The sequence below is a fragment of the Streptomyces sp. NPDC001732 genome, assembly GCF_053596315.1.
The window spans coordinates 1-51,447 of sequence record NZ_JBSFFY010000046.1; the positions used below are offsets into that span (position 1 = coordinate 1).

Consider the following 51,447-nt stretch of genomic DNA (forward strand, 5'->3'; position numbering starts at 1 on the left):
GCCGGCGCCGTCGCCAAGGTCCTCTCCGTCGCCGGCAAGACCGGCAAGTTCATCGACCCGATGACCTACATCGCCAAGGGCGCCGGCACCGGCCTGTCCAAGATCGGCGACATCACCAAGGGCCTCAAGGGCATCGGCACCATCGACATCCCCAAACTCCCCGACGACGTCGTCACCCTGCCCGACGGCGCGACCATGCTGCCCGACGGCACCTTCCACCTCCCCGACGGCGCCAAGATCCCCGAGGGCGGGATCAAGCTCCCCGACGGCAACGTCAAGTTCCCCGACGACACCCCCGTCCTGCCCGAGGGCACCACCAAGCTCCCCACCTCCCCCGACAACCCCATCCAGTACGTCGACCGCGACGGCAACCTCCTCGACAAGAACGGCGACGTCGTCCAGCACGGCAAGGACGCCCCCAAGGAGGGGTCGCCCAGCCCCACCACCCCGCACACCGACACCGACCCGCACACCAACAACCCCGCCCCGCAGACCAACAGCCCCGTCAGGGAACCCGTCCTGGCCGGCGTCGGCGGCCGCAACCCCGAGGACATCATCCGCCTGGGCAGCGACCCCACCGGCCTCGGCGACCTCGGCCGCATCGGGGACGACCTCCCCAACGGCAACATCGGGGACAACTTCCCCGGCGGTCGCCCCGGGGACAACATGCCCGGCGGACGCGCCGACGACCTCGGCCACGGCCCCTCCAACAGCCACGAACCCCCCACCGGCGGCCCCCGCAACGACGGCCCCGGCCCCAACACCCACACCGGCGACGGCAGTCACAACAACGGCGGAGGCGGACACCAGGACCCGCCCCCCACCGGCGGCGACGGACCCGGCGGACACAACGACGGCCCCGGCGGAGGCGGCCACAACGACGGCCCCGGCGACGGGCCCGGCAACGGCGGCGACCACACCCCGGACAACACCGGCGGCCACGGCGACGGCCCCGACGTGCCCGATGAGCACGTCAGCAGCCTCGACCGTCCGCCGTCGGAGCCCTTGACCGAGCCCAGGGCGGACGGCGCGCGCTACGTCGACGAGCCCTCCCCGCACGCGGGGCGGGTCTACGACGAGATCCGGGCCACCCCCGACTCGGTGGACATTCCGGCGATCTCCGGGAACACCGGCATCGACCCGGCCGTGCTCCAGCGGGTCAAGACGCACCTGTTCCGCACCGAGCACGTGGTCGTCGTGGAGAAGGGCATGGCCAGGGAAGGGCTCTTCACCCCGCGCGACGACATCGGCGATCTCTGGCAGGCGGCCGGGCAGCGTAGCCTGGACGCGGACGAGGCGCTCAAACTCCAGCGCCTCATCGCTCATGAGTACATGGAAAGCCACCTCATGGAGGCAGGGCTCCCCTACGTGTTCGACAACGCGAATTCGTGGGAGGTCGACATGGTGAACGGTGTCGCCGACGGCCACTACCGCGCCTGGCCCGAAAGCTGGGCGGACGCGGGGGCCCACGAGCTCACGGTGAGTGAGCGCAGGGGCGGGTTCGCCCAGTGGGAGGGGCTGGGGCTCGATGCGCCGAAGATCGAGCTGGCCACCGACCTCTCGAACATCGACGAGGTGATGGAGGCTGCCTTCCAGGAGCTCCGTTCGAAGGGACTGGACCTTTAAATGACCGATGGATCGACGCTCGCCCTGCTGGAGAGGTTGCGCGCGGCCGACTGGTCCGGCGACTGGGACCACGCCTTCGAGCACGCGCAGTCCCGCCGTCTGCTGATGCACGAGTACCTTCGGCGGGCCGCGCTGTGGGCCCAGGCGTACGGCGCCGAGGCCGAATGGCCCTTCTTCGACGTCACGCGGTACGCCGACAAGGACTTCCAGCTCCCGCCGGAGCTCGCCGCGGCGCTCGACGAGGGCCTCAAGAAGGTCGCGTACGACGCCCGGAAGACCTGTGGGGCCGCGGTGCGGTTCGCGGCGCTCCGCGAGCGGGGCGATGTCGCGCTGCCGGACCTGCCCGATCTCTACGAGCCCCTGGTCCTCTTCTACGAGCGGGGTGGCGAGTTCCTCCAGGACGGGGCCGGGCTCCTCGACCTGACCGGTGTGTCCGTCAGGCCCCGCGGCCCGGGGAACCACCTCGCGGACCGGCCCTTCCTCACGTTCGACGGGCGCGTGCTGGATGCCCTGGACGCCAAGGGCCGGATCTCCTACCACGTGGCGGCCGACCGTTCGGGGCCCGTGCTGCGGCGGCGTCTGCTCAAGTCGGAGCAGCACGACGAGGCGTTCACGGCGGAGCTGCGCTGGGAGCCGACGGATCTCCTCCGGCTCGCCGACGAGAAGCTGACCGACACCGGCTACGCGCAGATCGGTGACATCGAGGCGGCGGAGCTCCTCCAGGCGGCTTTCCGGGGTGCCTCGGGCTCCTGACGGGGGTCATGTCGTGGCCGGGGGCTCCCTCGTGGGAGCGGAGCCCCCGGGAACACGAAACGGGGTCCGGTCGAACGACCGGACCCCCCTCGCTTTCCCCCTCCGTCAGGGCTTCCCGATCCCCCCAGATCCCTCCCCGGAAGCACCCGACGCCAGATATGACTCGGCGGGGTGCCGAACGGTTGCACGCCTTGACGATCTCTTTACCCGGTGCCGGGGGGCGTCGGCAAAGCGGCTCGTCAGCAGGCGTGTTCGGCGTATCGGGCCGCCACTTCCGCGAGGACCTCGGCGCCGTCGCGGGCCCAGAGGCCCTCGTTGAAGATCTCCACCTCGATCGGGCCGTCGAAGCCGGTGGCCTCGACGAGCGAGCGGAAGGACCGGAAGTCCACCGCGCCGTCGCCGAGTTGGCCCCGGCCGAGCAGGACGCCGGCCGGGAGCGGGGTGATCCAGTCGGCCAGCTGGAAGGAGTGGATGCGGCCGCCCGCACCCGCGCGGGCGATCTGCGCGGGCGCCTGGTCGTCCCACCAGATGTGGTACGTGTCGACGACCACGCCGACCTGCTCGGCCGGGAAGCGTTCCGCGACGTCCAGGGCCTGGGACAGGGTGGAGACGACGCAGCGGTCCGAGGCGAACATCGGGTGCAGCGGTTCGATCGCGAGGCGCACGCCGCGCTCGGCCGCGTACGGGGTCAGCTCCCCCAGGGCGTCCGCGACGCGTTCACGGGCGCCGTGCAGGTCCTTGCTGCCCGCCGGGAGGCCGCCGGAGACCAGGACCAGGGTGTCCGTGGACAGGGCCGCGGCCTCGTCGATCGCGGCGCGGTTGTCGTCCAGGGCGCGGGCCCGTTCCGCCGGGTCGAGTGCGGTGAAGAAGCCGCCCCGGCAGAGGCTGGTGACGGACAGGCCGTGATCGGCGAGGAGGGCGGCGGTGCGCTCGACGCCGTGCTCCTGGACGGGACCCCGCCACAGGCCGACCTTGTCGATGCCCGCCTCGGCACAGCCCTCGGCCAGTTCGGGCAGCGACCACTGCTTGATGGTCTCCTGGTTGATGGAGAGGCGGCCGTCGCTCATCGGGTGCCTCCGTTGACCGCGAGCAGGGCGCGCATCCGGGATTCGGCCAGTTCCGGGTCGGGGAACAGGCCCAGCCGGTCCGCGAGTTCGTACGCCTTCGCCAGGTGCGGCAGCGAGCGGGCGGACTGCAGGCCGCCGACCATGGTGAAGTGGTCCTGGTGGCCCGCCAGCCAGGCGAGGAACACCACGCCCGTCTTGTAGAAGCGGGTGGGTGCCTGGAAGAGGTGGCGGGACAGCTCGACCGTGGGGTCGAGGAGGTCCCGGAACCCCTGGACGTCACCGGTGTCCAGCACCCGCACCGCGTGGGCGGCCAGGGGGCCCAGCGGGTCGAAGATGCCGAGCAGGGCGTGGCTGAAGCCCTGGTCGTCGCCCGCGATCAGTTCGGGGTAGTTGAAGTCGTCGCCGGTGTAGCAGCGCACCCCGCCCGGGAGCCGGCGGCGGACGTCGATCTCGCGCTCCGCGTCGAGGAGGGAGATCTTGATGCCGTCGACCTTGTCCGGGTGTTCCGCGATGACCTTCAGGAAGGTGTCGGTGGCGGCGTCGAGGTCCGAGGAGCCCCAGTAGCCGTCCAGCGCGGGGTCGAACATCGGGCCCAGCCAGTGCAGGACGACCGGCTCGGACGCCTGGCGCAGCAGGTGCGCGTAGGTCTCCAGGTAGTCCTCGGGCCCCTGCGCCGCCGCGGCGAGCGCGCGGGAGGCCATCAGGATGGCCTGGGCGCCGCTCTCCTCGACGAGGGCGAGCTGCTCCTCGTACGCGGAGCGCACCTCGGCGAGGGTGGCGGGGCCGGTGAGCTGGTCGGTGCCGACGCCGCAGGCGATGCGGCCGCCGACCGCCTTCGCCTCGGCGGCGGAGCGGCGGATCAGCTCGGCCGCTCCGGCCCAGTCCAGGCCCATGCCGCGCTGGGCGGTGTCCATCGCCTCCGCGACGCCGAGGCCGTGCGACCAGAGGTGGCGGCGGAAGGCGAGCGTGGCGTCCCAGTCGACGGCCGCCGGGGAGTCGGGGCTGATGTCGGCGTACGGGTCGGCGACGACATGGGCCGCCGAGAAGACCGTGCGCGAGGCGAGCGGACTGCCGCCGGGGGCGAGGTCGAGCGGGGTGGCGCGGGGCTCGTACGGGCCCTGCGGGAGGTGGATGGTCACAGCGAGAGCTCCGGGACGTCGAGGCGGCGGCCCTCCGCGTGGGACTTCAGGCCCAGCTCGGCGAGCTGCACGCCGCGGGCGCCGGCCATCAGGTCCCAGGTGTACGGCTCGTCGAGCACGATGTGGCGCAGGAAGAGCTCCCACTGGGCCTTGAAGCCGTTGTCGAAGACGGCGTTGTCGGGGACTTCCTGCCACTGGTCGCGGAAGGACTCGGTGACCGGGAGGTCGGGGTTCCAGACCGGCTTGGGGGTGGCCGAGCGGTGCTGGACGCGGCAGTTGCGCAGGCCGGCAACGGCGGAGCCGTGCGTTCCGTCCACCTGGAACTCGACGAGCTCGTCGCGGTTGACGCGGACCGTCCAGGAGGAGTTGATCTGCGCGACCGCGCCGCTCTCCAGCTGGAAGATGCCGTACGCGGCGTCGTCGGCGGTGGCGGCGTACGGCTTGCCCTGCTCGTCCCAGCGCTGCGGCACGTGCGTCTGGACGTGCGCCTGGACGGTGGAGACCCGGCCGAACAGCTCGTGGAGCACGTACTCCCAGTGCGGGAACATGTCGACGACGATGCCGCCGCCGTCCTCCGCCCGGTAGTTCCAGGACGGGCGCTGGGCCTCCTGCCAGTCGCCCTCGAAGACCCAGTAGCCGAACTCGCCGCGCACGGAGAGGATCTCGCCGAAGAAGCCGCCGTCGATGAGGCGCTTCAGCTTCAGCAGGCCCGGCAGGAAGATCTTGTCCTGGACGACGCCGTGCTTGATGCCCGCGTCACGGGCGATGCGGGCCAGCTCCAGGGCGCCCTCGACGTCCGTGGCGGTGGGCTTCTCGGTGTAGATGTGCTTGCCCGCGGCGATCGCCTTCTTGATCGCCTCGACGCGGGCCGAGGTGACCTGGGCGTCGAAGTAGATGTCGATGCTGTCGTCGGCGAGCACCGCGTCGAGGTCGGTGGACCACTCGGTCAGGCCGTGGCGCTCGGCCAGCTCCTCCAGCGCGTGGGCGCGGCGGCCGACCAGCACGGGCTCGGGCCACAGCACGTCGCCGTTGCCGATGTCGAGGCCGCCCTGCTCGCGGATCGCGAGGATCGAGCGCACCAGGTGCTGCCGGTACCCCATGCGACCCGTGACGCCGTTCATGGCGATGCGCACTGTCCTGCGTGTCACGAAACTTCCTCCATGCAACCGTAGCAAGCGCTTTCTATCGGGGATGACGCTAGCCTGCCGACAGCAATCCGGACAAGAGGGGGCGCCACGACATCTCCTCTCACTCCTCGTCACCCCTCGTCACTCCTCGGAGGAAAGCGATGACAGTCACCCTGGCGGATGTGGCGGCTCGCGCCCGGGTGTCCCCGGCGACCGTCTCCCGTGTGCTGAACGGCAACTACCCCGTGGCCGCGGCCACCCGGGAGCGGGTGCTGCGTGCGGTGGACGACCTGGACTACGTGCTCAACGGCCCGGCGAGTTCGCTCGCGGCGGCCACGTCCGACCTGGTCGGCATCCTGGTCAACGACATCGCCGACCCGTTCTTCGGGATCATGGCGGGGGCGGCGCAGACCGAGATCGGCGGGCCGGGGGACGGTTCGGGCCGGGCGGGCGGCGAGAAGCTCGCCGTCGTCTGCAACACCGGCGGCTCGCCCGAGCGCGAGCTGACCTATCTCACCCTGCTCCAGCGCCAGCGCGCCACGGCCGTGGTGCTGACCGGGGGTGCCGTGGAGGACCCGGCGCACCGGGCCGCGACGTCCGCCAAGCTGGCCCGGCTCGCGGACGCGGGCACCCGGGTGGTGCTGTGCGGGCGGCCCCCGCTGCCGGACAGCGGGGCGGTCGTGGCCACGCTGGCCTTCGACAACCGGGGCGGGGGACGTCGGCTCACCGAGCACCTGCTCGCGCTGGGCCACCGGCGGATCGGCTACGTCGCGGGCCCCTCGGAGCGCACGACGACCCGCCACCGCTTGGAGGGGCACCTCGACGCGCTGCGCGCGGCGGGGCTCGTCGGCGACGGCACGGACGCGGCGAAGCTCCTCGGCGGCGGTACGGGCGCGGCGGCACGCACCGCCGAGGCGTACGACGAGGGGCGGCTCGTCGTGCACGGCCCCTACGACCGGCAGTCGGGCTACGACGCCACGGTCGAACTCCTGCGCCGCGAACCGGAGGTGACGGCCGTCGTCGCCGCGAACGACACGGTGGCCCTGGGGGCGAGCGCGGCGATCCGGGACCGCGGGCTGCGCATCCCCGAGGACGTCTCGGTGGCGGGCTTCGACGATCTGCCGTTCTCGGTGGACGCGGTGCCGGCGCTGACGACCGTACGGCTGCCGCTCTTCGAGGCGGGGGCGCGGGCGGGGCGGCTGGCCATGGGCAAGGAGGCCCCGCCGCCCGGCGGCATCGCCACGATCGCGGCCGAACTGATGGTCCGGGGCTCGACGGCGCCGCCGCGGGGGCGGTGAGCGCGGGGGGCGAGCACACGGGGCAGTGGGCGCGGGGCAGTGGGCGCGGGGGTTCCGCCGCCGGCTCCGCCCGGCCCCAATGACGGCCCTGCCAGGTCGCGGTGACGGCCCGTCGGCGGTCCCGCGACCGCTCCGGGAGCAGCCTCGACCGGGTCCCAGCCAGGGCTGGATCGGGGCCCGTTCCGGTCTCCGGTCGGGTTCCGGTCGGGTTCCGGTCGGGTTCCGGCAGAAAGATGGGGGCGTTGCCCCCATGCCCGACGGAGCCTCCACCGGAAGTATGGGGTCCGGCGGACCGGTGGTGCCGGTGCCGGACCGAGGAGGTGCGATGACGGAGATCGATACGGGCGGCGGCGAACGGCTGCGCGTCTCTTCCGCGTCACGCCCGTCCGCGACAGCGGGAGCTCCCGCCGATGCGGTCGGCCTGCTGGAGGCCGAACGGCCCGCGATGTCCGGGGCTTCCGGCAACTCCTGGGCGGACGGCCCGTGGTGGCGGCCGGCGCTGACCGCCGGGCAGTCGCCCGCCCGCGCCCCGGACTGGGCGCTGTTCGTCCGGGACGCGGTCTTCGCCGCTCCCGAGAAGGCGGCGATCGCCGACCGGGCGGACCGGCCGGGGCTGCGCGGATTCGAATGCGTCCTCGCCCCGTTCACCGCCTGCGCGGCACGGCGGATGCTGGACGGTCTGCCGCGGCGACTGGACCTGTGCGCCGACCTGGACGCCGTGCGCGACGACTTCGAGCGCCACCTGGCCCGGCGGCTCGCGCGGCTCGCCGCCCGGACGCTGGTCCTGGAGCTGCACACGGCGCGGCGGGCCGGCCGGCTCGCCGGGGACGCCTCCGAGGACCGGTTCACGGACTTCCTGCGGCTGACCGGTTCCCGGTCCGGGCTGATCGCGCTCTGCACCACGTACCCCGTACTGGCCCGGATCCTGGCGCGTACCGCGCTCGACGCCGCCGCCGCGCTGGCCGAGATGCTCGTACGGTTCGCCGCGGACCGTCCGGTGCTGCCGGGCAGCCGCACCACCCCCGAAGGAGCCCCCTCCGAGGGGGCCCGGTCCGAGGGGGCCGCGGGCGGGGGGCGGCTGGTGGGGGTCGTGCCCGGGGCCGGGGACGGTCACCGGGGCGGGCGGACCGTGATGCTGCTCCGGTTCGAGGACGGTGGCCGGCTGGTCTACAAGCCGCGCCCGCTCGCCGCGCACCGGCACTTCAACGAGCTGGTCCAGTGGTTCAACGCGCTGCCCGGCACGCCCGGTCTGCGGACGCTCGCCCTGCTGGACCGGGGTCCGTACGGCTGGGTGGAGTTCGTCGCGGAACGGCCCTGCCGCTCGGCCCGCCAGGTCGAGATCTTCTACCGGCGCCAGGGGGCGCTGCTGGCCCTGCTGCACGCGCTGGACGGCACCGACCTGCACCACGAGAACCTGATCGCGGACGGGGAGCACCCGGTGCTCGTCGACGTCGAGACGTTGTTCCACCCGCCGCTGCCCGCCGCGGCCTCGGACGATCCGGCGGCCCGCGCCCTGCACGACTCGGTGCACCGGGTGGGGCTGCTGCCACAGCTGCTCGTCGGGGACGAGACTGCGCTCGACATGTCCGGGATCGGCGGTGGGCAGGCGGCCGATTCCCCGGTGCGCAGCGCCGACTGGGCCGACGCGGGGACCGACCGGATGCGGCTGGTGCGCCGGACGGCCCGGTTCGGCGAGTCGGCGAACCGGCCCCGGCTGACCGGAACGCCCGCCGACCCGTCCTCCTTCACCCGCGCGCTGTGCGCCGGATTCCGCGCCGGATACACCGCGATCAGGGGAGCCCGTGCCGAACTCCTGTGCCCGGGAGGGCTGTTGGAGCGGTTCGCGCACGACGAGGTGCGGGTGGTGGCCCGGCCCACCTGGGTCTACTCGTCGCTCCTGGACGAGTCCACACACCCGGACCTGATGAAGGACGCCGCCGAACGGCACGAGGTGTTCGCGCTGCTGGGCACCGACGTCCTGGGCTCCTCCGCGCTGCCCGGCCTGCTGGACGAGGAGCTCGCCCAGCTCTGGTCGGGGGACGTGCCGCTGTTCACCGCCCTGCCCGAGCGCACCGACCTGTGGAGCGGGAACGGCCGGCTGCTGCCCGGGGCGCTCGCCCGGACGGGGCTGTCCCTGGTCCGCGAGAAGCTGGCGGCCATGGACCCGGTGGACCGCCAGGACCAGGAGCGGATCATCCGCGCCGCGATGGTGACCACCTCCCGCGAGCCCGTCCACGCGCCCGGTCCCGGCCCGCGCCGGGCCCGTACGGCCGCGACCGCGCCGGAGCCGGAGCAACTGCTCGCGGCGGCCCGCTCGGTCGGCGACCAGCTGGTCTCCCAGGCCTACTCCGGGCCCACCCGGCTGAACTGGATCGGCCTGGAACTGCTCGGCGAGCGCTACTGGCGGCTGGGGCCGATGGCCGCCGACGTGGCGGGCGGCTACACCGGTACGGCATGCTTCCTCTCCCAGTTGGCCGCGCTCACCGGGGCGGACCGGTACGCCACGGCTGCCCGGGACGCGCTGGTGCCCCTCGCCGGGCTGCTGGACGCGCTGCACGCGCGCCCGGACGATCTGGGCCCGGTGGGCTCGGGCGCCTTCGCCGGGCTCGGCGGGATCGCCTACGTACTGGCCCAGGTCGCGGGCACGCTGGACGACCCGCGCCTCGGCGAACTGGTGCTGCCCGCACTGCGGTTGACCGGTGCGGCTGCCGCCGCCGAGAGCGAGTACGGGGTACGCGGGGGCATGGCCGGCGGGCTGGTCGGCCTGCTCTGCGGGTACCGGGCCACCGGACGGGCCGACGTGTGGCGCGGGGCGGAACGCTGCGCCGGGCTGCTGCGCGGGGCACCGCTGCCGGACTCCCCCGGGTTCGCCGACGGGGCCGCCGGGGTCGGCTGGGCGCTGTTGCGCTTCGCCGAGGCGGGCGGCGGCGAGCCGTACCGCGCCTCGGGGCTCGCCGCGCTGCGGGCCGCGGTCGGCGCGGTGGACTCGGACGTCTCCTGGTGCCGGGGCCGCACGGGCGTGGCGCTGGCCGTGCTGGACAGCCCGGCGGGGCGGGCCGACCCGGTGCTGTCCGCCTGGGCGCGCGAGGCGGCGGCGGACATCGCACGGTCCGAACCGCCGCCGGACGACAGCCTGTGCCACGGCGAGCTCGGCGTCCTCGAACTCCTGCGCCTCGGCGAGCCGTCCAGCGCCCGCACCCGCTGGGTGGAGCGGGCCGGGGCGCTGCTGGCGGCGGCCGACCTGGCGAAGCCGCGCTGCGGAACCCCCGGCCAGGTGCCGCACCCGGGGCTGCTGACCGGGCTGGCGGGCATCGGACACGGGCTGCTGCGGGCGGGCTTTCCCGACCGGGTGCCGTCGCTGCTGCTGCTCGCCGGACCCACCGTGCCGGTCCCGCCCGGCTGACCGGCCCCGTCCCGTACACCTGCGCCATCGCCCCACCCACGTACCACCCGCACCACCCCGTACCACCCACGCACCGCCTGCACCGCCCACGCACCACCGCACTGCTGACACCCCCCGCACCTCTGACGGGACGACAACTTCCTACAGAAGAGGCAGAGATCATGCAGAACAACGACGCTTCCGCCTTCCGCGCCAACGAGTTCATGGACGACTTCGCCGACGAGCACCCCGCCGGAAGAATCACCCTGGGCGCGGGCGGCAGACTCGGTCTGCGCAGCAGCATCCTCAGCGCCGCGGACGGCAACACCGGCTGCACCACGGACCTGCCGTGGACCACCATGACCTGGAACTGAGTGAATTCCTTTTCAGACCAAGGGATTTGTCGCACTGACCGGCGGGCATTGACTCAAGTAGCCTGCGTGCATGCGTGCCACTTCGTCGGTGATTGTCGGGCGTGTCGCTGAGACCGGCCTGCTGAGCAACGCCCTGGACACCGCATCGCGGCGTTCGGGGCGTGCGGTCTTCTTCGTCGGGGACGCGGGCATCGGCAAGTCCCGACTGGCCGGTGAGTGCGCCTACCGGGCGTACGAGCGGGGCATGCCGGTGCTGCGCGGCAGGGCCACCTCGACCGGGCTCGTGGTGCCGTTCCGCCCACTGATCGAGGCGTTGTCCTCGCGGTTCCGGGCGGCCGGCACGCCCACCGACCCGGAGCTGGACCCGTACCGTCCGGCCCTGGCCCGACTGGTGCCGGAGTGGCGCCAGGACTCCTCCCCCGGCTATCCGGAGACGGTGGTCGAGCTGGCGGAGGCGCTGCTGCGGCTGCTGTCGGTGCTCGGCCAGGAGCACGGCTGCGTGATCCTGCTGGAGGATCTGCACGACTCCGACACCGAGACGATCGCGGTGGTGGAGTACGTCATCGACAACGTGGCGGACCTGCCGGTGCTGCTGCTGGGAACCCTGCGTCCGGAGCCCGGGGTCGCCCTCGACCTGGTGCGCTCGGCGGAGCGGCGGCAGGTCGCCACCGTGCGCGAGCTGGCACCGCTCAGCGACGCGGACGTACGGGAGATGACCGCCTCGTGCCTGGAGGCCGACCCGGACGAGGTGCCGCGGACCACCCACGAACGGCTGGCCGGCCGAGCAGGCGGCAATCCGTACCTGGTCGAGGTGCTGCTCGCCGACCTGCTCGACTCCGGCCGGCTGCGCCGCGCCGGCGACCGGTGGGAGGAGCAGGTCGACCCGGACGCGTCGGTGCCGACCGGGGTGGTGCGCAGCTGGTCGCGGCGGCTGGACCGGTTCGACGAACCGGTGCGCGAGCTGCTCCTGTGCGCGGCCACGCTGGGCAGCCGGTTCTCGGTCACCGTGCTCCAGACCGTCACCGGCTTCGACGACCGCACGCTCTTCAGCCATCTGCGCTCCGCCGTCGAGGCGAACATCATCGCCCCCGACGGGGCGGACCCCGACCGCTACACCTTCCGGCACGCGCTGACCGCCGAGGCGCTGGTGGCCTCGCTGGCCCCGGCCGAACGGGCCGCCACGGCCCGTCGCGCGGCCCTGTCACTGGCCGCCGTGGTGGACGAACTCGACGATGAACAGCGTCAGTTGATGGCAACCTTGCAACTGGCCGGAGGTGACAGACACGGCGCCGCCCGGCAGTTCGCCGCCGTCGGCCGCCGGATGCTCACGGCGGGCGCGTCCGGTTCCGCCGTCATCCTGCTGGAACGGGCCCGCTCGCTCGCCCACGAGGGCGATCTGAGGAGCATCACGGAATCGCTCGCCGTCGCCCATGCCGAGGCCGGTGAGCTCGACACGGCCCTGGCGCTGACCGCGGAGCTTCCCCCGGTGCCCCCGCGCTCCGACGCCTCCGATCAGCGCGGGGACACCCATGTCCGGATCGCCTGGGCGGCCGTGATGGCGGAACGCGTGGCCGAGGCGGCCGGACAGATCCGGGCCGCGCGAAGCGTTCTCGGCACCACCGTCCGCCCCGAGCAGCAGGCGGCGCTCGACGTGGTGGACGGCCATCTGGCCCTGCTGCCCGGCCATGCCGACCGGAGGCGGCAGGGGTGCGCGCAGGACGCGGCGCGCCGGGCCGCCGCCGTCGCGGAGGAGCGCGGCCTTCCCGTGGTGGCCTGCCAGGCGTGGCAGTTACTGGCGCTGCTGTCCCGGGAGCGCGGCTTCGACGAGGCGGACGCGTGTCTGGAGCGGATGCTCGCGGTGTCCGAGCAGCACTCCCTGCCGGTGTGGCGGGTGGAGGCGCTGGTCCGGCTCGGCGCCAACACGTTCATGCGCACCGGTGATCCGGCCCGGCTGGAGACGGCCCGCACCGCCGCCCAGGCGCTGGGTGCGCTGGTGCCGACCCAGACCGTGGACGGGCTGCTCGCCATGAACGCGGTGATGCGCGGCGAGTGGGACGGGGCGCACGAGATCATCGAGCGTTCGGTGGCCGCCAGCGCGCGGGTCCGCAACCTGGGGGCGCACCGCTACCTGCTGCTGGCCTCGGCGGCGCTCGCCGCACACCGGGGGCGAAGACGGGACCTGGACCGGGCCATGGTCCGGTTCCGCCGGGCGGGCGGTGAGGAGTCCTTGCTCGTCCCGCTGCAGCTGGGGCTCTGCCGTGCCTTCGCGGCGCTGCTGGAGGAGGACCGCGAGCGCGCGCTGGCCGACCTGGACGCCTCGCTGGCCTGGGAGCGCGAGAACCCCAGTTTCTTCTATCTGAGCGGGCGTTACGGTCTGCGTCCGCTGCTGCGGATCCTCGACGGGCAGGGCGGCCGGGCGGAACTCGACGCGACCCTGGAGAGCCCCGGCGCCGACCTGGCGTGGAACCAGCTGTTCCTGCGGCTGGCCGACGGTGTCCTGCACGGCCGGGAGGGCGACACGGAGCGTGCCGCCCGGACGGTCCGGTCCGCCGTCGCCGACGCCGCCGCCTTCCCCCTCGCCCGGCATCTGGGGCTACGGCTGGTCGCCGGCGCGGCGCTCGCCGAGAAGTGGGGCGAGCCGGTGGGCTGGCTGCGGGCGTCGGAGGAGTACTTCTACGGGGCGGGCATCCAGCCGGTCGCCGCCGCGTGCCGGGCGGCGCTGCGGCAGGCGGGGGCCAGCGTCGGGCAGCACCGGGGCGGCTGGGACCGCATCCCGGCCTCCCTGCGGACGAGCGGGGTGACGCCGCGCGAGTACGAGGTCTTCGTCCTGCTGGCGGAGCGGCCGGGCAACCAGCAGATCGCCCGACGGCTGTCCATATCGCCGCGCACGGTGGAGAAGCACATGGCGAGCCTGCTGAACAAGACGGGGCGCGCGGACCGGGCGGCCCTGTGCGAGTTCTCCGCCGAGTGCGCGGCGGAACGCGACTGAACCGGGGCGCGCGGACCGGCCGGTGAGGGGCGCGTGACGGGACCGGGCCGATGGGGACGGTCGTACCGGGCGGCGAGGCGCGTGTACCGGGCAGGGGCGGTCGGGGCGCGCGTACCTGCTTGACGGGACGGTCGTACCTGCTGATGGGACGGTATTTCGGGGCCCGTGGTGTCGCGCCCGGGTACGGAATACGGGTGTGCGGGCCCAACATGGGGGTGCGGAGCGGTTTTGGTCGGGTCCCGGCGCGGAACATGCGGGTCCGGCACCGATGTGGGGGGTGCCGTCCCCGACGGACCATCCAGGGGTGCGGCCGGCAGGCCGCCGCCCCAGTCCCCCGGTTCTTCGGAGGCCCGTCCATGACCCGACCCCCCACCCGCACCCCGTCGTCCGGTGCGCTGAGTCTCTCGGTCCTCGGCCCGCTCTCCGGGCATCTGGACGGACGACCGCTGCTTCTCGGGCCGCGCAAGCAGCGGCTGGTCCTGGCCATGCTGCTCAGCCGGCCCAACACGCCGGTACCGGTGGACGTGCTCACCGACGCGGTGTGGCCGGACGCACCGCCCCGTACGGCGCGCAAGAACCTCCAGGTGTACATCAGTTCCACGCGGGCGCTGCTCGGCGCACGGTGCCCCGAGGGGCCGGGCGGTGGCGGGGAGCGTCTGGTGCACTCCTGCGGCGGCTACCTGCTGCGGGTCGGCGAGGACGAGCTGGACACCCTGCGGTTCCGTTCGCTGGCCGCGGCCGGCCGGCGGGCCGCGGACGACGGCGATCCGCTGGCCGCCGCCGGTCTGCTGCGCAGGGCGCTGGACCTGTGGCAGGGGCCGCCGATGCACGATCTGCGGGACTCGCCGGAGGTGGCCGCGGAGGCGGAGCGGCTGGAGGCGCGGTGCCTGACCGTGCACGAGGACTGGGCCGAGACGGAGATCTCGCTGGGGCGGGCGCCCGCCGTCGTGGACGGGCTGCGGGACCTCGCCGAGCGGCACCCCCTGCGCGAACGCATCCGGGCCGCGTGGATGGACGCCCTGCACCGGACCGGCCGCCGGGCCGAGGCGCTCGCCGTCTACGACGACTACCGCCAGCTGCTGGCACGGGAGTTGGGGCTGGAGCCGGGAGCGGCCATCGCCGCCCGGCACCGGGCGATGCTGACCGGCCGGGACGGGGCGGACCGGCCGCGGGCGGCGGGGCAGGCTCACCGGTCCCCCGCGCTGCGGGCCGTACTGCCCGCCGAGACGCCCGACTTCACCGGCCGGGGCGAGCAACTGCGGGAACTGCTGGACGTCCTGGGCGGGGAGAACGGCCGGGTGGTGGCGGTCACCGGAGCCGCGGGAACCGGGAAGACGGCTCTCGCGGTGCAGGCGGCGCATCTGCTGGCGGACCGGTTCCCGGACGGCCGGATCCACATCCGGGTCCGTGACGAGCAGGGGGCGGTGCGTCCGCTGTCGGCGCTCGTCGGCGAACTGGCCCGGCTGACCGGCGGCCCGCACCCGGCGGAGCCGATGACGGACGCGGAGCACTGGCGGCACTGGCTGGCCACGCACCGTTCGCTGGTGGTGCTGGACGACGTACCGGACGAGGCGGCGGTGCGGGCCCTGTTGCCGGGCACCGCCGGCAGTTCGTTCGTCCTGACGGCGCGCGGTCAGCTGGCCGGGCTCGCCCCGGTGCACCGGATCGCGCTGCCGCCGCTGGCCCCCGCCGAGGCGCTGGCGCTGCTGGGCCGGCTGATCGGGACGGGGCGGGTGGGCCTGGACCGGGCCGCCGCCCTGCGCATAGCCGACGCCTGCGGGCTGCTTCCGCTGGCGGTGCGGGTGAGCGGGATGCGGCTGGCGGTGCTGCGCCATCTGCCCCTGGCCGAGTACGCGGAACGGCTCGCCGATCCGGCCGGTGCGCTGGACGAGTTGGTGGCCGGCGACATCTCGGTACGGGCCCGACTGGCCTCCGGCTGGCAGGACCTGTCGCCCGGCAGTGGGCTGGCGCTGACCCGGCTGGCCTCCACCGTCCGCGAAGGGCCGTTCACCCTGCCGGAGGCGATGACGGCACTCGGCTGCGGCGAACGGCAGGCACTGCGGGCGGTGGAGTCGCTGATCGACGCCGGGGCGGTGACCTCCCCCAGCGGCGAAGTCACCGCACACTCCGTGCTGTACGAACTGCCGCGCCTGACGGGCCTGTACGCCCGCGAACTCACCACCGTCCCGGAGCCGGTCCCGGTCTCCGGCGCCCCCTCGGAACCGGTGGCCCGCACGGCGATACCGGTGGGGTGACTGCACCCGGCACACGCCGATCGCCCCCACCGCGCGGTGGGGGCGATCGGCTTCTGCGCTTCGGTACGGCGGTACGGCGGTACGGCGGTACGGCGGTACGGGGCAGTACAGCGGGTGATGCACGTGGTGCTTCGGTACGGCGACGGGCCGCGCGATCCAGCCGTGTGCCCGGCCCGGGTGCCCCCGGACCGGGCGATGGCCGTTCGTCATCCCAGCGTCAGCACGTCCAGCAGGTCGGGCCGTTCGTCCGGGGCGGCGAACACCGTGTGCAGGGCGAGCAGCACGCCCGCCGCGCCGGTCGCGAGGTCGGCGGAGAAGCGGCGCAGCCGCGCCCCCGGTACCAGCAGCCGGTCCTGTTCGGCGACCAGGTGCCAGGAGAGGTTCCGCACCGAGTCCAGCACCTCGGGCTCCGGCCGGGCTGCCCTGTCCGCGGACGAACGGTTGCCGGACAGCTGGTGGGCGGTGGCCACCAGTCCGCTGCGGCCCCGGAAGAGTCCCGGTTCGCGGACGAACTCCAGGACGCACCCCTGCGCGATGCCGGGCAGCAGCGCGGCGAGTGCCGGGGCCTCGCGGTGGGCCAGGTAGCGCTGCGCGACCAGGGCCACGCCGCTGCTGCCCTGGTCCAGGTAGAGCAAATGGCGCTTCCCGTCCTTCACCTGCACGCTGCCGCCCGGCATGGGCACGCAGTGCCCGGCCTCCCGGGTGAGTGCCGCGCCCGCGGCGTCCAGCAGCCAGTCCTCGCCGGTGCGCCCGTACAGTTCGAGCTGGAGGAGCGCGGCTCCGCAGAGACCGCTCAGCAGTCCGGCGGAGTGCGGGGCGGTCAGGCCGTCGACGTCCTCGCCGCGGACCAGCGAGTCGAGTTCCCAGGCGGTGCGCAGGGCCCGGTCGAGCAGTTCCTGATCGGGCGTGCCGTCGCCGTCGCTGCCGTCGGAGGCCGGAGCGGAGGCGAGCCGCAGGGCCGCCAGTGCCGTTCCCGCCCTGCCGGTGAGCAGGTCGGCCGAGGCCGAGGCGGGGGCCCGCAGCGCCCGGTCGAGCAGTTCGCGTCCTTCCTCGCGGCGGCCGAGCCGGGCCAGCACCAGTGCGATGCCGGGCAGCCCGTCGTACAGTCCGCCGGGGGCGTCCGGGCTGCGGCGCAGTGCCGTACGCGCCAGCCAGTCGACGTGCTCGTCGGGAACGGGGGCGCCGAGGCGGTCCAGGGCGTACAGCACTCCGGCGGCACCGTGCGCGGCGCAGATGCCGCCGGTGGTGAAGCCCGTCAGGTCGCCGGGGTAGAGCCGGTCGGTGCGGTCCGGGGTGGCTCCGGCGCGGATGCCGGCGACGAGCCGTTCGCGGATGCCGGACCAGTCGGGTGCCGGGCCGCGCAGCAGCGCGTCCACCGTCGGTTCGCCGCTGTCGTCCGGGAGGCCCTGGGCGATCATGGCCGGTCGCGGCGGCCCGGCGTCGGGGCCCAGCCGGTACCGGGCGCGGGCCCAGCGTTCCAGGGTGAGGGCCTTGCCCCGGTCGTGCTCGGCCACTTCCATCAGCGGCATCAGGGTGTGCAGCCAGATCGCCCAGAGCCCGTAGGCGTCCGCCTCGGCCCCGCTCCGGTTGAAGTCGGGCGGCGCCTGGAGTCCGGGGGCGCCTGCCAGCGGGGTGTCCTGGTCGTCGAGGTCGGTGGCGTACTCGAAGTCGATCAGGGCCACCCGGCCGTCGGGGCGGATGACGACGTTGGCGGGGTGCACGTCCGCGAACCGCAGTCCGCGGGCGTGGATCCGGTCGAGGGCCCGGCCGAGCCCGTCCGCGACGGACTGCGCCCAGCGGGAGTAGGCGTCGAGTTCGGCGGGGGTGCGTTCGCCGCGCGCCAGCGCGAAACGCTCGACGATCTCGTTGAACAGGGTGGCGCCCTCGACGTACTCCTCGATCAGGAAGTGGTGCTCCCAGACCGTGCGGACGCCGTACACCTCGGGCACGCAGTCGAGTCCGGCGAGCCGGGTCAGGGCCCGGTGCTCACGGTGCAGCCGGGTGACGGCGTCGTGCCCGGCGGGGTCGAGTCCGCAGTGCGGCCGGGCCTCGCGCAGCACCACCTGCTGCTTGGTGGTGCGGTGCTCGGCCAGGTAGATGCCGCCCGCGCTGGAGAACTGGAGTGCCTTGGTGACCACGTACGGGAAGTCGTCGTCGCGGGCGGCGGCGCGGGCGGCGAGGTGGGGGCGCAGCGGCTCGGGGACGGTGACCCACTCCGGTATCCGGAAGGCCACGCCCCGGGTGTCGGGGACGAGTTCGCCGGACGGGTGGCGCATCGCGCGGACCCGTTCCCCCTCCTCGTCCCGGCACCAGAGTTCGACGAACGCGCCGTAGCGGACGTACACGGGAGAGTTCCCGATCCGCAGGTCGCTGAGGATGTACGGTCCGCTGCGCCCCTCCAGGGCCTCGCTCAGGGCGTCGAGCAGCTTCAGGAGCGCCGGCTCGTCCTCGGGGTAGACGGTGATGAACTTCCCCGCGCTGGACCGGCTCATGTACTTCGCCGACATCAGCCGCAGGGCACGGCTGCTGCGCAGGAACTTGAACGTCACGCCCTGTTCCAGGCAGATGCGGGCGGTGTCGGCGAGGGTGCGCTCGGCCTCCTCCGGCACGGTGGAGATGTGGATCTTCCAGCCCTGCTCGGGCAGTTCGGTGGAGGCGGGGTGCAGTACGGTCCACAGGCCGGTGGTGCCGCGCCGCCAGCCGGCGGGCGGTTCGGCGCGGTCGAGCGAGTAGCGGGTCTCCTCGTCGGGCAGCCGGGCCGGGGTCTCGTAGTAGCGGCGGTCGGCGAGGCAGTACAGCTGGGTCTCCTGGATGCCGGGCACGGCATACCTCCTGTGGTTCGTGGTCAGGGGCGGGGGCCGCCGGCCCCGGTACGGTCCTCGGGGGGCCCGGTGCGGCCCTCGGGGGTTCCGTGCGCGAGGACCTCGTCCGCGGAGGAGTCGGAGAAGTCGCGGGAGTCGCGGGAGCCTGACGGCTCGGAGGAACCTGACGGCTCGGGCGGTCCTGACGGCTCGGACGGCTCGGACGGTCCTGACGGCTCGGAAGAGCCGGAGCGCCTGGTTGCCTCCGCCGCCGCGACCACCTCCGGGCCCGGCCGGGCGGATGGGGCGAGCGTGACGACGGCGGCGGACACGGCGAGAACCCCGGCGATCGCCCCGAACGTCGTCCGGCTGCCGAAGGCGGTGAGGAGCGCACCCCCGGCCAGCGGCCCGAACGGCTGGACCAGTGAGGAGAGGAAGCCGGCCGCACTCTGCACCCTGCCCACCCGGTTGCCGGGGGTGACGACCAGCAGGGTGGAGAGGAAGCCGATGCTGGCCACGGTGGACAGGCACATGCAGGCGGCGCAGAGCAGCCCGGCGAACAACGGGACCCGGATCCAGGCCAGGGCGAGGGCGCTCGCCACACAGAGCCAGCAGGTTGCGGTGATCAGCGCCCAGGTGTGCCGTTCGGGGCGCAGCCGGGGCGCGAGGAGCGCGCCGACGAGGGCCCCGGCCGAGACGAAGGTGACCACGGTGCCGCCGCCGAGCCCGGACTTCCCGCCGCCCGAGAAGACGGTCAGCGCGGTGAACGTCAGGGCACCGAAGGCGAAGTTCATGCCGAGTCCGAAGACGAGGAGCACGGTCCGCAGATAGGGCAGCCGCCACAGGAACGAGAGCCCGGCGGTCAACTCGGCCTTGCTGAAGGCCGACCCGGCCCTGGTCTCGGCCCTGGACCGGGTGCGCACCAGGGCCACGCAGATGGTGGACAGCAGGAGCCCGACGGCCTCGGCGAGGAACGGCAGGACCGGGTGCAGCCCGAACAGGGCGCCCCCGACCATCGGCCCCACCAGCCGCGCGGTGGCGGTACGGGCCTGGAGCCGGGCGGTCGCGGTCCCCATGTCCTCGGGGGGCACGACGGTCCGCATCAGCCCGAACGCGGCGGGCCCGTAGAGGCTGCCGATGACGGCGCCGGCGACCGCGACCAGCAGGACCAGGGGCAGCGGTACGTGTCCGGTCCACACGGCCACGACGAGGGCGCCGACGGCGCAGAAACTGCCCAGGTCGCACAGGCGCATCAGCCTGCGTCGCTCCACCCGGTCGGCCATCACCCCGCCGGGCAGCATGGTGATCAGGAGCGCGGTGATGGACACCGTGCCGATCGCACCGGCCTGTACGGCCGATCCGGTCTCGCGGAGCACGAGGAGCGGCAGGGCCAGCGCGGTCATCTGGGTGCCGAGAACGGCGAACAGACCGCTCATCCACAGCAGTCGGAAGTCCCGGTTGGTTCGTAACGAGGCGGCCATCGTCGGCTCCCGGTCGGTGATTCGGGGACAGGGCCCGGCCGGTGGCCCGGCCAAGGCGACGGTCCGGCAGGGGGCGGGGCCCGGTGAACGCGGGGCCCGGCCCGGAAAATCGAGGCGGGGCGGCCTCCTGGTCACGGAGCCGCCCCGTTTCGGCCGGCCGGGCGCCACCGGGGAAGCTTCCTTCCCCGGGTGGCGCCACGATCCGGTCGTCAGCCCTTACTGGTCCGACATGACGACGCTGACGACGCTGACGCAGCTGCCGGTGCCGGTGCCGGGCTCGATGGTGGCGGCGGTCTCCTGGAGGTCCAGCACGGAGTGCGCCTCGACCTCGGGGGTCTCGTTCTCCTCGCCGGCCGGCTTGGTGTTCTCAGCCATGGTGGTCTCCGTCCACTCGTACGACTCTGCGGTCTCCGGTCGTTCCGGGGCGGACCCCGGTTCTTCCGGTTGCGGCCGGCGGGTGCCTGCCGCTGACCAGAAAGTTAGGAGCCCCGGCCTGGCAAACGGCTCGACGCCGGTATGGCAGCGGTATCGCGGCAGTTCACCGGGGGTGGACCGGGTCGTACGGGCGGACCGCGGGCCCGGTGGCGGGCCGCCGGACCCGGTCCGGCCTGCGGCCATACCGGTTCCGAACCGGTTCCGGACCGGTGCCGAACCGCCCGGCGGGACGCTGTACCCGCGCACGGCGTACGCGCTGTCCGCCATGCCGGACCCGTACGCCAGTACGCCCGTACGCCTGCATGCCTGTACGTCTGCATGTCCGTACGCCCGGAACGAACGCCGTACCCGCGCACGGCGGCCGCGCGCCGCACCCCTACGCCCGGAGGAGGCGGCCGGATGGAACTCGCCGAACTCGTCGGACTGCGGCCGGTCCCGGCCGGTGGAGTGCTGGTCACCCTCACCCGCCGCTGTCCGCTGCGCTGTTCCCACTGCTCCACCGGCTCCGGGCCGCAGGTGCGGGAGGAACCGGAGGCGGACGCGCTGGAGCGCTTCGTCTCCTCGTTCACCGCCGCCGACCGGCCCGAGGTGATGATGCTGACCGGGGGCGAACCGCTGCTCCGGCCGGAGCTGGTGGCCTCGCTCACCCGTTCCGCGCGGGCCGCCGGAACCCGGACCGCGCTGCTCAGCGGCATGTTCTTCGCCCGGTCCCACGGCCTTTCGGAACCGATGCGGCGGGCGGTGCGCACGCTCGACCACTTCTCCGCCAGCCTCGACCTGCCGCACGAGCGGGAGGTGCCCCGGGCCGCGGTGTTCCGCGCGGTGCGCGAGATCCGCGAACTGGGCGTCCCGGTCAGCTTCCACCTCACCGGGACCGGGGAGGACGACGCGTACCTCGCGGACGTCACCGCGGACATCGACCGGACCTTCGACGGCACGGTGCCGTCCCTGGTCAACGAGGTGCGGCCGTTCGGCCGGGCGGCGTCCTGGGCCCGCCCTGCCAGGACCGTGCCGGACGGCGGGGGCGCGCTGCCGTGCGCGATGGCCGCCTGGCCGGTGGTCGCCTTCGACGGCACGGTGCTGGCCTGCTGCAACCAGGACACCGTGGACCGCCGCCCCGTACCGCCCCATCTGCGGCTCGGCCACATCGCCCGGGACGACTGGTCCGCCGTGCGGGCGCGGACGCTCGGGTCGCCGCTGCTGCGTCTCGTCCGTACGGTGGGCCCGGCCCATCTGCGGCAGCGCTGGTCGCCCGGCACCCCGGCCGGTTCCTACTGCGGGGACTGCCGACGGCTGGGCGAGCTGCCGGAGGTGGTCGCCGCGGCCGAGGCGCTGGCCTCGGGCGCCGCGGGCGCGCTGCTCGACCTGACCGCCGCCCGCCGACAGCACGACCAGGGGCCGGTGACGCTGGTGCGCCGCCACGGCTGCGCCGCGTATGCCGAGCTGGTGACGGCCCCGGGCAGCGACGGGCGGCCCCCGCACCCGGCCACAGCACCGGCCACGGCTACGGCTACGGCCACGGCTACGGCCACGGAAGGCGCCGGGACATGAACCCCGCCGCCCGGCCGCCGGGACGCGCCGCGGAACCCGCCCCGCGCCCGGACACGGCACCGCATCCGGCCCGGACCGTGGCCCCGCACCCGTCCCCGAACCAGACCATGGCACCGCACCCGGGACGCGCCGCGGAAGCGATCGCGGCGCCGTGCCCGGCACCGGCTCCCGGGCGGGCTCCTCACCCCGTCCGGGATACCGCCCCGTCCGCCGCCGCCCGGGTACCGGGGGCGTGCGGCGGCGGGCGCGGGCTTTCGGCCTCCGAACGGCTGCGGGTCAAACTCGCCTTCGCCGAACCGGCGTTGCGCGCCTCGACGGCCGGGCTGTGGCGGGCCGAGGGGCTGCTGGCCCGCTACCGGGCGTACCTGTGCGCGATGCACACGGTCATCCGGGCCTCCGTGCCGCTGATGGAGCGCGCCTCCGACCGGGCCGGGCTGCTGGCCCGGCGCGGCGATCCGCTGGGCGCACCGCTGGCCGCCTACCTGGACGAGCACATCCGGGAGGAGGCGGAGCACGACGTCTGGCTGCTGGAGGACCTGACGGCGGCGGGCGGCGGCCCCCGGGCCGCGCTGGACCCGGTTCCGCCGCCGCTCGTCGCCTCCCTGGTGGGGGCCCAGTACTACTGGATCGAGCACCACCACCCGGTGGCGCTGCTCGGCTACATCGCCGTGCTGGAGGGGCACGCCCCGGCCACGGGGCTCGCGCCCCGGCTGGCCAGGCTGACCGGGCTGCCCGCCCTGGCCTTCCGCACCGTGCACGAGCACGCGCGGCTCGACGACGGCCATGCCGACGAACTGTACGCACTGCTCGACCGGTTGCCGCTGTCGCGGGGCCAGGAGGCGGCCGTGGCCGTCAGCGCCCTGCACACCACGGACGCGCTCACCCAGTTGTTCGTCCGGCTCGGGCGCCCCGGACCGGCACCGCCGGTGCGGGGAGCCGGGCGGTCCGTCTCGATGGAAGGCCAGACATGACCGAACCACCGGACCGGCTCGCCGTGCTGTACGGCGCCGGGTTCGCCGTCGATCTGCTCACCGACGAACAACGGCAGGTGCTGAACGACCTCGCACCGGAGGAACTCACCGTGCTGCTCGACATCAAGAGCCGGCTCGACGCCGTGGGGCCCGAGGTGCAGGCGCACGGCGAGATCGCGGGCGGCGCCCTGTTCTGAGGTCGCCCGACAGACTCCGGGGCCGGTCGGCGACCGTCGGCCGACCCGGGGGTGGCCGGGTCCTGCCCCGTCAGGACCCGCCGCGCGGCGGGCCGGTTCCCGTGACCCGGCCCGCCGCCGCACCGGCCGGGCCAAGCAGAAAGGAAGCGCTGATGAACTGCCCCTCGTGCCGGCACGAGTTGCCCGCCGCCGCACGGTTCTGCCCGTCCTGCGGCACCCCGTGCCCGTCGCCCGTCGCCGCGCCGCCGGAGGACGAACGCAAGCTGGTCACCGCGGTCTTCTGCGACCTGGTGGGCTCCACGGCGCTGTCCGGACTGCTGGACCCGGAGACCCTGCGCACCGTGACGCTGCGCTACTTCGCGGTGATGAGCGAGCAGATCGAGGCGCACGGCGGCACCCCGGAGAAGTTCATCGGCGACGCCGTGATGGCGGTGTTCGGGGTTCCGGTGATGCGGGAGGACGACGCGCGGCGGGCGCTCGCCGCGGCGCTCGGCATGCGGGAGGCGCTGGCGGAGCTGAACACCGAGCTCGAAGCCACCCTGGGCATCCGGCTCGACATCCGGATCGGCATCAACACCGGCCAGGTGGTGGCGAGTTCAGATGCCAGCACCCGGCAGGCGCTGATCTCGGGCGAGACGGTGAACGTGGCGGCCCGGCTGGAGCAGAACGCGGCGGCCGGCGAGATCCTGATCGGCCCGCAGACCCTGGAGGCCGCCGGCCCGACCGTGGTCGTGCAGGAGACGGGTCCGCTGCGGCTCAAGGGCAAGACCGACAGTGTGCACGCGTACCGGCTGATCGCGCTCGGCGCCGACGACCCGGAGCTGCTGCGCCGTTTCGACGTGCCGTTCATCGGCCGCGCCGCGGAACGGGCGGTGCTGGACGAGGCCCTGGAGCGCACGGCGCGCGGGGAGGGCCCGGGGCTGGTCCGCCTCGTCGGTGACGCCGGGATCGGCAAGACCCGCCTGGCGCGCGAGTGGCTGGCCGGGCTCGACGGCCCCGGGCGGCCGGTCGTCGGCACCGGGCGCTGCCGCAGCTACGGGGACCACGGCACCCTGGCGCCGCTGGCCGACGCGGTACGGGAGGTGCTCGGCTCGCCCGTCGCCCGGGAGGCGCTGGGCGGGGCGTCCGGGCGGTCCGGGGCCGCGGTGGCGGACGCGTGGGCACTGCTGCGCGGCGGTCTGCTGCACGACGGCACGCCCAACGCCCCCTTCGAGGACATGTGCGCCGCGCTGATCACCGTGCTGTCCCGGACGGCGGGGCGGCGGCCGGTGCTGCTGGTCGTCGACGACTGGCACTGGGCCGAACCCCTGCTGGTGCGAGCGGTGAACCGGCTGGCCGGACCGCTCGGCCGGGCGGGCGGGCTCATCGTGTGTCCGGGCCGCCCGGACGGGCCACCGGCCACCGCCGCCCCGGGCGCGCGCCCGGCGCAGCTGCTGCCGCTCACCGGCCTGCCGCGCGCCGAGGCCGCGCTGCTGATCCGCGAACTGACCGACCCGTCCGACGCCCCGGCGTCCGCCGCGGGTGCGTACGGCCACGGCACCCGCATCCCTCGCCCCCGCGCCCCGCACGGCCCTGACGACCGGCGCACCTCCGACGCGTACGACCACGCCCCGCACGGCCATGACCCGTACGGCCGCGACCCGTACAACTGTGATCCGTACGACCGTGACCTGTACGACCGGGCCGAGGGCAACCCGCTCTACCTGGAGCAGCTCCTCGTCCCGGCAGGCCCGCCAGGTTCAGCAGGCCCGACGGGTTCAACAGACCCCACGGGCTCAACAAGCCCGACGGGTTCAACAGGCTCAGCCGATTCGGCGGGCCCGGCGAGGGAAGGGGCGCGGAACGTACGGGACGCGGCGCTGCCGCCGACCCTCCAGGCGCTGCTCGGCGCCCGGATCGGCGCGCTGGAGCGGGCCGAACGCGCCACCCTGGACCTGGCCGCGGTCGTCGGCCGGGACTTCACCGCGCCGGAGCTCGTCCGGCTGACCCGGGCGGCCCGGGAGGCGGAGAGCGCGGCCCGGTCCGCCCCGGCCGCGCACGCCGACGCGTCCGCGCCGGAGGACGACCGCGGCCGGGTGGCCCGCGCGTTGGCCCGACTGCGCGTACGCCGGCTGATCGAGACCGCGCCGGGCGGCGAACCGGGCGCGGGACGGCACCGGTTCAGCAGCGGCCTGGTCCAGGAGGTGGCGTACGCCTCGCTGTCGAAGCGGGCCAAGGCCGAACGGCACGCCTGGGCGTCCGAGCTGCCGAGCGTGACGGCGGCGGGCGAGGCGGCGGTCGGCGGGCACCTGGAGCGGGCGTACCGGTACCGCACCGAGCTGGGCCTGGCCGACGACCGGGCCGCCGCCCTGCGGGTACGGGCCGCCGCCGCGCTGGCCTCGGCCGGGGCGCAGGCCCTGGCCCGTTCCGATCTGCACTGGGCGCAGGGCCTGTTGGAGCGTGCCGCGGAGCTGCACCCGGCCGGTGACCCGGCCGCGGCACCGGCGCTGCGACGGCTCGGCGAGGTGCGTCTGGCGCTCGGCCGTGCCGAGGACGGGGAGCGTCTGCTGCGGCAGGTGCTGGCCATCGGGACCGCGCCGGTGGAGGCCGCGCACGCCCGGCTCGCGCTGGCGGTGCTGGACCCGGGCTCGGTGAGCGTGTCGGCCGCGGCCCGGTCGGTGCTGCCGCTCTTCGAGTCCGCCGGGGACTGGGTCGGACAGGCGCGGGCCCGGCTGCGGCTCGCGCAGCAGTTGCAGCTGGCGGGCCGGCACGAGGAGGCCGACCGCGATCTGACCCTGGCCCTGGACCACGCGGTGCGGGCCGAGGCGGAGCCGGAGCGGGCGGCGGCGCTCGGTGCCATCGGGATCTCGCTGTGGCGCGGCCCGGAGCCGGTACCGGTCGCGGTGACCCGCTGCCGCGACCTGCTCGCCGCGCACGGCGCGGGCCGTCCGGCCGTACGGACCACGCTGAACTGTCCGCTGGCCGTGCTCTACGCGCTGCACGGCCGGGCGGACCGGGCCGGTGCGTGCCTGGCCGAGGCGGAACAACTGGCCGACGAGCTGGGGTACGCGGAGGCGGAGGTCTTCCTTCCGGTGTTCCGGGCGACGGTCGAGGCGCTGCTCGGGCGCACCGGCCCGGCCCTGGACCTGCTCGTCCGGGCGGACCGGGCGGCGGAGCGCGGCGGGGCCCGGTCCATGCGGCCGGCCATCGCGCTGGAGGCGGCCCGGCTGCTGCTCGACGAGGGGCGGCCGGACGATGCGGGTCCGTGGCTCGAAGGGGTCGGGGAACCGCAGTCGCTGCCGCACGCGGACCGGGTGGACCTGGCGGGGCTGCGGGCCCGGCTGGCGGCGGGGAGCGGGGACGCGGAGGCGGCCCTGCGCCACGCGGACCGTGCCGTGCGGGACTCCCTGCTGACCGACTCCCCGCTGGTGCGGGCCACCGCGTCGCTGGACCGGGCGCGGACGCTGGCGCTGCTGGGCGACGCGGCGGGGGCGGCAGCGGCGGCGCGGGAGGCCCGGGAGGGGTTCGCGGAGAAGGGACATCTGCCGGGCGAACGGTGGGCCGTACGGCTCATCACCGGACCGGCGCCGGCCACGACGGAGAAGAGCTGAGGATGACGACCACGGACACGGCCCCGGGGCCAGGACTGACCTGGAGTCTGCGGGGACGCGGACCCGACGACGTGGCGGTCCTCGCGGACCCGGGCCCCGGGCACGGGGGCGGGGCCGTACCGGGCACCGGGCGGGGCGTGCGGGTCTGCGTGGTGGACTCGGGCGTCGAACGCGACCACCCGGGCGTCGGCCCGGTCGCGGGCTCATGGGTGGTGGTCAAGGACCCGGAGACGGGCGGCACCGAGGTGCGGCCGACCGACACCGGGGACTCCTGCGGGCACGGCACCGCCTGCGCGGGCATCATCCGGCGGACCGCCCCGGAGTGCGAACTGCACAGCGTGCGGGTGCTGGGCGAACGGTTCTCCGGCACCGGGGACGTGCTGCTGGCCGGGCTGCGCTGGGCGGTCGAGCAGGGCTTCGACGTGGTGAACCTGTCGTTGTCCACCACCCGGGCCCGGTTCGCCGAGGAGCTGCACTCGCTGGCCGACCGCGCCTACTTCAACCGCACGGTCGTCGTCGCCTCGGCGCACAACTCCCCGGTGGAGAGCTACCCGTGGCGGTTCGCCTCGGTGATCTCCGTGGGCAGCCACCAGGAGGAGGACCCGGACCTGCACCTCTACAACCCCGAACCGCCGGTGGAGTTCTTCGCCCCCGGCCAGAACGTGACGGTGCCGTGGCTGGGCGGCACCTCGATCCGTACCACCGGGAACAGCTTCGCGACCCCGTACATCAGCGGACTGTGCGCGCGTCTCCTCTCGGCCCATCCGAGGATGACGGCTTTCCAGCTCAAGAACGCCCTTTATCTCTCCGCGGCCAACGTGCGGTTCGGTCCGCGGCTTTCCACCCCGGCAGGAGAGGTCTGCGATGACTCCGAGAACTGAATCAGCGTCCGCGTCGGCGTCCGCCGCGGGAACGGTCCCGCCGGTCGATCCGCACCGGCGCGAGCTCCTCCAGTCCATCGTCGACGTGGCCCGCGCGATCTTCGGCGCGGCGGCCAGTTCGGTCTTCCTGCTGGACGAGGAGGCGGACGAGCTGGTCTTCCAGGCGGTGTCCGGCCAGGGCGAGGAGTTCCTGGTGGGCCGCAGGTTCCCGGCGGGCCGCGGGATCGCGGGCTGGGTGGCGACGTCCGGCGAGCCGATGGTGGTGGACGACCTCACCACGGACTCCTCGTTCGACCGTTCGCTCGCCGAGTCCACCGAGTTCGTGCCCAACGCCCTGATGGCGGCCCCGCTGATCAGCGACGGCCGGGTGCTCGGCGTGCTGGAGGTGCTCGACCCGTCCCCGCGCGCCCGTACGGACATGCGGGAGCTGGACCTGCTCGCCATGTTCGCCCGACAGGCCGCGGCGGCGTTGCGGATGGCGGCGTACGCCTCGGCCGGGGCAGGTGCGCAGGGGCTCGGTGAGCGGCTGGGGCCGCGTCAGCGGGCGGACGCGCTGAGGCTGCTGGGTAGTCTGGAGCAGCTGCTCCGGGAGCCCTGCTGAGCCCCGGCGGCAGGACGCCGACGACGGAAGGACCATGCAGGTGAAGTTCGCCTTCTCGACCCTCGGAGTACCGGGGCTGCCCATCGCCGATGTCGTCCGGCTCGCCGTCGACCACGGCTATCAGGGAGTGGAGCTGCGGGCGCATCCGGAGGAGCCGGTGCACCCGGGCCTGTCCGCGTCCGAACGGGCCGCCGTGGTCGAGGAGTTCGAGAAGGGCGGCGTGGAGGTCCTGACCGTCGCCGGGTACGTCAGGGCCGCCGCCGAGGGCGACGACGCGCCCGTGCTGGACGAGCTGGCCGGACTGGTGGAGCTGGCGCACGACCTGGGTGCGGAGAACGTCCGGGTCTTCCCGGGCGGCGGCGGCCTGCCGCCCGCCGAGGCCGACGCGAACGCCGCCCGGCGCCTGGCCGCCGCCGCCCCGCACGCCACCGACCGGAACGTACGCATCCTGCTGGAGACCCACGACTCCCACCGGGCCGGCGCGGACGTGGCCCGGATCGTGGGAACGGTCGGGCACGTCCAGATCGGCGCGCTCTGGGACATCATGCACACCTGGCTCGCGGACGAGACCCCGGCCGCCAGCCAGGCGGTACTGGCCCCGTACCTGGGCTACGTCCAGGTGAAGGACATCGCGTCGGCCGAGGACACCGAGCCACTGGCGCTGGGGGCCGGAGCACTGCCGCTGGGTGCGTGCCTGGCCACCCTGGCCCCGGACAGCTGGGTCTGCTGGGAGTACGAAAAGCGCTGGCACCCGGACGCGGCCCCCCTGCCGGACCTGCTGACCGCGGGCCGCGAACACCTGCTGCGCCTGGGCGCGACGCCGGGGCGGTAACTCTTTCCGCGCGCCCTGAAAGAACCGGCAAGGCCAACTGAGGGCACAGCTCGGAAAGAGTTTTCCCTGCGCGAGCGGGGGTGGTCCCCAGGAGCCGGGCATCTTGAGACTGCCGAGAATGTGGTCCCCGCACGTGCGGGGGTGGTCCCTGCGTGGTCGACGAGGGCTGGGACGCCGCTCTGTGGTCCCCGCGCGTGCGGGGGTGGTCCCCTCCCTCCCCTCCCCGGGACTCTCCAAGTGGTCCCCGCGCGTGCGGGGGTGATCCGTCCGCAGGGGGCGGCGACGCTGGTGGCAGGGTTGTCGGGGCGTTCGGCCGGACAACCTGGCCGCACGGCCGGGAAGGGAGAATGGCCGGCATGACGAGCTGCAGGAAGTGTGGGGGACAAAAGCGCCGGTGGCCTCGGTCCTGTCCTCATTGCCGACACGGCAAGGACCGTGCGGAGACGGCTGTCGATGCCGGTGAACTTGCCCTGGAAACAGGTTTGTTCAGATTGATCGGACGGGGAATAGCGGGCACGGCGCGGCTCCTGCTGCGCGCTTTCGACTGATAAGGGCGAGCTGCGGGGCGGGAGTCGTCTGCTCTGTCAGTGCCTCCCAGTAGCGTCCGGGGCCATGGAAGACGTTGTGGAGATCGTCGTCGAGCGCCAGTACGCCTCGGACCCCATCGACTACGAGCGCTTCGTCTCGCTGGTCGAGTCCACCGGTGAGCGCGTCGTCCTCACCGAGCAGAGGGTGCCGGTGAGTGTGCTGCTTCCTGCGGAGAAGCTGGCCGAGCTGGAGCATTGGGTCCGTGTCGCCTACCCCGTTTCCGAGCCGGAGGCACGGAGCGAGGAGCGGGAAGAGGAAGAAGGGGCGGGCAGGGTGACGTGGGACGTCGGGCGGCTCCGGGTCGAGCCGTTGGCCGAGCCGGAGGAGTACGGGCCCTACACCCGGTACGTGCGCGCCGACGGTCGGCGGGTGAGCTTCGCCCGGAACGGGGCGGTGGTTGTCGTGCAGTTGGACGCCGACGAGGTGGCATGGCTCAGGGACAGAGCCATGCACAAGCGCCAGGGATACATGAGCCCCAAGCAGGCGGCGGCGTTCGAGGAGTTCCTGGCCCGGCAGCCGCCGGTCGGCGAGCAGTGAAACCCCCCTACCGGCCGGCCACCGTGACCGACTGAGGGGCGCCCGAGTCGGTGGTGCCCGCACCCGTTCCCCCACCCGAGCCCGTGCCCGCAGTGCCCGCGCCTGCACCCGTGCCAGTGCCCACAGCGCCCGTGCCCGTGCCCGCGTCGGGGGCGGCCTCCGGGGTCGGCTCCGCCCCCGGCCGGGGCTTGCGCGTCCCGGCCAGGGACGTCAGGGCCACCCCGCCCACCAGCAGCGCCGCCGCGCACCACCGCAGCGGGCTCACCGACTCCCCGAGCAGCAGCGCGGCAGAGGACATCCCGAAGACCGGGACGAGCAGGGTGAACGGGGCCACCGACGACGCCGGGTGCCGGCTCAGCAGATAGCCCCAGGCCCCGAAGCCGAACACGGTCGTGATCCAGGCGACGTAGACGATGATGCCGACGCCGCTCCAGTCGAGTGCGGCCAGCGCCTCCGCGTCGCGGTCCCAGCCCTCGAAGAGGAGGGAGAGGCCGAGCAGCGGGAGCACGGGCACGGTCGAGACCCAGACCATGAAGTTGAGCGAGTCCGGCGGGGCCGCCTTGCGGGTCAGTACGTTGGACACGCCCCAGCAGGCCGCCGCCGCGATCACCAGGACGAACGCGAGCACGGGCCCGCTCGCCCCCTCGTCGACCGCGGCGACCCCGATGCCCGCGAGGGCCACCCCCATCCCCAGCACCCGCACCCTCCCCGGGCGCTCGCCGAGCGCGACGGCGGCGAAGAGAGCGGTGAAGACCGCCTGGACCTGGAGCACGAGGGACGACAGACCGGCGGGCATCCCCCGGTCCATGCCGATGAAGAGCAGCCCGAACTTCGCCACCCCGAGGACCAGTCCGACGCCCACGATCCACTTCCAGGCCACCTTGGGCCGGCCCACGAAGAAGACCGCGGGCAGCGCGGCGGCCAGGAAGCGCAGGGCCGAGAAGAGCAGCGGCGGGAAGTGCCCGAGACCGACCTCGATGACGACGAAATTGACGCCCCAGACGGCTGCCACCAGGGCGGCCAGGGCGATGTGGAGGGGACGCATGCCCCGAGGATCACCCGCCCCGACCATGTAGCACCAGCACGGATTTCTTCATGGTGGAATTGAGCATTGCTGATGAATCACCGATGAAGCGGTGTCGAACGGTGTCGAATCACCGAGGGTCTCCGTGAGGGCGGCCCCTGGTTCCGGGAGGTTCCGGTGCTCGATCTGGCCAGGCTGCGTGCCCTGCACGCCGTCTCCGTGCACGGCTCCGTCGCGGCTGCCGCCGCCGCGCTCGGCTACACCCCGTCGGCGGTCTCGCAGCAGATCACCAAGCTGGAGCGGGAGACCCGCACGACGCTCCTGGAACGCCGCGGGCGCGGTGTCGCGCTGACCGAGGAGGCGCTCCATCTGGCCGCGACGGCCCAGCAGTTGCTGGCGATCGTGGAGCGGGCCGAGACGACGCTGGAGGAGCGCAGAGGGCTGCCGACCGGTCGGCTGTCGATCGGCGCGTTCGCGTCCGCCGCGCGCGGGCTGCTGCCCGGCGTGCTGGCGGAACTGGACCGGGACCATCCGGGCCTGGAGGTGCGGCTGACCGAGGTCGACCCGCACCTCTCGGTCGATCTGGTGGCCAAGGGCGTGATCGATCTGGCGGTCGCGCACGACTGGGACATCGCCCCGCTGCCCGCGCCGGAGGGCGTGGCGCAGGCGGTGATCGGCGACGACCGCTGCGATCTGCTGGTGCCCGAGGGGCATCGCCTCGCCGGGCGGGACGCGGTGCGGCGCGAGGAGCTGGCGAAGGAGCGGTGGATCTGCCAGCCGCCGGGCACGGTCTGCCACGACTGGCTCGTACGGACGCTGCGCGCGGCGGGGTACGAGCCGGACATCCGGCACCAGGCCGAGGAGAACCACACCCAACTGGCCCTGCTCGCCGCGGGACTCGGGGTCGCGGTGATCCCGAGGCTGGGGCGGGGCGCGCTGCCCGAGGGAGTGGTGGTGGTGCCGCTCGATCCGGTACCGGTGCGGAGGCTGTACGCGCTGTGGCGCACGGAGGCGGCCCGGCGGCCCGCGATCACGGCGGCGGTGGCCGCGCTCCAGGGGCACGGGGTCTCGGTGGGCCTGACCCCGCCCACCCCTGCCTGACCCGCCGGCCGGAATCGGGCCCGCCACCCTGCGCCATCGGAGCCCGCCTGATCCCGTCTGCCCCGATCCGGCCCGGTCCGGCGGCGCCGGGCCGGGGCCAAAACGGTCCGGACCCTTGACCGGAAGTTATTTTCTGGATATCCGTGCTCCTTGGAAGTTTCTTTCAACACCCTCTCGTCCCCGAGCAAGGCCGAAGGAGCTCACGTGCACCACCGCCCCTCCAGACGCACCCTCCTCACCGCCACCGCCGCGACGGTCGCAGCCGTCGCCACGGGCGCGGGCGTCGCCCCCGGCGCCGTCGCAGCCCCGCGGGCCGCGAGCAGCGGCGGCGGGCAGCACAATTCAGCCGCCACCACCGCGCGCCTCAAGCGGATCATCTCCGGGATGACCCTGGAGGAGAAGGTCGGGCAGCTCTTCGTGATGCGGGTGTACGGGCACTCCGCCACCGAGCCCGACCAGGCCGACATCGACGCCAACCTGGCCGAGATCGGGGTCCGCACCGCCGCCGAGATGATCGCCAAGTACCACGTCGGCGGGATCATCTACTTCGCCTGGGCGCACAACACCCGCGACCCGCACCAGATCGCCGACCTCTCCAACGGCATCCAGCGGGCCGGTCTCGCGGGGCCCACCCCGCTGCCGCTCCTCGTCTCCACCGACCAGGAGCACGGCATCGTCTGCCGGGTCGGCAAGCCCGCCACCCTGATGCCGGGCGCGATGGCGCTGGGTGCGGGCGGTTCGCGCTCCGACGCCCGCCGGGCCGGGCAGATCGCGGGCGCCGAACTGGCCGCGATGGGCATCAACCAGAACTACGCCCCGGACGCCGACGTCAACGTCAACCCGGCCAACCCGGTCATCGGCGTGCGCTCCTTCGGCTCCGACCCGCAGTCCGTGGCCGCGATGGTCGCCGCGCAGGTGAAGGGGTACCAGAGCAGCGGGATCGCCTCGACGGCCAAGCACTTCCCGGGCCACGGCGACACCAGCACCGACAGCCACACCGGGCTGCCCGTCATCAACCACACCCGGGAGCAGTGGGCGGAGCTGGACTCGCCGCCGTTCCGGGCCGCGATCGCCGCGGGCATCGACTCGATCATGACCGCGCACATCGTGGTCCCGGCCCTGGACCCGGCGGAGGACCCGGCCACGCTGTCCCACCCGATCCTCACCGGCATCCTGCGCGAGGAACTCGGTTACGACGGCGTCGTGGTGACCGACTCCCTCGGCATGGAGGGGGTGCGGACGAAGTACGGCGACGACCGCGTGCCGGTCCTCGCCCTGAAGGCGGGTGTGGACCAGCTGCTCAACCCGCCGAGCCTGGACGTCTCCTGGAACGCCGTCCTGGCGGCCGTGAAGAGCGGCGAGCTCACCGAGGCCCGGCTCGACGAATCGATCCTGCGCATCCTGCGGCTGAAGACGAAGCTCGGGCTGTTCGACGACCCGTTCGTCGGCCACCGCGGGGTGGACCGTACCGTGGGCACCCGGGCGCACCTCGCCGCCGCCGACCGGATCGCCGAGCGCACCACCACCCTGCTCGCCAACGAGGGCGCGGTGCTGCCGCTCTCCCGCCGCTCCCACAAGAACCTGCTGGTGGTCGGCGCCGACCCGGCCTCCCCGTCCGGCACCACGGGACCTCCGACCACCACCCTGGCCACCGCCTTCGGCGAGCTGGGGTACGCGGCGACCGCACTGTCCACCGGCACCGCCCCCACCAGGGCGAAGATCGACGAAGCGGTGGCGGCGGCGCGCGGCAAGGACGCCGTGGTCGTGGCGACGTACAACGTCACGGCGGCCAGTTCGCAGCGCACCCTGGTGAGCGCCCTCGCGGCGACCGGCATCCCGGTGATCACCGTCGCGATCCGCAACCCGTACGACATCGCCCGGCTGGACGGAACCGGGTTCGTGGCGAACCTGGCCACGTACTCCTGGACCGACGTCGAGCTCCGGGCCGCCGCCCGGGTCATCGCGGGCCGCGTCGAGCCGGAGGGCACCCTGCCGGTGCCGGTGCAGCGCGCGGACGACCCGACACAGGTGCTGCACCCGGTGGGGTACGGCCTGAAGTACTGAGCCGAGAGGCGTCACCGGACGTAAGACGGACGGCACGCGGGACCGAGTGGTCCCGCGTGCCGTCCGTTTTTTTGCTCGCCGGGCAGCCGTGCGGCGCCCGCATTTCACCTCTGCCGCGTGAGGTGCGTCACGCTTTAATTTCCATTCAAGGCGGCATGACCGATCGCCGCCATCTTGGTGCGATTTGCTCAAAGTTGACGCCTGCTCGCGTTATGGGTCAAGGTCGCGGAACCCCCTCCCCACATCCTCGGTTCCGTCACAACCTGGAGTTCTCGATGTGTCGCGCGACCCATTTTTCGCCTGCCCGCATTCGTCGTTCGGGAACGTGAGGCGAACCCGAATCCCCGCACGCTGATCAACTTTTGTCGTACTGCCCGGACAAGGAGCTCGGAGCACGTGGGCTTTCAGTAATTCACGGCGCGCACACCGGAAGAAGAACCGGAAGGAGAATTCGCCCCGCAGCCGGCACACGGCCGGGTGCCGTCCGGCGAGGACCAGTTTTTCGGAAAGGTGTCCACCTCCCGTCGGGACGGTCGGGGCGCCCGCCCGGCCGACATCGAACTCTTCGAAGAGAACGCTCCCCTGCCGGAAACGCTCTCTGCGGGACCGCTCTCCCCGCCTCCTTCCACCTCTTCCCGGCCGGACCTCGCCCTGGGAAGCACGGGCCACGACGTCAAGGACCTCCAGCAGAGGCTGCAACAGCTCCCGCTGTACCTGGGCAGCGCCGACGGGACTTTCACGGCGAATGCGGAAGCCGCGCTGAGCCGTTACCAGAAGGCCCGGAACATTCCCGAAAAGCCTGGCGTCTACGGGGCGATCACCCGTGCGGCCCTCCATGCGGAAACCGAATCACCCGGCCAGGATTCCCATCGGTACGGGAATTCCTACCCGTACCCCGATCACGCCATGTCCCAGGGGCTGTGAGGAACGGCGTCGGGAAACCTGCTCCCCACCCCTCCTCACGCCCTCCTCCCCGTTCTCGGGTCGCGCAGGCGCGTTCTTTCACCGTGCCCGACCGCATCCCTCACGAAGAAAAGACAAGGACCAAGATCATGCACGTCACCAGGGCGGACTGGAGACGAACGGCGGGGACCTCTCGTCCGGCCTGGGCACCGCACGCGCCCTCAGCCCCTACCAGTCGTTCGACCAGATTCAGCACAGGTGCTCACGTACGGCTTCCTGGCGAATAAACGTGAACGCCCCCGCATCGCGCCCCATTTCTGCGGCGAAGGAGTCCCGATCGCGTCGCGGGGCGCCTTTGCAGAAGGTCAATCGCTCGCCGTCGAGAATCATGTCGAGAGCACCCTTGTCCGCTGACGCAACATCCTTCCGCCATTTCGCACCGGACTTGGTTCCCGGGGCCTTCTCCAGGACGTCATCCAGGTATCGACGTTCCTCTTCGCTCAGGGATTCACCATCGATACCGGCGACCACGTGAGGGCGAGGAGTCGACGTTCCCTCCGTTTCCGAAGGAGGAGAGCACGCTGCGAGCGCTGCAAGAACAACTGTGAGGAAGATTCCGACGGTGGGCTTCATGCGGCGGACGCTAGCAGCGGCACGCGCATACGTTCACCACTCCGGGCATAGCGCCCTAAAGTTGCGCTTTTCCATGGCGCAGCCGCCGGATGTCGCGAATGCCCGGTAAATAACGACGTGCCACTGCCCGGCTCCAGGCGGGGCCTTGTCGCTGAGTTCCATTTCCGCTACCGGCCGACAGCACGCCCCCGCTCCCGAAGAGCGGGGCCGACCGGAAAGCACGGAGGGGCTGTGCGGCGCACGAACAGCCCCTCCGTGCTCGCGGAACCGTTACGGCCGCAGTTCCCGCTCGTTCATCACGTCCTGCTTGTCGAGCCGGGCGTCGAACTTCGCGAGCGGCTTCGCCTTCGCCGGGTCGTCCTGCACGGCGGCCGGGGCGACGCCCGCCCAGCGCAGGACGGCCGCGGTGGCCTTGGCCCTGTCCTCCTCGGCGAGCCCGGCCACGTTGGAACCGTGGTTGCCGCCGGGCACGGTCATGACGTAGCTGTCACGGGAGCCCGCGCCGGGCCGGAAGCGCTCCGAACCCCACGGGTCGTTCTCCCCGTAGACGTACAGCATCTGGTTGGCGTGCCGCTTGACCCACTTGTCGACGTCGCGCATCACCGACGGCTGGAACCGCATCGGAATGGAACGCGGCACGAAGTTGCGCGGCGGCTGGTACCCGTACCGGCTCAGGTTGCCGAGCCACGGCTGCTTGATGTCGGGCGAACCGAGCTGGGTGCCGGCCTGGTAGTAGTACGGCGTGTACCGCTCCAGCCCCTGGTCGGCGTAGGCGGAGAAGCCGGAGATCGAGTCGATCGAGTCCCAGATCTCCTGGTCGGACGCGGACGCGGCGTCGGCCGGGATGGTGTCGCAGTCGGACAGCAGGCTGTACTGCCAGAACGCCCAGACGTAGTCCATGACGACGGCCTCGTACGCCCGGTCGAGCGAGCCGGTGATGCCGAAGGTGTAGCCGTTCGCCGCGGCGTACTCCTCGTACTTCTTCTCCAGCGGCTCGCGGCGCACCAGCGCCTCGCGCTGCACCCCGCTCAGCCTGTCGCGGCACTCCTTGGTGCCGACGTTCTCGAAGAACCGGTCGTAGGCCGAATCCTCCTTGTCGACCACGTCGTTGGGTGCGACGTACGCGACGACGCCGTCCATGTCCCGGGGGTAGAAGCGCTCGAAGTACGTGGCGGTCATGCCGCCCTTGGAACCACCGGTGGCCAGCCAGTTCTTGGTGTAGATCTGCTTCAGGGCGGTGAAGACGCGGTGCTGGTCGCTGGCGGCCTGCCAGATGTCGAGCTTGGACCAGTCGGCGGGCGCCGGGCGGGACGGGGTGAAGAACCGGTACTCCAGCGAGACCTGGTTGCCGTCGACGATCCGGGTCGGCTCGGAGCGGCTGGGGTTGGTGGAGACGTTGTACCCGCTGGTGTAGAAGACCGTCGGGCGGGACGTGTCCTTGTGCAGCAGGGTGATGCGCTGCTGGAAGGTGCCCTTCTCCGGGTGCCGGTGATCGACCGGCTGGGTGTAGTTGAGGACGAAGTAGCGGTAACCCGCGTAGGGCTTCTCCTCTACGAGGCTCATCCCGGGGATGGCCAGGATGCGGTCCTTGATGTCGATGCCGGTGCCGTCGTCGGCGACGGCCCGGCTCACCGGCCCGGTCGGTTCCGCGGCGGTGGCCACCCCGGCCGAGGCGCCCGTCGCGCTCACCGTGCCGATGAGCACCGCGAGCGACAGGAATCCTCTGAGCGCCTTGCGCATACACCCTCCCCAAGATTCACAACGTTCGCCGTGAACCTAGCGGGGCGGCACCCCTGCCGCCAGACCTTGACGGAACCGGTCGGCTGTGGTTGACGCCGTCAGCAGAGGATCCAGCCCGTGGCGGCCGATGCGCCCGAGATCCTGGCCGAGGCCCTGACGCACCTGTTCAGCGCGTGGACCGTCACCGGGCCCGCCTGCTTGGTGTACCGGCCCCGGTCGGTGACGGGGCCGCCACCGCGCGCCTGGATCGTCACGGACATCGAGCGGCGCGGGCCCGACTTCTTGGCGACGGCCGTCGCGCAGGCGTAGGAACGGCTCTTGTAGACGCGCAGTTCGCCGGATTTGAACGGGACCGTCTTCGCGAGACGCCCGGTGCAGGCCGACACGGCGTCGGCGTTGCCCACGGTAGGGCCGCCGAGGACCAGCCCGGCGGCGACCACCAGCGGCAGGACGACCGAACGCACCGCTCTCCCGAGGCCCTTGGCCCGGCCGGTGGTCGCGCCCTCTCTCCCGCCCCCGAGGCCCGAACCGGCTATTCCAGCCTTTCCGGACTTAACGGTCCTTTTACTCACCAGCAACCCCATCGCCAATCGAACACTTACGCCTCTGCCCGGTACACACGCATACACGCGTACGACGCAGGAGTCCATCCGAAGGTTGCATCCGGCGTGCCCCACCCCGGTGCAACCGAATCACCACAGCATGGCTCCAACAGGACAGAGCCCCATGAAAGGCAGGAAATTCATGCTTCAACTCCGCATCGCGCAGGGGTCCCGGAGCCGGCGCCCCCTCGGCCGGACGCTGCTCGCCACCGCTCTGCTCACTGCCGTCGCCACGGTCCCGGCCGTCGCAGCGACCCCACAGACACTACGGGCCCCGCAGGCACCACAGGCGTTGCAAGCACCACAGGTGCCACAGGGGGCGGCGCCGTCGCGCGGGGCCGTCGGTGCTCCGGCGTACCAGCAGGTCGCCCACTTCTACAGCGCCTACATCGACGCCGTCTCGGCGGAGGACGGCGGCGAGCTCGCCACCGCCCTGCGGAAGTTCTACCTGACCCCGCAGTTGCGCTCCCGGCTGGGCGCCTGGGAACGGCGCAACCACGCGGACGGGGTGCTCCGCGCCCAGAACACCCCGCTCGCCCTCCGGGTCACCCCGGGCGACAGCGCCGCCGGTCACACCTGGTCGACGGTGCGGCTCACCTGGAGCCGCGGCGAGCACCCCACGTACTCGTACCTGACCGTGCGCTCGGACCTGGCGACCGGCAGGATCTCCGACATCGGCGACTGAACCCCGCACGGGACCGGCCGAGGCGCGTGGGACCGCAGGGGCCGCCGGAAGCGCCCGGCGTCCCCCTGCGGTCGGACCCCGGCGGTCCTCTGCCCTCAGACCCCCGTGTCCCAGAGCCCACCGGCCCCGCGACCTCAGCCCTCGGCGGGCTCGTGACCTCAGACCCCGGCGGGCTCGTCCTCACCGATGAAGGTGCGCCACAGCACGGCGTAATGCCCGTTCCCGGCGAGGAGTTCGTCGTGCGTGCCGTCCTCGACGACCCGGCCGTGGTCCATCACCACGACTCGGTCGGCGCGGGCGGCCGTGGTCAGCCGGTGGGCGACGACCAGGGTGGTGCGGCGGCCGGCGAGGCGGTCGGTCGCCTGGTTGACCAGCGCCTCGCTGGCCAGGTCCAGGGAGGCGGTCGCCTCGTCGAGCAACAGGACGTCCGGGTCGACGAGTTCGGCGCGGGCCAGTGCGATCAGCTGGCGCTGACCGGCCGAGAGGTTGCGGCCCCGTTCGGCGACCTCGTGCAGATAGCCGCCCTCCAGGGTGGCGATCATGTCGTGGGCGCCGACCGCCCGCGCCGCCGCCTCCACCTCGGCGTCGGTGGCCTCGGGCCGCCCGTACGCGATGGCGTCGCGGACCGTGCCCGCGAAGAGGTACGCCTCCTGCGGCACGACCCCGAGCCGGTGCCGGTACGCGGTGAGGTCGAGGCTGCGCAGATCGGTGCCGTCCGCGGTGACCCGGCCGCCCGTGGGGTCGTAGAACCGGGCGACGAGCTTGACGAGGGTGGACTTGCCCGCCCCGGTCTCGCCCACGAACGCGACCGTCTGCCCGGCCGGTATCCGCAGGTCGACGCCGACGAGCGCCTCCTCGGCGTCGTCGCCGCCCCCGTACGCGAAGGACACGTCCTCGAAGGCGATCTCGCCGCGCAGCGAGGGCACGTCCAGCGGTTCGTCGACGGTGTCGGTGGAGGTGGGTTCCCGCAGCAGTTCCTGGATGCGGCCGAGGGAGACGGTGGCCTGCTGGTAGCCGTCGAAGACCTGGGAGAGCTGCTGCACCGGGGCGAAGAACAGGTCGATGTAGAGCAGGTACGCGACCAGCGCGCCAGTGGTGAGCGTGCCGTTGTCGACCCGGCCCGCGCCGACGATCAGGACGGCCGCTGCGGCCACCGAGGACAGCAGCTGCACGAACGGGAAGTAGACCGAGATCAGCCACTGGCCCCGGACCCTGGCCTCGCGGTAGTGGCCGCTGCGCTCCGCGAACCGGTCCGCGCCGTCGTGCTCGCGGCGGAAGGCCTGCACGATCCGCAGCCCGGAGACGGACTCCTGGAGGTCGGCGTTGACCACGCCGATGCGTTCGCGGGCCAGCTCGTACGCCTTGACGCTCTTGCGGCGGAAGAAGAACGTGCCGACGACCAGCACCGGCAGCGTCGCGAAGACGACGAGGGCCAGCTGCACGTCCAGGACCAGCAGCGCGACCATGATGCCGAAGAAGGTGACGACGGAGACGAAGGCCGTGACCAGACCGGTCTGCAGGAACGTGGACAGCGCGTCCACGTCCGTCGTCATCCGGGTCATGATGCGGCCGGTCAGCTCGCGCTCGTAGTAGTCCAGGCCGAGCCGCTGGAGCTGCGCGAAGATCTTCAGCCGCAGCGAGTACAGCACCCGCTCGCCGGTGCGGCCGGTCATCCGGGTCTCGCCGATCTGGGCGGCCCACTGCACGAGGACGACCACCAGGGCCAGCGCGGACGCCGCCCAGACGGCGCCGAGCGCGAGCTGCGAGACGCCCCGGTCGATGCCGTGCCGGATCAGCACCGGCAGCAGCAGCCCGGCGCCCGCGTCGACCGCGACCAGCACCAGGCTCACCAGCAGCGGCAGCCCGAAGCCGCGCAGCAGCCTGCGCAGCCCGTAGGAGCTCTCGGGGCGCACGGCCCGTGCCTCGTCGATGCCGGGCGTGTCCGTGGCGGGCGGCAGCGCCTCGACCTGGGCGAGCAGTTCGGGGGTGGCGGGCATGCCGGCCGCACCGGTGTCGCGCGGCTCCTCCTTGCGGACCCACAGCCGGGGGCTGATGCCGCGCTCGGCGTCGAACTCGGCGTCCAGCTCCTCCTGGAGGGCGCGGTCGTCCTCGGGTTCGGAGGAGGCGGGGTTGAGCGGCTGGTGGCCGGGCGAGGTGCCGCCCAGCTCGTCCGGGTCGGTGAGCAGCCGCCGGTAGAGCGCGGAGCGGCGCTCCAGCTCCTCGTGGGTGCCGATGTCGGCGAGCCTGCCGTGCTCCAGGACGGCGATCCGGTCGGCGAGGCCGAGGGTGGAGCGGCGGTGGGCGATCAGCAGGGTGGTGCGCCCGGCCATCACCTGGCGCAGCGCCTCGTGGATCTCGTGCTCGACGCGGGCGTCGACGGCGGAGGTGGCGTCGTCGAGGAGGAGCAGCCGGGGGTCGGCGAGGATGGCGCGGGCGAGCGCGACGCGCTGGCGCTGGCCGCCGGAGAGGGTGAGCCCGTGCTCGCCGACCTTGGTGTCGTAGCCCTCGGGGAGTTCCGCGATGAACCGGTCGGCCTGGGCGGCGCGGGCCGCTTCCTCGATCTGCTCCTGGGTGGCGTCCGGGAAGCCGTAGGCGATGTTGGCGCGGACGGTGTCGGAGAACAGGAAGCTGTCCTCCGGCACGAGGCCGATGGCGGCGCGCAGCGAGGACTGGGTCAGCTCGCGGACGTCGTGGCCGCCGACCAGGACGGCGCCGCGCGTCACGTCGTAGAAGCGGGGCAGCAGCAGCGAGACGGTGGACTTCCCGCTGCCGGACGCACCGACGACGGCGACGGTCTCGCCGGGCTCGATGGTCAGCGAGAACCCGTCGAGGACGGGGCGCTCGTCGGCGTAGCCGAACCGTACGTCGTCGAACTCGACGCTCGCGGGGGCGTCGGCCGGGAGTTCCCTGGTGCCGTCCTTCATGGTCGGCTCGGTGTCGATCAGCTCCAGGACGCGCTCGACGCCGGCGCGGGCCTGCTGTCCGACGGTGAGCACCATGGCGAGCATCCGGACCGGGCCGACGAGCTGGGCGAGGTAGGTGGAGAACGCGACGAACGTGCCGAGGGTGATCTCGCCCCGGGTGGCGAGCCAGCCGCCGAGGGCCAGCATCGCGACCTGGCCGAGCGCGGGGACGGCCTGGAGGGCGGGGGTGTAGCGGGAATTCAGCCGGATCGTCCGCAGCCGCCCGGCGAAGAGCCTGCGGCCGACCTCGCGGAGCTTGCCGGTCTCCTGCTCCTCCTGCCCGAAGCCCTTGACGACCCGGACCCCGGAGACGGCCCCGTCGACCACTCCGGCGACGGCGGCGGCCTGTCCCTGGGCGTACCAGGTGGCGGGGAAGAGCCGGGCGCGGGAGCGGCGGGCTATGTACCAGAGGGCGGGGGCGACGGCGATCGCGACCAGGGTGAGCAGCGGGGAGAGCCACGCCATGATCACCAGGGACATGAGGAAGAGCAGGATGTTCCCGATGGTCATCGGGAGCATGAACAGGAGTCCCTGGATCAGTTGCAGGTCGCTGGTGGCGCGTCCGACGACCTGCCCGGTGGACAGCTCGTCCTGCCGTTTCCCGTCGAGGCGGGTGATCGTTCCGTACATCTCGGTGCGCAGGTCGTGCTGCACGTCGAGGGCGAGCCGGCCGCCGTAGTAGCGGCGGATGTACGTGAGGACGTACACGACCACGGCGGAGACCAGGAGGAGGCCGGTCCACAGGGCGAGGGACCGGGTGCGGTCGACGACGACGTCGTCGATGATCACCTTGGTGATCAGCGGGACGAGGGCCATCACCGCCATGCCGGCGAGCGACGAGCCGAGCGCCAGCAGCACATTGCGCCGGTAGCGCCATGCGTAGCCGCACAGCCGCCGGGCCCAGCCCGGGGCCCGTGCCACGCCCTCCGCGTCCCCTGTGTCCGTCACCGGATACCTCCCGTTCGGCCTGCTCTACCGGAAGGCACCAACGCGGTGGGCTGTGGATTTCATCCCGCTGTCACAAAGACGGGGCCATGGATGCAGGGGAGGTACGACGGACGACGTAGGACCGCCCCGGCCGCGCGGGGCGGCCGGGGCGGCCGTGGCCGGGAGAGGCGTCGGCCCGTCCGTCGGGTGCGGCGGCCGGTCGCCGGGCCCGGGGCTCCGGTGTCCGGCCGTCGCACCCGGCCGCCTACGGGCGCGGCGTCGCGGTGAGCATGCTCACCGCGGGGGCCTCCGGCACCGCGGGCACGGCCTCCTGCGGGGCCGCGGGCGGGGCGATCGTCGTGGTCGTCCGCGCGGCCACGGCCGGGTTGAGGTCCTTGTGCACGGCGCGGGCGACGGCCTGGATGGTGTTGATGCCGTCGTTCATCGTCTTGTTGTCCTGGGTGAGCACGGTGATCGCGTAGTCGTGCCCCTTGCCGGTGAAGGCGCCGATGCTGTGCACCCGCCAGCCGTGGGTGGCGCGCGGCAGCCAGCCGTTCTTGACCTGGACGGTCACCCCGGACGGCGCACCGGCGGGGGTGCCCCAGCGCTGCGAGGAGACGACCTTCTTCATCAGCCCCAGCTCGTACGCCCGCGCGTTGTCGCTCAGCACGGAGTTCTTCACGGTCAGCAGGTGCAGCAGCCGCAGCTCGTCCTGGGCGGTGATCTGGGTGAGCCCCCAGTAGCCGCCGGAGCCGGGCACGGTCCGGGTCATTCCGGCGGCCTTGAGGAACGCCTTGATCTTGGTCACGCCGAGCTGCTTCCACAGGCTGGTGGTCGCGTTGTTGTCGGACTTGGTGATCATGGCGGTGGCGAGGGTGATCTCGCGCTGGGTGAGGTAGCGGTTGTGCTTCTTGTTGTCCCAGAGCAGCGTCGCCAGCACGGTCGCCTTCACGACGCTGGCGGAGTCGTACTTCGTCGTCGCCCGCAGGGTGCAGTTGGTCTTGGTCGTCCGGTCGTAGAGCGCCACCGCCGTGGTCGAGCTCCGCCCCTTGAGGGCGGCGGTGATGTCCTTCGACAGCTGGGCGGCGAGCCCGGCCTTGCCGGACGTGCAGCTCACGGCCGGGGTCGCGGCCGAGGCCGGCGCGGCGCCGAGCGCCACCGGCACGAGCACGCCCGCGGCGAGTGCGACGGCGAGCGGGGCCCGTGCGCGGCGGAATGTACGAGGCTGGTCCTTCATGCGGCGTGTCCCCCCTGGGTGGATGCGTACGGGCGCGCGCCGGCACGCCCGCCAGTAACGACCGCCGACCGATCGAAAGGTTGTGCGGCTCTGGCTGTGGCGTTCCTCTCGGCCTCCACCGGGGCGCCCCGCCCGAATCACCGGCCCCACTCGGCCCGTCGGCCCCTCCCGCCACCGGGACATGGGTCCGGAGGGGACGTGCGCCCGCCGGGGCGTGAGCCCGCCCGCGCCCCGGGGCCGGGTGCGCGGGCGGGTGGTGCCCCCCGGGAGGGGGCGAAGGGCCTACAGGTGCGTCGGCTCGAACATCCTCAGCAGGGCCGGGAGCACGACCACCGACGGGCCGGGCGCCGCGAGGGCCTTCGCCAGGTCGGCGGTGAGCCCCTCGGGCGTCGTACGGACCGCCGGTACGCCGAACGACTCGGCGAGGGCGACGAAGTCGGGGCGGGCGAGCTCCGTGGCCGTGGCCTCGCCGAAGGCGTCCGTCATGTACTCGCGCAGGATGCCGTAGCCGCCGTCGTCCACGATCAGCCAGGTCACCGGGAGGTCGTACTGGCGGGCCGTGGCGAGTTCCGCGATCGAGTACATCGCGCCGCCGTCGCCGGAGACCGCGAGGACCGGCCTCGTGCGGTCGGCCGCCGCCGCGCCGAGCGCGGCCGGGAAGCCGTAGCCGAGGCCGCCCGCGCCCTGGGCCGAGTGCATCGTGTTCGGGTGGCGGGCGTCGAAGGCGGACCAGGCCCAGTAGGCGAGGATCGTCATGTCCCAGCAGCTGGGGGACGTGTCGGGCAGCGCCTCGCGGACCGAGGCGATGAGCCGCTGCTCCAGGGTGAGTTCCTGGGCCGCGAGCCTGTCCCGTACCGCGTCGAGCACCGCGCGGACCCGCTCCGGGGCCGACGGGTCCTCGCGGCGGCCGACCGTGTCGAGGAGGTCGGCCAGGGCACTGCGGGCGTCGGCGTGGATGCCGAGCGCGGGGTGGTTGGACTCCAGCTTCCCGGCGTCCGCCTCGATCTGGATCACCCGGCCGCGCGGGCGGAACGTGTGGTAGTTCGAGGAGAGTTCGCCCAGTCCGGAGCCGACGACCAGCAGTACGTCGGCGGACTCCAGGAAGTCCGTCGTGCAGCGATCCTCCAGCCAGGACTGGAGCGAGAGCGGGTGCTCCCACGGGAAGGCGCCCTTGCCGCCGAAGGTGGTGACGACGGGCGCGTCGAGCTTCTCCGCGAGCGCCAGCAGCTTGCCGGACGCGTCGGACCGCACGACTCCGCCGCCCGCGACGACCGCCGGACGTTCGGCCTTCGACAGCAGGTCGGCGGCGACGGCGATCAGTTCGGGGCGGGCGTGCAGATCGCGCGGGGTGGCGTCCATCGCCGTGACGACGGGCAGGGAGGTCTCGGCGAGGAGCACGTCCTGCGGGATCTCGACCCAGACCGGGCCGTGCGGGGCGGTCAGCGCGGACTCCCAGGCGGCGGCGACCGCCGACGGGATCTGGGAGGCGGTGCGGACGGTGTGCACGGACTTCACGATGTCGCGGAAGGACGCCTTCTGGTCCCGCAGTTCGTGCAGGTAGCCGTGGCGTCCGCCGCCCAGGCCCGCGACCGGGACCTGACTGGAGATCGCCAGCACGGGGGCGGAGGCCGCCGCCGCCTCCTGGAGCGCGGCGAGCGAGGTGAGGGCGCCCGGCCCGGTGGAGAGCAGCAGCGGTGCGACCTCCCCGGTGATCCGGCCGTACGCGTCGGCGGCGAAGCCCGCGTTGTTCTCGACGCGCAGCCCGACGTAGGTCAGGGACGAGCGGCGCAGCGCGTCGAACATGCCGAGCGCGTGCTGGCCGGGCAGGCCGAAGACGGTGGTCGCGCCGAGGCCCTGGAGGGTCTCGACGACGAGGTCGCCGCCGTTGCGCCCGGCCGGGGGGTTCAGGGCGGCCGCGATCTGCCCGGGGGTGAGTCGCGGCCGCTCGTCGTGGTGGTCGTGGCTCACTTCGCGCGGGCTTCCGCGATCTGGCGGGACATGACCGTCGTCAGCTCGTACGCGGTGTGCGAGGCGGCGACGGAGGTGATCTCGGCGTGGTCGTAGGCGGGGGCGACCTCGACCAGGTCGGCGGAGACCAGGTTGCAGGAGGACAGACCGCGGACGATCTCCAGGAGCTCGCGGGAGGTCAGGCCGCCGGCCTCGGGGGTGCCGGTGCCGGGGGCGTGCGCCGGGTCCAGCACGTCGATGTCGATGGAGATGTACAGCGGCCGGTCGCCGATGCGCTGGCGCAGCTGGTCGGCGACCTCGTCGACGCCGCGCCGCATGACGTCGGCGGAGGTGACGATGCCGAAGCCCATCTTCGCGTCGTCGTCCAGGTCCTGCTTGCCGTAGAGCGGGCCGCGGGTGCCGACGTGGGAGAGCGCGGAGGTGTCGAGGATGCCCTCCTCGACGGCCCGGCGGAACGGGGTGCCGTGGGTGTACTCGGCGCCGAAGTAGGTGTCCCAGGTGTCGAGGTGGGCGTCGAAGTGGAGCAGCGCGACCGGGCCGTGCTTCTTGGCGACGGAGCGCAGCAGCGGCAGCGCGATGGTGTGGTCGCCGCCGAGCGTCATCAGGCGGGCGCCGGTGGACAGGAGGTCGTCGGCGGCGGCCTCGATCGTCTCGACGGCCTCGTTGATGTTGAACGGGTTGGCGGCGATGTCCCCGGCGTCGGCGACCTGCGCGAGCGCGAACGGCGAGGCGTCCTGCGCCGGGTTGTACGGACGCAGGAGGCGCGAGGCCTCACGGATCGCGTTGCCGCCGAAGCGGGCGCCGGGGCGGTAGGAGACACCCGTGTCGAAGGGCACGCCGACGACGGCGACATCGGCGGCGGGAACCTCGTCGAGGCGGGGCAGCCGGGCGAACGTCGCGGGTCCGGCGTACCGCGGGACGCGGGAGGAGTCGATGGGGCCGCGCGGCGTTTCGTTGCTGCTCATGGTGGGTGCCTTTCTCGTGGCGGTGCGTGGCGACGCGGTGCGGGTTGACGCGTGGTGACGCGAGGTGGGTGCGCCGCCGGGTCGGCGGCGCGGGGTGGTGCCGGGCCTCGTGGGCGGCTCCGGGGCGTCCGTACGGTCGGTACGTACGTTATTGGGGTGCGGGGTGGGCGGTCGTCGCGGCGGCCGGGCGGTCGTCCGTCGCCGGGTCGGGCTCGCCGCCCCGCCCCGCCAGCCGTTCGCGCCAGGCGGCCAGCACCGCGGCGTCGGTCGGCTTCGTGGCCAGGGAGACGATCACGTACACGGCGAGGGAGGCCAGCAGCCCGTAGTAGACGGGTTCGTTGGCGAGGATGCCGTAGGCCGCCATCAGGCCGATCACCGCGAGACCGCCGACCGACACCGCGGCCAGGGCACCCGCGGCGGTTCCGCGGCGCCACAGCAGTCCGCCGAGGATCGGCACCAGCAGACCGCCGACGAGCAGGTTGTACGCGACGGTCAGGGCCTCGACCACGTTGTTGAGCGCGATGGCGATCAGGATGACGGCGACGCCCATGATGAGGATGAAGGCGCGGTTGCCCTTCACCTCGTCGTGCTCCTCGCCGCCGCCCCGGGACACCGCGCCCCGCAGCCGGGACCAGATGTCGTTGTTGGCGACGGTGGCGCAGGCGATCAGCGCGCCGGAGGAGGTGGACATCACCGCGGCGAGCGCGGCGGCCAGCACCAGCCCCCGCACGCCGATGGGCAGTTCGTCCTTGACGATGGTGGCGAACGCGGCGTCCGCGCTGGGCAGCTTCGGGTACATGACCTTGGCGGCGGTGCCGATGACGGCGCCCGCGACGGCGTACAGCAGGCAGTACGTACCGGCGACGGTGCCGCCCCAGCGGGCCGTGCGGTCGCTCTTCGCGGTGAACACCCGCTGCCAGATGTCCTGGCCGATCAGCATGCCGAAGGTGTAGATCAGCACATAGGTGAAGATCGTCTCGCCGCCGATGCCGAGCGGGTCGAAGTACTCGGTGGGCAGTTCGGCCTTCATCTCGCTGAAGCCGCCCGCCTTGATCACCGCGATGGGCAGCAGGAGCAGCAGCACGCCGATGGTCTTGACGACGAACTGCACCATGTCGGTGAGCGTGATCGACCACATGCCGCCGAGCGTGGAGTACGCGACGACGATGGCGCCGCCGAGGACGATCGCGACGGTGCGGTTCAGGTCGAAGAGGACGTCGAAGATGGTGGCGTACGCGATGGTCGAGGTGACCGCGAGCATCAGTGTGTACGCCCACATGACGACGCCGGAGATGAGCCCGGCCCGGCCGCCGTAGCGCAGGTCGAGCATCTCGGAGACGGTGTAGACCTTCAGCCGTGCGATGCGCGCCGAGAAGAAGACGGACAAGACGAGCAGTCCGAGGCCGATGGTGAAGACCATCCAGGCGCCGGAGAGGCCGTACTGGTAGCCGAGGCCGACGCCGCCGATGGTGGAGGCGCCGCCGAGGACGATGGCGGCCATCGTGCCGGAGTACATCCAGGGGCCGAGCCTGCGGCCCGCCACCAGGAACTCGCTCTTGGACTTGGCGCGGCGCATGCCCCACCAGCCCATGGCGAGCATGCCGGCCAGATAGATGATGATCACCGCGTAGTCGACGGCCATGGGCTTCCTCCGTTTCGATCACGAGTCCGGTCACAAGTTCGGTCGCGAGTACTCGGCCACGAATGTCCGGTCGCGAGCGTTCGGTCGCGAGTGCGCTCGTTGTGCGTAGTGAAGACGGTAGGTGGCCCGCAAACGGCACTGAAGTGTACGTTTCATCCATAATTGAAGTTGTCGATGGATGGACCGTCCATGGAAGCCCTGGCCGCGCTCCCCCCGCCGCCCACTCCCCCGGTGTCGCTCACCGAACTGCTCGCCCACGAGGAGCTGGGTCTGCGCCACATCGCGGGCCCGGACGAGGCCGAGCTGTTGTGGGTGCACACCTCGGAGATGGCCGACCCGTACCCGTATCTGCTCGGCGGCGAGCTGGTGCTGAGCGCCGGGGTGCTGCTCGGGGACCCGGACGCGTATGTGGCCCGGCTGGTGGAGGCGGGGGCGGCGGCGTTCGGTTTCGGGGTGACGCCGGTGTTCGACACCGTGCCGGGGGCGCTGGTGGAGGCGTGCGACCGGCACGGCCTGCCGCTGGTGGAGGTGCCGCCCGAGACCCCGTTCACGGCGATAGCCCGAGCGGTGTGGCGGTTGATGGCCGAGGCCCGGCACCGGGAGCTGCGCCGGGTGACGCGCGCCCAGCAGGCCCTGGCGACGGCGGCGGCCCGGCCCGACCCCGTCCCCGCGGTGCTGCACCAGCTGACGGCGCAGCTGGAGGGCCGGGCGGTGCTGCTCACCGCGGACGGCGAGGAGCTGCACGCCTCGGGCCGCCGCCCCGCCCCGGACGTCGGTGCGGCGCTGGCCCGGCTCACCCGGGTGGTCTCCGCCGGGGCGCGCCCCGGCCCGACGTCCGCCACCGACACCTTGCGGGGCACGCATCTGTCCGCGTACGCGCTGGGGGGCGGCCGGCGGCTCGTGCTGGCGCTGGCGACGGACCGGCGGGAGGCGGGCGACCACACGATCGCCGGGGTCGCGGTCGTCCTGCTCTCGCTGCTGGCCGCCCCCCACCAGGGCGCCGACGCGGCGGGCCGGTCGGCCGCCCTCGTACGGATGCTGCTGGGCGCGGACCCGCAGGACGTCGGCCCGCTGCTCGGCGGCGCGGAACAGTGGACGGTGGTGCACGCCCGGCGCAGCGGGGACGGCCCGGTCGACCCGCTCACCGCCGGGGCACTGGGCGCCGCCCTGGGCTCGGCCCTGGTCGACGCGGGCCGGGGCCGGGACGCCGTGCGGGTGCTGGTGCCCGGCGGCGACCGGATCACCCCGCAGCCCGGCTGGGCCCTCGGCGCCTCCGCCCCCGCCCCCATCACCGCCCTCGACCTCGCCGACGGTCAGGCGGCCCGCGCCCTGGGCCGCGCCGTGGCCACCCGCAGCCCGCTGGCCCACCACCACACCGGTGCCGGTACGGGCCTGGCCGCCCTGATCCCTCCCGACCAGGCCGAGGCCCACGCCCGCGCCCTCCTCGCCCCGCTCACCGGACCCCTCGCCGAGACCCTGCGCTGCTGGCTGAGCCTCCACGGCAACTGGGACCGCACGGCCACGGCCCTCCAGGTCCACCGCAACACGGTCCGCCAGCGCATCACCCGCTGCGCGGCCCTGCTGGACGCGGACCTGGACGACATGGACGTACGGACGGAGCTGTGGTTCGCGCTACGGGTGCGGTGACCCGCACCGGGTGCCGCCGGACCGGGGGCGAGGGCGCGGGTGATGTCGTCGGCGCTCGCCGCGGTCGCAACGGCTTTGCGCGAGGCGCCGCATACGTCGCGGATCGTCAGAACCCACAGGTCGCCGTCGCCGGTCGTCGTTTCTCCTGGATATGGAGCAGGGCCGCCCCTTCCCTGAAAAGATCCAACATGACCCTTCCGGATGACGTGCGCCAACGCACAGCCACCGAACCCCCGACCGCGCCACAGGAGAACTTCAAGAATTCACCCGTGACACCGAAGAGATCCACAACTCTCCGAGTTTCACCAGCAATCTCCGATTCAACCCCAACACATTTACGATTCCCTGGGGATCGGGCGTCACAAATTCAGCCGGCAAAGAACCCGCCCTGCACTTCTCGCACAATCACCGGTTCAAGGCCGAGCGACCGGCTGGCCCCTCAACTGAGAAATATTGCCGTGGCCGGCCTGAACTCACCATCCGGCATGATCTGCCAGACAATCCACACCCCGGGCCCCTTCGACCCCAATGGCGCCCACGCGAACGCCCCTGAAGGCTTACGTGTCGACCCGCAATACCGCTGCCGAGCCCGAGCAAGCCACCTTCATGAAAAGGAAGCTCTCAGCCAGTAGAACCACTACCTACAACCGGAGTGCCAACCCGATCGCTTCAGGGCAACAGACATCGAGCACAGAGGTATTGATCAGAAACTCATGGGGTTCTTGTCCAGGACGTGGCGGACGTGCGGGCCGCCGCCCCCTCGCCGGGGCGGCGGCCGTCCTGTCCGGGCACAGCTCATAAAACCTGGACTCGCGGCGGGAAACCATGAGTCCATGGGATCCGCGCGGGCCGGATCGGCTTGTCGGGGAAG

34 protein-coding genes and 1 pseudogene are annotated in these 51,447 nt (G+C 73.2%); 20 read left to right on the top strand and 15 right to left on the bottom strand.

What is annotated here, in order from left to right; all coding sequences use genetic code 11:
* Window positions 1-1,626: pseudogene (locus tag ACWCXX_RS30370) on the top strand (hypothetical protein); the annotation flags it as partial.
* On the top strand, window positions 1,627-2,379 hold the full coding sequence (locus ACWCXX_RS30375; protein WP_451132788.1) for a hypothetical protein: 753 nt from the start codon (window positions 1,627-1,629) through the stop codon (window positions 2,377-2,379). It abuts the pseudogene before it with no gap.
* Window positions 2,380-2,618: 239 nt separating this feature from the next.
* On the opposite strand, the gene ACWCXX_RS30380 is transcribed toward ACWCXX_RS30375, so the two are convergent.
* Genes ACWCXX_RS30380 through ACWCXX_RS30390 form a run of 3 tightly spaced genes read right to left on the bottom strand, consistent with a single transcriptional unit; the run spans window position 2,619 to window position 5,733 of the window.
* The gene (locus tag ACWCXX_RS30380; RefSeq protein WP_451132790.1) at window positions 2,619-3,446 is read right to left on the bottom strand and encodes a sugar phosphate isomerase/epimerase family protein; all 828 of its coding nucleotides are present in this window, start codon (window positions 3,444-3,446) and stop codon (window positions 2,619-2,621) included.
* Window positions 3,443-4,585: a dihydrodipicolinate synthase family protein gene (locus ACWCXX_RS30385; RefSeq protein ID WP_451132792.1), complete on the bottom strand. Its 1,143-nt coding sequence runs from the start codon at window positions 4,583-4,585 to the stop codon at window positions 3,443-3,445. Before ACWCXX_RS30385 ends, ACWCXX_RS30380 begins: the two co-directional genes overlap by 4 nt.
* Window positions 4,582-5,733 carry a Gfo/Idh/MocA family protein gene (locus ACWCXX_RS30390; protein ID WP_451132794.1) on the bottom strand — a complete coding sequence of 384 codons (1,152 nt, stop codon included), beginning with the start codon at window positions 5,731-5,733 and terminating at the stop codon, window positions 4,582-4,584. Before ACWCXX_RS30390 ends, ACWCXX_RS30385 begins: the two co-directional genes overlap by 4 nt.
* A 140-nt stretch (window positions 5,734-5,873) precedes the next feature.
* Here ACWCXX_RS30390 and ACWCXX_RS30395 point away from each other — a divergent pair, with 140 nt between their 5' ends.
* The 5 genes from ACWCXX_RS30395 to ACWCXX_RS30415 all read left to right on the top strand — a co-directional run bounded on the left by ACWCXX_RS30395 (window position 5,874) and on the right by ACWCXX_RS30415 (window position 16,010).
* Window positions 5,874-7,010, top strand: a complete 1,137-nt coding sequence (locus tag ACWCXX_RS30395; RefSeq protein WP_451132796.1) for a LacI family DNA-binding transcriptional regulator — start codon at window positions 5,874-5,876, stop codon at window positions 7,008-7,010.
* Window positions 7,011-7,335: 325 nt separating this feature from the next.
* Window positions 7,336-10,413 carry a type 2 lanthipeptide synthetase LanM family protein gene (locus ACWCXX_RS30400; RefSeq protein WP_451132798.1) on the top strand — a complete coding sequence of 1,026 codons (3,078 nt, stop codon included), beginning with the start codon at window positions 7,336-7,338 and terminating at the stop codon, window positions 10,411-10,413.
* Between the two features lie 161 nt (window positions 10,414-10,574).
* Entirely contained in the window at window positions 10,575-10,766 is a 192-nt protein-coding gene (locus ACWCXX_RS30405) for a hypothetical protein (protein WP_451132799.1), read from the top strand.
* A 70-nt stretch (window positions 10,767-10,836) separates the two neighbouring features.
* Window positions 10,837-13,755, top strand: coding sequence for an ATP-binding protein (locus tag ACWCXX_RS30410; protein WP_451132801.1), 2,919 nt, complete (start codon window positions 10,837-10,839; stop codon window positions 13,753-13,755).
* 356 nt (window positions 13,756-14,111) lie between these two features.
* Window positions 14,112-16,010, top strand: coding sequence for a BTAD domain-containing putative transcriptional regulator (locus ACWCXX_RS30415; protein ID WP_451132803.1), 1,899 nt, complete (start codon window positions 14,112-14,114; stop codon window positions 16,008-16,010).
* Window positions 16,011-16,216: 206 nt separating this feature from the next.
* On the opposite strand, the gene lanKC is transcribed toward ACWCXX_RS30415, so the two are convergent.
* From lanKC to ACWCXX_RS30430, 3 genes are all read right to left on the bottom strand, one after another.
* A complete protein-coding gene (gene lanKC / locus ACWCXX_RS30420) occupies window positions 16,217-18,832 on the bottom strand; it encodes a class III lanthionine synthetase LanKC (RefSeq protein ID WP_451132805.1) in 2,616 nt (871 codons plus the stop codon).
* Window positions 18,833-18,855: 23 nt separating this feature from the next.
* Window positions 18,856-20,292, bottom strand: a complete 1,437-nt coding sequence (locus ACWCXX_RS30425; RefSeq protein ID WP_451132807.1) for an MFS transporter — start codon at window positions 20,290-20,292, stop codon at window positions 18,856-18,858.
* Between the two features lie 216 nt (window positions 20,293-20,508).
* Entirely contained in the window at window positions 20,509-20,667 is a 159-nt protein-coding gene (locus ACWCXX_RS30430; protein ID WP_451132809.1) for a hypothetical protein, read from the bottom strand.
* Between the two features lie 459 nt (window positions 20,668-21,126).
* Here ACWCXX_RS30430 and ACWCXX_RS30435 point away from each other — a divergent pair, with 459 nt between their 5' ends.
* The 8 genes from ACWCXX_RS30435 (at window position 21,127) to ACWCXX_RS30470 (ending at window position 30,475) form a co-directional block, all read left to right on the top strand.
* Complete coding sequence (locus ACWCXX_RS30435) at window positions 21,127-22,278, top strand: radical SAM protein (RefSeq protein WP_451132811.1); 1,152 nt, start codon at window positions 21,127-21,129, stop codon at window positions 22,276-22,278.
* Between the two features lie 269 nt (window positions 22,279-22,547).
* Window positions 22,548-23,249: an iron-containing redox enzyme family protein gene (locus tag ACWCXX_RS30440; RefSeq protein ID WP_451132849.1), complete on the top strand. Its 702-nt coding sequence runs from the start codon at window positions 22,548-22,550 to the stop codon at window positions 23,247-23,249.
* Window positions 23,246-23,446: an aroma-sacti cluster domain-containing protein gene (locus tag ACWCXX_RS30445; protein ID WP_148836333.1), complete on the top strand. Its 201-nt coding sequence runs from the start codon at window positions 23,246-23,248 to the stop codon at window positions 23,444-23,446. The genes ACWCXX_RS30440 and ACWCXX_RS30445 overlap by 4 nt, the downstream gene beginning before the upstream one ends.
* Before the next feature lie 152 nt (window positions 23,447-23,598).
* The gene (locus ACWCXX_RS30450) at window positions 23,599-27,036 is read left to right on the top strand and encodes an adenylate/guanylate cyclase domain-containing protein (RefSeq protein WP_451132813.1); all 3,438 of its coding nucleotides are present in this window, start codon (window positions 23,599-23,601) and stop codon (window positions 27,034-27,036) included.
* A gap of 2 nt (window positions 27,037-27,038) precedes the next feature.
* Window positions 27,039-27,917, top strand: coding sequence for a S8 family peptidase (locus ACWCXX_RS30455; protein ID WP_451132815.1), 879 nt, complete (start codon window positions 27,039-27,041; stop codon window positions 27,915-27,917).
* On the top strand, window positions 27,901-28,518 hold the full coding sequence (locus tag ACWCXX_RS30460; RefSeq protein ID WP_451132817.1) for a GAF domain-containing protein: 618 nt from the start codon (window positions 27,901-27,903) through the stop codon (window positions 28,516-28,518). Before ACWCXX_RS30455 ends, ACWCXX_RS30460 begins: the two co-directional genes overlap by 17 nt.
* Window positions 28,519-28,558: 40 nt before the next feature.
* Window positions 28,559-29,350 carry a sugar phosphate isomerase/epimerase family protein gene (locus ACWCXX_RS30465; protein ID WP_451132851.1) on the top strand — a complete coding sequence of 264 codons (792 nt, stop codon included), beginning with the start codon at window positions 28,559-28,561 and terminating at the stop codon, window positions 29,348-29,350.
* Between the two features lie 612 nt (window positions 29,351-29,962).
* Window positions 29,963-30,475, top strand: a complete 513-nt coding sequence (locus ACWCXX_RS30470) for a type II toxin-antitoxin system Phd/YefM family antitoxin (RefSeq protein WP_451132819.1) — start codon at window positions 29,963-29,965, stop codon at window positions 30,473-30,475.
* 7 nt (window positions 30,476-30,482) lie between these two features.
* Here the strand turns inward: ACWCXX_RS30470 and ACWCXX_RS30475 are convergent, their stop codons facing one another.
* Window positions 30,483-31,520, bottom strand: a complete 1,038-nt coding sequence (locus ACWCXX_RS30475; protein WP_451132821.1) for an EamA family transporter — start codon at window positions 31,518-31,520, stop codon at window positions 30,483-30,485.
* 156 nt (window positions 31,521-31,676) lie between these two features.
* Between ACWCXX_RS30475 and ACWCXX_RS30480 the strand changes: the two genes are divergently transcribed.
* From ACWCXX_RS30480 to ACWCXX_RS30490, 3 genes are all read left to right on the top strand, one after another.
* Window positions 31,677-32,600, top strand: coding sequence for a LysR substrate-binding domain-containing protein (locus tag ACWCXX_RS30480; protein ID WP_451132823.1), 924 nt, complete (start codon window positions 31,677-31,679; stop codon window positions 32,598-32,600).
* Window positions 32,601-32,804: 204 nt separating this feature from the next.
* Entirely contained in the window at window positions 32,805-34,664 is a 1,860-nt protein-coding gene (locus ACWCXX_RS30485; protein WP_451132825.1) for a glycoside hydrolase family 3 protein, read from the top strand.
* 477 nt (window positions 34,665-35,141) lie between these two features.
* On the top strand, window positions 35,142-35,588 hold the full coding sequence (locus ACWCXX_RS30490; protein WP_451132827.1) for a peptidoglycan-binding domain-containing protein: 447 nt from the start codon (window positions 35,142-35,144) through the stop codon (window positions 35,586-35,588).
* Between the two features lie 228 nt (window positions 35,589-35,816).
* On the opposite strand, the gene ACWCXX_RS30495 is transcribed toward ACWCXX_RS30490, so the two are convergent.
* From ACWCXX_RS30495 to ACWCXX_RS30505, 3 genes are all read right to left on the bottom strand, one after another.
* On the bottom strand, window positions 35,817-36,200 hold the full coding sequence (locus tag ACWCXX_RS30495; protein ID WP_451132829.1) for a hypothetical protein: 384 nt from the start codon (window positions 36,198-36,200) through the stop codon (window positions 35,817-35,819).
* Window positions 36,201-36,470: 270 nt separating this feature from the next.
* The gene (locus tag ACWCXX_RS30500; RefSeq protein ID WP_451132831.1) at window positions 36,471-37,940 is read right to left on the bottom strand and encodes a S28 family serine protease; all 1,470 of its coding nucleotides are present in this window, start codon (window positions 37,938-37,940) and stop codon (window positions 36,471-36,473) included.
* A gap of 98 nt (window positions 37,941-38,038) precedes the next feature.
* Window positions 38,039-38,404, bottom strand: coding sequence for a hypothetical protein (locus ACWCXX_RS30505; RefSeq protein WP_451132833.1), 366 nt, complete (start codon window positions 38,402-38,404; stop codon window positions 38,039-38,041).
* A 280-nt stretch (window positions 38,405-38,684) separates the two neighbouring features.
* Here ACWCXX_RS30505 and ACWCXX_RS30510 point away from each other — a divergent pair, with 280 nt between their 5' ends.
* Entirely contained in the window at window positions 38,685-39,227 is a 543-nt protein-coding gene (locus ACWCXX_RS30510; RefSeq protein ID WP_451132835.1) for a hypothetical protein, read from the top strand.
* Between the two features lie 158 nt (window positions 39,228-39,385).
* Here the strand turns inward: ACWCXX_RS30510 and ACWCXX_RS30515 are convergent, their stop codons facing one another.
* The 5 genes from ACWCXX_RS30515 to ACWCXX_RS30535 all read right to left on the bottom strand — a co-directional run bounded on the left by ACWCXX_RS30515 (window position 39,386) and on the right by ACWCXX_RS30535 (window position 48,929).
* Complete coding sequence (locus ACWCXX_RS30515; RefSeq protein ID WP_451132837.1) at window positions 39,386-43,138, bottom strand: ABC transporter ATP-binding protein; 3,753 nt, start codon at window positions 43,136-43,138, stop codon at window positions 39,386-39,388.
* Between the two features lie 244 nt (window positions 43,139-43,382).
* Window positions 43,383-44,354 (bottom strand): serine hydrolase, encoded by a 972-nt coding sequence (locus ACWCXX_RS30520; RefSeq protein ID WP_451132839.1) that lies wholly within the window; start codon window positions 44,352-44,354, stop codon window positions 43,383-43,385.
* A 282-nt stretch (window positions 44,355-44,636) separates the two neighbouring features.
* Window positions 44,637-46,322 (bottom strand): thiamine pyrophosphate-binding protein, encoded by a 1,686-nt coding sequence (locus ACWCXX_RS30525; protein ID WP_451132841.1) that lies wholly within the window; start codon window positions 46,320-46,322, stop codon window positions 44,637-44,639.
* Entirely contained in the window at window positions 46,319-47,287 is a 969-nt protein-coding gene (speB, locus tag ACWCXX_RS30530; protein ID WP_451132843.1) for an agmatinase, read from the bottom strand. The genes ACWCXX_RS30525 and speB overlap by 4 nt, the downstream gene beginning before the upstream one ends.
* A 148-nt stretch (window positions 47,288-47,435) precedes the next feature.
* Window positions 47,436-48,929, bottom strand: coding sequence for a sodium:solute symporter (locus tag ACWCXX_RS30535; RefSeq protein ID WP_451132845.1), 1,494 nt, complete (start codon window positions 48,927-48,929; stop codon window positions 47,436-47,438).
* Between the two features lie 174 nt (window positions 48,930-49,103).
* On the opposite strand from ACWCXX_RS30535, the gene ACWCXX_RS30540 reads away from it, so the two are divergent.
* The gene (locus ACWCXX_RS30540; RefSeq protein WP_451132847.1) at window positions 49,104-50,576 is read left to right on the top strand and encodes a PucR family transcriptional regulator; all 1,473 of its coding nucleotides are present in this window, start codon (window positions 49,104-49,106) and stop codon (window positions 50,574-50,576) included.
* The last annotated feature ends 871 nt before the right edge of the window (window positions 50,577-51,447 follow it).

Excerpts from the sequence above, each read along its gene's own strand:
- ACWCXX_RS30475 (WP_451132821.1), bottom strand. The coding sequence starts at position 31,520 with ATGCGTCCCCTCCACATCGCCCTGGCCGCCCTGGTGGCAGCCGTCTGG.
- ACWCXX_RS30460 (WP_451132817.1), top strand. The coding sequence starts at position 27,901 with ATGACTCCGAGAACTGAATCAGCGTCCGCGTCGGCGTCCGCCGCGGGA.
- ACWCXX_RS30375 (WP_451132788.1), top strand. The coding sequence starts at position 1,627 with ATGACCGATGGATCGACGCTCGCCCTGCTGGAGAGGTTGCGCGCGGCC.
- ACWCXX_RS30500 (WP_451132831.1), bottom strand. The coding sequence starts at position 37,940 with ATGCGCAAGGCGCTCAGAGGATTCCTGTCGCTCGCGGTGCTCATCGGC.
- ACWCXX_RS30405 (WP_451132799.1), top strand. The coding sequence starts at position 10,575 with ATGCAGAACAACGACGCTTCCGCCTTCCGCGCCAACGAGTTCATGGAC.
- ACWCXX_RS30410 (WP_451132801.1), top strand. The coding sequence starts at position 10,837 with ATGCGTGCCACTTCGTCGGTGATTGTCGGGCGTGTCGCTGAGACCGGC.
- ACWCXX_RS30435 (WP_451132811.1), top strand. The coding sequence starts at position 21,127 with ATGGAACTCGCCGAACTCGTCGGACTGCGGCCGGTCCCGGCCGGTGGA.
- ACWCXX_RS30535 (WP_451132845.1), bottom strand. The coding sequence starts at position 48,929 with ATGGCCGTCGACTACGCGGTGATCATCATCTATCTGGCCGGCATGCTC.
- ACWCXX_RS30450 (WP_451132813.1), top strand. The coding sequence starts at position 23,599 with ATGAACTGCCCCTCGTGCCGGCACGAGTTGCCCGCCGCCGCACGGTTC.
- ACWCXX_RS30380 (WP_451132790.1), bottom strand. The coding sequence starts at position 3,446 with ATGAGCGACGGCCGCCTCTCCATCAACCAGGAGACCATCAAGCAGTGG.
- ACWCXX_RS30455 (WP_451132815.1), top strand. The coding sequence starts at position 27,039 with ATGACGACCACGGACACGGCCCCGGGGCCAGGACTGACCTGGAGTCTG.
- ACWCXX_RS30520 (WP_451132839.1), bottom strand. The coding sequence starts at position 44,354 with ATGAAGGACCAGCCTCGTACATTCCGCCGCGCACGGGCCCCGCTCGCC.
- ACWCXX_RS30510 (WP_451132835.1), top strand. The coding sequence starts at position 38,685 with ATGCTTCAACTCCGCATCGCGCAGGGGTCCCGGAGCCGGCGCCCCCTC.
- ACWCXX_RS30445 (WP_148836333.1), top strand. The coding sequence starts at position 23,246 with ATGACCGAACCACCGGACCGGCTCGCCGTGCTGTACGGCGCCGGGTTC.
- ACWCXX_RS30395 (WP_451132796.1), top strand. The coding sequence starts at position 5,874 with ATGACAGTCACCCTGGCGGATGTGGCGGCTCGCGCCCGGGTGTCCCCG.
- ACWCXX_RS30540 (WP_451132847.1), top strand. The coding sequence starts at position 49,104 with ATGGATGGACCGTCCATGGAAGCCCTGGCCGCGCTCCCCCCGCCGCCC.
- ACWCXX_RS30400 (WP_451132798.1), top strand. The coding sequence starts at position 7,336 with ATGACGGAGATCGATACGGGCGGCGGCGAACGGCTGCGCGTCTCTTCC.
- ACWCXX_RS30495 (WP_451132829.1), bottom strand. The coding sequence starts at position 36,200 with ATGAAGCCCACCGTCGGAATCTTCCTCACAGTTGTTCTTGCAGCGCTC.
- ACWCXX_RS30430 (WP_451132809.1), bottom strand. The coding sequence starts at position 20,667 with ATGGCTGAGAACACCAAGCCGGCCGGCGAGGAGAACGAGACCCCCGAG.
- speB (WP_451132843.1), bottom strand. The coding sequence starts at position 47,287 with ATGAGCAGCAACGAAACGCCGCGCGGCCCCATCGACTCCTCCCGCGTC.
- ACWCXX_RS30415 (WP_451132803.1), top strand. The coding sequence starts at position 14,112 with ATGACCCGACCCCCCACCCGCACCCCGTCGTCCGGTGCGCTGAGTCTC.
- ACWCXX_RS30470 (WP_451132819.1), top strand. The coding sequence starts at position 29,963 with ATGGAAGACGTTGTGGAGATCGTCGTCGAGCGCCAGTACGCCTCGGAC.
- ACWCXX_RS30425 (WP_451132807.1), bottom strand. The coding sequence starts at position 20,292 with ATGGCCGCCTCGTTACGAACCAACCGGGACTTCCGACTGCTGTGGATG.